Genomic DNA, 57,671 nt, shown 5'->3' with positions numbered 1-57,671 from the left:
CGTAATTCTTTGCTTTCAGCTTTTGTGATTTCTCCGGATCTTTCTCCCTGACGGATACGCGCTTTTTCTTCGCGTTGTTTTTGATTGATTTCAGGAGTTGCAGTGTTTTGGGCCTGGATAGCTGTGTATCCCAGGATTAATGCAAAAAATAGAACTAACTTTTTCATAAATAAGATTTTAAACTTTAGACGAGAAAAACGCACCAAGGTTAATGCATGGTATATAATCATCAGTTACAAATCCTATCTATTTTTATAATGAGCAGATATTCAATATTTTATAAGTAATTAAAAAAGTGTTAAAACAAAATAATTACATCTGATACATCCTTGACAACAAAATATCAACTGATGTTTTGATAACAAAAATAGTTGCATTAAATAAAACCAACCAAAAGTGTGGAATCAGTTCTGGGTTTTTACGTCTTCTTTTTGTCTGGTTTCCTTAGCTAAAATGAGTTTAGCAAGATCATCATGACCGTTTTCTACCGCATAATCAAACGGTGTCTTAGAAGTGGCAGATTTTGTAAGCAGGCTGGCTCCTGCCGCGAGAAGTAAATTCATGCACTCTATGCATCCGGACTCAGCTGCTGCCATCGCAGGTGTAAATCTCTCGGCTCGCTGATTCACTCTGGCCCCTTTTTCAATCAGTTTTTTAACAAAATCTACATTTCCTTTCTTACATGCATAGATGAGAGGGGTAGTAGTATGATTGTCTATGACGATTGGTTTGTTTACCGACTGCGAAGCTACTAGCTTACTGAAAGCGCTTGCATAGTTGCCGTCAATAGTTTCTTTCCACTCATTTTGGCTAAACCCGACCTGAGCTGATAGTAAGCAAATGAAAATTCCCAAAAATATTTGTTTCATATCCGTTAGGTTTTTTAACATGATGCCACAATTGTGCCATTCGCTGCCTAAAAGTAGTATAAAAACGTGAATTCAGCTGATACGACCCCAAAATTTTGCACTCCCAGTCAGCAACAAATGCCCTTTCAGTTGGCGATTGTGTGGGTTTTCAAGTGATGGATCTTTTTTGAGTATTTGCTCCGCCCAGGACCTGGCTGCTTGAAGAATACGATTGTCTTCATAAATATTTGCCACTTTCAATTCAAGGAGTCCTGATTGTCTGGTGCCATCAATATCTCCCGGACCCCTGATTTCCAAATCGGCTTGTGCTATTTTGAAACCGTCATTTGTATCGCACATGATTTTGATCCTTGCAGCGGAAACCTTGCCGATGCGGTCTGCTGTCATCAACATACAATAAGATTGGTCGCTGCCTCTACCCACACGACCTCGGAGTTGATGCAGTTGTGATAGGCCAAAACGTTCAGCATTTTCTATGACCATTACACTGGCATTGGGGACGTTTACTCCAACCTCTATGACAGTCGTTGCCACCATAATATGAGACAGCCCCCGTACAAAATAATCCATTTGGTCGGCTTTGTCTTGAGCCTTCATTCTTCCATGGACCACGCTTATCCTGAATGTGGGTTCAGGAAAGTATTCCAGCAGTTTTTGATAGCCAAGGTTGAGATTTTCTATGTCAAGTTTTTCACTTTCTTCTATCAATGGATAAACTATGTAGATTTGCCTTCCAAGAGCTATCTCTTTTCGCATAAATTCATACAATTGCATTCGGTGGAAATCCCGAACATGAATTGTTTTAATTTCCTTTCTTCCCGGAGGCAATTCGTCGATAATTGAAATGTCCAGATCTCCATACAAGCTCATAGCCAGTGTTCTTGGGATCGGTGTTGCAGTCATGACCAGAATATGAGGCGCAGTGCTTTCGTTTTTTTCCCATAGTTTTGCCCTTTGACCTACACCAAACCTATGTTGTTCGTCGATGACCACGATCCCAAGCTTTTTGAATCGAACTTTATCTTCTAATAGCGCATGTGTACCTACCAAAATTTTAAGCATTCCGGACTCGAGATCATGATAGATGAGCTTTCGGTCTCGGGTTTTGGTTTGTGAGGTGAGTAATTCACAATTCAATTTAGTGGGAGCGAGAAGCTCTGAGATTCCTTTGTAATGTTGCATAGCCAGCACTTCGGTAGGAGCCATTATGCAGGCCTGAAGATCATGGTCTATCGTCATGAGCATAGTCAATAGAGCAACTATCGTCTTACCGCTCCCGACATCTCCTTGAAGCAATCTGTTCATCTGATGCCCTGACTTCAGATCGGTTTTAATCTCCTGAAGTACCCTTTCCTGGGCTTTAGTGAGTTTGAATGGCAGAAAATTTGAAATAAATTCTGTATAAGAAAGTCCTGGTTTTGGTATGAGAATACCATTTTGTTGAGTTTGTCTGAGGTATTTATTTTTGAGTAATCTGAGTTGAACATAAAACAACTCTTCAAACTTCATCCGATCACGAGCTTGATTGATTTCCAGTTCGGTTCTTGGTTGATGTATTTGTAAAATTGCCTGGTATTTGGAGATCACCTTGATTTTTGAGATCATATACTGCGGCAAAGTTTCAGGAATATCTCTTTCACTCACTTGCGACAAACACTGGCTTATCAGCTTGTGTAAGCCTTTGGAGTGAAGATAATTTCCGGCAAGAACTTCTCCACTAGAGTAAATACCTTCCCATCTTGCTTTTGAGCTTTGCTGTTGGGGGTTATATGGTTCGACCTCAGGGTGTATGATAGATGGGTTATTACCCTGATGATTTACCTTGCCATAAATCACAAAGTACTGATGCGCTTGGAGTAATTCCTGCTGCCAGTCGCTAAATTTGAACCAAATTAGCTCCATCTGACCTGTGGCGTCTGTTGCTTTTGCAGTCAACCATCTGGTTTTACCGTTTGTCCGAATTTTGAGATTGGAGACGCTTACAAGTAATTGAGCATATTCATCTTCAACCAATGATTTGATATTATGGAAAACAGACTTATCTACATAGCGGAATGGAAAATGACTGAGTAAATCGCCAAAAGTGAAAATATTGAGGTGCTTGTTGAGCAATTTAGCTCTAGCCGGTCCTACGCCCTTGAGAAATTCTATGGATGTATCCAGTTTGCTTGTCACTTGATCAAAAACACATTTGCGCAGTGAAAGTAATACAATGTTTTAAATTGCTAAAATGAGCTAATTTTGTCTGTTAAACAAGAGTATCAACAAATGGATTCGATTCGCCAACAGAAAGTAGCAGAAATGCTGAAAAGAAATTTTAGTATGGTGCTTGCAGAAGAAGGCAAGTATATCTATGGATATTCTGTCATGGTTTCTGTGACACATGTACTGATTACACCTGATTTGCAACTCGCCAAGATTTATCTTAGTGTATTCAATACAGAAAATAAGCAAGAGCCTTTGCTGGAAATGGAGGAAAACATGCCGAGATTAAAACAATCTCTTTATGCGCGGATCAAAAAGCAAATGCGTGTCATGCCTGAAATCAAGTTTTTTTTGGACGATACGATTGATGAAATGTATAAGGTTGATGCATTACTAAAAAAAATGCATGACGAAAATCAGTTTGGAGAAGAATCATAATATTTTTCTCATTTACCAAATTTCTTAAAAAAATTGCTCATGAGAATAATTATTACCGGTGCTACAGGAATGGTAGGTGAAGGGGTTTTGTACACTTCTATTTATGACTCCAGAGTTTCTGAGATTGTTTTGATCAGTCGAAAGAAAAGTGGATATGATCATCCAAAAGTGCGAGAAATAATTGTTGATGATTTTTTTAATCTGGGAACTCAAATCACCGAACTTCATAATTATGACGCTTGTTATTTTTGTTTGGGTGTGTCGTCAGTAGGTATGGAAAAGTCTCAATACGAAAAGTTGACTTATGATCTTACACTCAACTTTGCAAAGTGCTTAGAACCGAATAATCCAAATTTAGTATTTATTTATGTTTCCGGTCAAGGTACTGATAGTACAGAAAAATCCGGAACACACTGGGCAAGAGTGAAAGGAAAGACGGAGAATGAATTGATGAAGTTGAATTTTCGAAATGTGTATGGTTTTAGACCTGGATTTATCAGACCAATTTATGGATTAAAATATACTCACAATTATTATAAATATATCGGCTGGTTGTATCCATTGGGTCGAATGATATATCCTGAGGGTTTTTCAAGTTTGAAGGAGATCGCCATAGCTATGCTTGAACTGAGCACACATCCGATCTCCCAAAAAATTATAGGAGGAAAAATGATTGCGCAATTGGCGAATAGTAAAAATAACTGAGAGCTACTTAGATTTTTGGGTTCAACTCAATTTACTTTAATAATGGATTCTAATAATTCGCTGAGCTGGTTCTCGTGAAGCTTTTTATATCCTACGGCTGTAGCAGCACCTGGAGGTCTGGCGATGACGCGAAGGTCTCCAAAATTCCATTGTGCTTTAATGAACGAAGCGGCACCCATATTGATAGGTTCTTCCTGGACCCAGGTCGATTTTGCTTTGGGATATTTCTTTACAACATCTGATACATTTTTTTCGGGAAATGGATAAAGTTGTTCAATTCGGATGAGTAGTATATCCTGACGATTTTTCTTTTTCAAAAAATCTAAAATGTCATAGTAGACTTGGCCTGAACAAAAGACGAGAGTACGAATCGAGGATGATTCCAGCACGGCATCAACGATGATATCCTGAAAGCTCGTGCTCCCACAAAACTCTTCTATTTTCGATCTGCAGGAAGGATGCCTCAATAGACTCTTGGGAGACATTAAGATCAAAGGTTTTCTGAAATTCCAACTCAATTGTCTTCTCAGCAAGTGAAAATAATTTGCTGGTGTAGTCACGTTTGCTACAGTAATGTTGAATTCAGCACAGGCTTGAAGGTAGCGTTCGAGTCGTCCTGACGAATGTTCAGGTCCTTGTCCATCATAACCATGAGGCAGGAGAATGACGATGCCTGACATTCGGTTCCATTTACTTTCTGCGGATGCAATAAATTGGTCGAATACAACTTGAGCTCCATTGGCAAAATCTCCAAACTGAGCTTCCCACAATACTAAATGTAGAGGGCTAGCCAATGAATAGCCATAATCAAATCCCAATACTGCATACTCTGACAAGAAGGAATTGTAGATAAAAAAAGTACCCTGACCTTCTTTGAGTTGGGAGAGTCTATTGTATTCAGTTTGGTTTTTTTCGTCAATGAGTACTGCATGACGATGTGAAAAAGTACCTCTTTTTACGTCCTGACCGCTCATGCGGATATTTTTGCCCTCCCACAATAAACTGCCGAAAGTGAGTGTTTCTGCAAGGGACCAATCAATAGTATTTTGGGCGATCATATCAGCCCAGGAATGAAGGAGTCTTTCGACTTTTGAGAGAGGTTTAAAGCCATCAGGGAGTTGTAAAGATTTATTCAATATTTCTGTAGCTAGCTGAAAATCTACAGCCGTATTATACCTAATGGTAGGATCGTACGTTTTGACTCCTTTTTGCAAAGTTTTCCATTCAAGCTCTGCCTGTTGAGGTAAATAGGGTAGAGCTTTTTGTCTGACCATATCCAATCGGTCTTGGAGCAAGGACCAGAAATTTTTTTCCATTTCTGAAGCTAGTTCTGCTTCTACGTCACCTCTTTGGGCGAGTGTATTAATGTACAGGGTTCTGACATCTGGATGTTTGGCGATAAGTTCATACATTGCCGGCTGGGTGAACTTTGGATCATCGCCCTCATTGTGTCCATGTTTCCTATAGCAAACCATATCTACATACACATCTGTATTGAAATGTTGTCTGTATTCAAAGGCGAGACGCGACACAAATATAACCGCCTCCGGATCATCTCCATTGACATGGAAGACCGGGGCCTGTATGACCTGAGCAGCAGCAGTACAGTAGGTAGATGATCTTGCGTCATCAAAGTCAGTAGTAAACCCGATTTGGTTGTTGATGACAAAGTGAATAGTACCGCCGGTATAGTAACCTCTCAACTGAGACATCTGGGACAATTCATAAGCAAGCCCTTGTCCTGCAACGGCTGCATCCCCGTGGATTAAAATCGGGAGAATCCTGTCATAATTGGATTGGTACATGAGATCGGCTTTTGCTCTGGCCATGCCTTCTACAACAGGATTGACAGCTTCCAGATGGGAAGGATTAGGGGCTAATTTCAGCTGCAATTTTCTGCCGTTCGAAGCAATCACTTGAGAGGAATATCCCATGTGGTACTTCACGTCACCAGAACCAAAACTCAATTCAGGGATAGCAGTACCTTCGAACTCAGAAAATATCTGTTCGTAAGTTTTCCCAATGATGTTAGCCAGAACATTTAAACGGCCGCGATGCGCCATGCCTATGATGACTTCTTCAACGTGATCCGCAGCGGCAGCTTCAATCATGGCGTCGAGGGCGGGAATGCTGGTCTCTCCACCTTCCAATGAAAATCTTTTTTGACCTACATATTTTGTGTGAAGAAATTTTTCAAATACGAGGGCATCATTGAGTTTTTCAAGGATGCGTTTTTTTTCGATTAAGCTGAATCCATAGTGGCTTAAATCGGTATGCCGCTCTATCTTGTCTCTGAGCCACATTCGTTTTTCATGATCTTCTATATGTGAATATTCAAATCCAACATGATTGCAATAAATGCTTTGAAGTTTGTCAACTATAGCAGCCAGCCTGGCAGGACCAATACCAATGGCTGTCCCAGCCTGGAAAGTTGTCTCCATGTCTGAAGGAGATAATCCAAAGTCCTCCAGAAAGAGGTGAGGACTTCTATCTTTTCTTTGGCGGATCGGGTTGGTATCAGCCAGTAAATGCGCTCTGTGTCTGTATCCATCGACCATAGACATGACAGCGATTTCTTTTTGGACATCGACACTATATCCTGATCCTGAAGAAGGGATTGAGATCCTTGTGGTTTGTTGATCAATTGCTTTAAAATAACCAACCCAGGAAGGATCCAAACTACCTGGATGCTCCAGATATTGTTGATATAATGATTCAATATATGTTGCATCCGCGAGCGGAATTTCCAATTCTTTATACATAGCAGAATAATGTCAGAATGCAACAACTTAATCACAGATATAGTTGCTTTAATAGAATGAACTGGAATATTTGGTAATTAAATAGAGTTTATTTTTTATCTATTAAACTTATTCCTCTGCATTCCTGATTTTGATTCCAGAGTGAGATACGATACATTCCTGAAGGAATTTGTTTATCCAATGAAACTTTGATTTGCCGATCTAGATTTTCAAAATTTAATTTTCCAATTTCTTGGCCATTGAAGTTGTGAGCTTTGACGTATGTTATTTCATTTGGATTGTTGATGCGAAGAAAAAATGCGTCTTCTACAGGGTTTGGATATGCTTGTACATATTCGATTTGGTTTGGTGATTCTACTGATACGTTAAGTTTGTAACCATAGGCAACCGTATATTCACCTGGTAGTATATTACTCAAGAGGAAGAATCCTTTTTTGTCTGAAAGATTTAAAGCTTTTTTCGTATAAAAAGAATATTCTTTCCATGGTTCAGAAAAGTCTTTTCTATAAGCCAGAATAACGCTGTCTTCAGTGTGTTCCAATACGGTCTCGTCAAAGCCTATACTGTCTTTTCCGTTGTATTCAATGTTTCCTGAAATATTTGCGAATGATGATCCTGTCATTGCAACCTGCCAAAAATGTCGATCTGAAATGCCGAGAATATTTTTTTCGCGAGAACCCTCATTTGGAGCTACTAAATGATGCGATATATTTATATAAAATGAATCTTTGATAGAACTTACATTTAAAGAAGTGATATCTCCATAGGACAAATCAGGTGCTCCGTTTTTGGTGATCGTTGTATTGCTTTGTATAGTAGCCCAATTGTAAGTTTGTTTTTCATTTATTATTGCTGTTGAAGGAACAAAGTCATTAAATTCTAATTGATAACTTTGATTTGGACCATTCAATAAAAGAACAGTGTCTTTATATCCAAATAGTGGATTATAAAATCTCACCGGCACTTCAACGTTTGAATATAGATGAGTCGCGTGATAAGATTTTTGATATAAAGAAAAATTTATTTTGCTGTGACCTGATCCGATGCTGTTGACCTGGAGTGAATCCATGAAGACGGTACAATATCCCTTATTGAAAATGTAATCATCAAAGTATGAACTCATATTTTTTCCGCTGTATTTATTCATAAAGTCTAAGTACTCGTATGCATCCATGGATTTGCCTGATAAGCTATCGAAAATAATATGATTTATTCTCCTGTATAAACTATCACCCAATACTGCACGCATATTGTGGATCATCGCTGCTCCTTTTTTGTAAGTATGCGTACCATAGGTATGCTCGTAGGGCATTGGCGATAATGCAAGATAATCACCATCTGAATTGTGCGCTTGCTTGAGGATTTCGGCCATGTTGCCTTTGACTGTTTTTAAGAAAGCTTGTTTGCCATAGAGGTATTCAATAAACAGGTGAGCACTGTATTCTGCATTTCCTTCTTTAATCCACATATCCTTGGCATCGCTCAGTGTAGTGAGATCGCCCCACCAATGGTGTCCAAATTCATGTCCATACAATTTTTCGTTGGAAATTTGTGTTCCAGACAGAATTACGGATATTGGATATGCCACATTTGTAGGATGTTCCATTGCACCGACTGTAGTGGCAACATAACCTACCCGTTCGAATCTGTATTTTCCAAACCAATATTCAAAAGCATCTATAGCTTTAGGCAGGTTGATAAAATTGCTTTTCATTTTTGAAATATCTGTAGGTTTAGCAATGAGTTCTATTGGAATGTCATTGTCTATACCAACGTGCATCGAATTATCTACTGTATAATTCGAAACCGCAATGCTTGACAAATACGTAGGTATTTGGTCATGCATAAAATAATGTCTCGTAATGACTCCTGCTTTTGTCGTATCCTCAGAAATAAAAGTACCCACACAGTAAGCTTTTTTGTCAGAAGTAGAAGTGATGATGTACTCGAAAGTGGATCTTTCAACAAAATTATCAAAACATGGGAACCACACTTTACCAAAATTTGGAGGAGTTGTAGACAATCCAATACCTAAATTATAAATGTAATTTTCTTCAAAATAGAATCCGCCCCATACCGGATCTCTATGTGGCTTGCCCTGGTAATAAACGCGCACTTCACCAATTGTACCTTGTGGAAGCTTTGACCCAAAATATACTTGAAGAAGGTTGTTTTGATGTGTGTATGTGAGCGTTTTTCCTTGAAAGATGACGGAATCTACTTGTAAGGTTTGCAAATCAAAGATGATCCACTCCAGATCTCCTAAAAGGCTTACAAATCTAATTTCGGTATTTCCCTGGATTGTCTTACCGGCATAGTCAGTGACGTCCAGACTGATTTTGTAATGCAAGATATTAAATGAATCCGACCTCCTATTGGAGTTTTCCATCAGGATAAGCTCCTCTATGGTAGGAGCTCTGTGAAATGCTGAAGCATGTGCATGATGACAACCGATAGGCTCGAGAGGTTGAGCTGGTAAAAGAACACCGTTCAAAAACATGAGAATCAGGAATTGTAAAGCTTTCATCATCATTTCAGTATGGATTCAAGTTAGAAAATTAATCAACTAAGTATCATCATTTGAAATATACACTGTCGATTGGATAAAGGTAATGCTTTTCGTTGGAAACAGCAGATGCTTTGCAGCCAAAAAAAGTGCATTCTCCTAAAACGGCATTGAGCCTAATAAAGGTCCTGTCTGATCTTCAAGAAATTCGTAATGATGGATTAGGATGAATTGCAGATTCAGCTTTCTCAGAGAAGAATAAATCTAATATCAGTCAACTAACGAATGTGAGATTCAATAAACCAATAGCTAGAATTAAGTGAAATGAAGTAATGAATAATTCAAATCAATTTTTTACAGGCTCACTTCCAGACTTACCGGAGTGAGTGTTGTTTGGTCATGTAGCCCGGCAAATGAGAAATTTTTCTGACTAAAAAACTCAAGGACGCGAGGTAAAACGTATTGAAGTTTTTCTTTAGACTTTAAACTGTCATGAAAAACGATGATACTTCCTTTCGTTGCATTTTGGATGACATTTTGATAGCAATCTTCTTTGCTGAGATAAGGGTCAAAATCACCACTCAGTACATCCCACATTACAACTTGATAATGGGATTTAATGAATTTCATTTGAGAAGGTTTAATTCTTCCATAAGGAGGTCGAAAAAGCTTGCTCCCTGTAATGAGCGCTCCTTTGCGCACATTTTTAAGATAGCTTGCATTGTCAGTAGCCCAGCCCGAAAGATGGTTGTACGTATGATTGCCAATCGTGTGGCCTGCAGCTTGTAGCTTATGAAATATATCCGGATATTTACTTACGTTTTCACCAACGCAAAAAAAACTGGCTTTTGCATCAAATTTGTCCAAAACATCAATCACCCAAGGCGTCACATCAGGTATTGGGCCATCATCAAAGGTAAGATACATGGTGTTGCTCTGAGGATCCAGATTCCACACAAAGTCAGAGAATAGTTGTCTGAGAATGCCGGGAGTTCGTGACAAGTACATGAGTACGGGAGATATTGTTTATTTTTACGCTGCTTTATGACAAAGATAGAAAGCTCTTACATTGCTGTACAGTGCTTTTGTGCAGATTAACAATTGGTTTTCACAAGATGTCAGAATCATTAACTCAATTACATGGCCAATAACAAAGTACGGCTGCGCTTTGCCCCGAGTCCTACAGGAGCCTTGCATATCGGCGGGATAAGGACAGCTCTGTACAATTATTTATTTGCGAGACAAAATCGCGGTAGCTTTATTCTGAGGATAGAGGATACAGATCAAACCCGTTATGTGGAAGGGGCTGAGCAGTACATTATCGAATCATTGAAATGGGTTGGCCTTATTCCTGATGAAGGTCCCGGTTTTGGCGGAGAGTTTGGTCCATATCGTCAATCCGAAAGGAAGGACATTTATCTTGAACATGCCAAAAGATTGGTCGATTCCGGCAAAGCCTACTATGCATTTGATTCTCAGGAAGAAATCGAAGCTATGAAAACCAAATATGCTCAAAGCGAAAATGATGTAGTCAAGTATGATTATTTGACCAGGGCGCATATGCGGAACAGTATAAATTTATCTTCTGAAGAAGTTGAGACCCTTTTGAAATCAGGACATGAGTACACCATTCGCCTTAAAGTGCCGGCAGATGAAATCGTAGAGATCAATGATACCATTAGAGGTCTGGTGCGGTTTTCGACTTCTGAGTTGGATGACAAAGTATTGATCAAATCTGATGGTTTGCCAACCTATCATCTGGCGAATGTAGTAGATGATCGCTTGATGGAGATCACCCACGTGATCAGAGGTGAAGAATGGCTATCCAGTACAGCTCACCATGTTTTACTCTACCATGCGTTTGGATGGGAAGCTGAAATGCCAATTTTTGCACATCTACCCTTGATTTTGAAACCCACAGGTAACGGAAAATTGTCCAAGAGGGATGGTGCCACATTTGGATTTCCAGTGTTCCCTATATCTTGGGCCAGAGAGGGGGAAGATTTTATCTATGGGTTTAGAGAGGCGGGATTTTTGCCTGACGCATTACTCAATTTTTTAGTCTTGCTGGGATGGAATCCTGGTACCGAACAGGAAATTTTTTCAAGAGATCAGATGATCAGTTCATTTTCGATTGATCATATAGTCAAGTCAGGAGCAAGATTCGATTTTGAAAAAGCAAGATGGTTCAACCATCAGTATATTCAAAGTTTGTCTCCGGACCAGCTCAAACTGCAAGTCCAGACTGATGCTAAAAATTCGGGCATCCTAGCTTCATCTGAAGAACTCGAATCCATCTGTAGTATGTATCAGTCACGTTCGTATACTTTGTCTGAACTATGGAATGGTGGGAAATGGATCTGTATGCCACCGCATCAATTTGATGAAGATTTTATGACTAAAAAATGGAAGACTGGCTGGTTAGAAGCGTATCAAAGTCTCGCTGAAAGACTGAGCAATGCAAATTTTGAAGAGAAGGATTCTCTGGCACAGACACTTCATGATTTTCAGCAAACTTATGGATTTAAAATGGGTGAGATGTTGCCAACTCTAAGAGTCATATTATCGGGCAAGCCAATGGGACCTGATATTTATGAGATGCTCGTGGCTACAGGCAAAGAAGAAAGCATCAAAAGACTGGATTATTTTGTAACTCATAACAATAATTAAAATCTCATTTCGCATGAAAATAAAATTTTGTGGAGCTGCTCAGACCGTTACGGGTTCTTGTCATCTGGTGACCCTTACAGATGGACTTACCATATTATTGGATTGTGGTATGTTTCAGGGTGGTGCCGGTGATCTTGAAGAGCTCAATGGCAGCTGGGGATTTAATCCCTCAGATGTCGACGTCATGGTGTTGAGTCATGCTCACATTGATCATTGCGGAAGGATTCCCAAATTAGTTAAAGATGGCTTCCAGGGCAAAATATTCTGTACGCATGCTACCAGAGATCTTGCAGGCATAATGATGATGGATACAGCACATATTTTGGAGAAAGACGCTGAGTACTTTAATGAAAAAGTGCGAAAGAAAATTGCAAATCGAAATAAACAGGATAATCACGATAGTCCGCAACTGAAAACAAGAAAAGCTTTGTACAATGCAAAGGATGTTGCAGTAAGTTTGGAGCAATTTGTTTCTTGTTCATACGACAAATGGATGACAATAGCAGAAGGTGTGCGCATCCAATTCAGAGATGCGGGACATATTCTGGGATCGGCAAACGTGTTTTTAGATGTGAAACGCAAAGGTGATGAATATAGACTTGGATTCTCAGGGGATATTGGACGACCCAATCGGCCAATTCTCAGGGATCCTAAGCAAATGTTGCCAACAGATATTTTAATATCCGAATCTACTTATGGAGACAGGTTGCATTTAGAGAAACCTGCTGAAGTGGATCGGTTTTTGGAAATCGTCAAAAGTACCTGCACAAACCAAAGAGGAAAGCTTATCATTCCGGCATTCAGTGTAGGTAGAACGCAAGAGTTAGTTTTCTTACTTGACCAGCTGGTAAATCAAAAAAAATTACCAAACATTCCTGTCTTTGTGGACAGTCCACTTTCTGTAAATGCGACTGAAATTTTCAAACTCCACCCTGAGTGTTTTGATTATGAATTGCATCAATATATGTTGAAAGATCCAGATCCATTTGGATTCAAACGTCTCAACTATATAACAGATGTCAATCAATCTAAAAAGTTGAATACCAGTAAAGAACCTTGTATTATTATTTCATCAGCTGGAATGATCAATGCCGGACGAATCAAGCACCATGTTTATAATGCGATAGAAAATCCCAGAAACACCATTCTTATAGTAGGGTATAATTCGCCTGAAACTCCTGGCGGTATTTTGCGTTCCGGTGCTACTACGTTAAAATTGTTTGGAGATGTTTTGATGGTAAATGCAAAGATCGAAATCATGGACTCTTTCTCCGCACATGGCGACCAAAAAGAAATGATGGATTTTTTGTCAAACCAAACTGAAAGTGTTTCAGAATTATTTTTAGTGCATGGGGAGTTGCCAACTCAGGAAGTTTTTAGAACAGAACTTTTGAAATCCGGATTTAAGAAAGTGAGCATCCCATCCATGAAGCAAAGTGTTGAAATTCATTAATGCATAACAGAAAATTGCATTTCTACAAAATAAAATAAATTCAAAATGAATACTGTAAAAAGAAATCCAATCCTTTCAGTATTTATCACGGTGTTTATAGATATGCTCGGAGTGGGTATCATTATTCCGATTTTTGCTCCATTGATCGTCCGTAATGAATATGGACTGATCTCACCGGAAATATCTGAAGCGACACGTAATTTGATTTATGGTATACTTGCTTCTACATTTGCAATTTTTCAGTTTTTTGGTGCGCCTATATTAGGATCATTAGCCGATAAATATGGACGCAAAAGAATATTGAGGATTTCATTGATAGGGACATTTATAGGGTATGTACTATTTGCACTTGCCATTCATTACAGATTGTTGTGGTTGGTTTTTATAGCACGTGCACTACCTGGTTTTATGGGTGGCAATATTTCAATTGTGTTGGCATCGTTGGCCGATATCAGTGATCCTAAAGACAGGGCCAAAAATTTTGGCTTGGTGGGTATGGCATTTGGTTTGGGATTTATTTTGGGTCCATTTATTGGCGGTTTGCTGGGTAAGTATGATCTGGCATTACCGCTATGGTGTACAGCAGCTTTGACACTTGTCAATATAGTTTTAGTGAATATTCAATTTCCTGAAACCTTTAAACCATCGGGATTGGGTAAAGTATCACTGCTTTCCGGAATTCGAAATGTTAAGAAGGCATTTGCCATGAAAGAATTGAAGATTGTTTTTTTAACGCTATTCTTGCAGGCGTTTGGATTTAGTTTTTTTATGCAATTTTTTCAAGTTTATTTGATCAAAAAATTTGATTTCACTCAATTGGAGATCGGTCATATATTTGGCTACATCGGATTATGGATAGCGATTACTCAGGGACTGATTACCAGAATTGTCACAAAGTATTTTGCACCTCAGACAATCTTGCGATATACCATACTTGGCTTAAGTTTTTCTCTGTGGTTGATATTGTTTCCATCACAGGCTTGGATATTGTTGATCACTCAGCCTTTAGTTGCTATTTTTCAAGGATTGACCCAACCCAACCTGACCAGTATAGTTTCTGTTTTAAGTCCCGGTGAAAATCAAGGCGAAATTTTGGGGATACAACAGTCAGTACAATCACTTGCATTTTCAATTCCTCCTATTGTTGCAGGAGTCGTAGTATCAATTGATATTCGCTTGCCGATTTTTTTAGCCGGATTGAGCATTTTTTTTGCATGGATCGTGTTTATCTTTGGATTTAAGTCCCATAAGTTGATACATCATTTTGCAAAAAATTAGTTTTCTCTTTTTTATTTTTCTATTAATCCAAAACATTGGTTTGAGATTTGTTGTGAAAGACAAATTTTGCAATCATTCTGAAATAAATAACCTTAGTACAATATTAGGGTGAGAAGTTAGTTTTGAAGACTTGGTTAAAGTAGATATTTTGGGATAATATTTCGAGATATAGCAAGGAATTATGAGCGCATTTATTGTTTAATCATGGACCAGATTGTATTCTACTGAGTTGTGAAAGCAAAGCTTCTAATTTGCAGATAGCTAGGTTTGAGATGGAAATACAGTTACAATAAATCTGATGTTAGTTCCCGTTCTCGCTATCAGGAGTTTGGCAGTTTGAACCGAACGAAGATAATATAGAATAGCAATTTGGTAATTGTTTCCCATAGCCGATGGTAGAGTTGGTGAGGTAGAAATGTTAGCTATTGTGCATCTTTTAACCCCGTTTTACCTCATTTATATAGTTATATACCCATTTCATACAATATCCAGTACATATTATAAAAGTATGTAATATGTATATTGCCTTTGAGGTGCATTTGCATCCATAGGGTGCTTGTAAGCGAGATATTTGAGTCAGTTATTCTCTTCAATGTGGAAGTTTATATTTGTTTGAGGATAATTTCAATATTTCTCGACTTCATTGATTCAGACTATTTATCATTCTGCATATAAGTATAAATAGTTAAATAAAATGCTTAAAAATCATGAAAATAGCTTTATGATTTTCATGATTTTTAATCTTCAGGATATTGATCAGATATTTTTCTGTATAGTATATTATCATAGCTTATCTCAATGAACAAAAAAATATTCATATTTATTTTATTGACAGGGAGTATCAAATTATTTTCTCAAAGTATAGTCCTCAATAAATCAGCTAATGTATCTTCTATCTCATCAGAATATACGCCAAATTATTTTCAGTACATACTAGATTATAGTATCTTAGGTGGTACTGTAAATAATATGATCATCAAGGATACCTTGGCATATGGCATGTATTATTCGCCATTGACTACTCTGCCGGCTAATGTGTCTTCAATAGTAAGGACATATACTCCGGATCCTTTCCGTAAACAAATCATTACTGTGACGATGAATCCCAGCTTAAGTGCGGGGACTACAGGTCAAGTTTTTATACAAGCATATTACAGACATGGATTTACACCTGTCAATTATATGACAAATAATATTGCTTATGCAACTTCTGCAAATGCACCAATGACTACAAGTAACACTTATAGCCATACCGGTCTGGGACCTGCTATAGGAGCAACTTTGAATGTAAACAACATTGGAACAGCCATTGATGGCAATATTCGCTACACCATTTACATGAATGGAAAATTGCATACACACAACGTTCATATCTATGATACGATTCCTGTTGGGGCAATATTTGTGTCAGCAAGATCGCTGGATATTAGCCATAATATAACAAATGAAAATTTGTCCTACAGTACATATCCCGGACCTGGGGGTACTACTATCGTGGATTATGATTTGACAAATATTGATTTTTCATTGAACCCTGATTTTGATAATATTTATCCGTTAAAATTAGGCCTAAGTCCTTCTGCAACGATATTTGGTGTGGAGGTGGTAGTAAAATATCCTTCATCGAGTTTTGTGAATGGACAAACAGTTACATCGAAAATTGGAATAACAGGTAATTATGTAACTTCTGAAGTTCCATTCGCTTTGAACACATCTTACTCGCATACTGTAGTAACCCCGGATTGCCTAGGTCCTTCGATCGAAACAGTTTGGAATAGAATCGGTGGTAGTATTGATGCTACTGATTCCTTGATGATAGGTGATGAATCCATGTATACGGTACGACTTAGGAATTTAAGAAATGTATCTAATGAACAAGTAAGTTATGAACTGAATTTGAATTACCCCGAAATTACATTAAAAGGTATTGCACTCGATATTCCGCAAAATAGTGATAACGATACATTGATATTTAGCTATCAGATTAATAATAATCCTGCTTGGATTATTTTTGATACATTAACAACAAATAATGGGAATTTGGATACGGTCATATTTGCCAGCTCACTTTTATCCCCTGCGGATAAGATTACCAGAGTAAGATACTATTACTCAAAAGTGAATTCTAATGAATCTTATCAGAATAATTTGCTTTTTGAAACAAGTTCAGGTGCAATCGAGGGCACCATACTAAATTTTATGCCGGTAATCAATTACAATTGTATAGAAGCCCCATATGTTTTAAATAGGCAACTGTATGCATATCTTACTTCAAATTCATTATTTTTTGGAGTTCCTACAACTGTAACAAAGACAGGACCAGGCGGTGGCCAGATCGGAGATGAGTTTAATTATATTATCCATTCATTATTAAACTCAGGTCGGGCTAATACTACATTCCATGACATGATAGTGGCAGATCTTTTGCCAAAAAATTTGACTTTTTTGCAAATGAATTCGACCAATTTTAAATTTATGGAACCACATCAACCGATTTTCAATACCCCATTGGGTAGCATAGATTTACCCGCTTTGGCTAGTCCAATCCAACCTGCGCAAATTATTGATAATTATATGGGAACCGGGAGACAATTGTTATTGTGGGATTTTTCCGGATATGACTTTAGTTCATTTGATACTACAGGTGTCAGGATGTCCATCAAAACAAAAGTAAATCCAGGCACACCTTTTCCGGCTATCAGCAATACAGCCTTTGCTTTATCTCAATCTGATCATAACCAAGTATACCTATTACTCCAGAATCTCAATCAACGAGATACTTTAGATTTTGATATGGACGGTAATATCACGGAGCAAATAGCTTATGATAGTTATAGTTCAACGATTGTAGCCATTGCTAATCTATCTTCAGAAAAAAAATCAAGAGGTAGTATGGATACGACATATAGTACTCTTGGAAACACTGTGACAGGAGGTGTGGCAAATTATAGGTTGGTCATTTCGAATAAAGGATCAGTAGGTATGAAAAATATTACTTTGGTGGATATTTTGCCATACGTGGCCGATAAAAATTTAGTTGCCCAGACCTCAAAGGGAAGTCAGTGGTCACCTTTCCTTGCAGGACCTGTAAATGCGCCTGCAGGAGTCAATGTATTTTATAGTGTTGTTGAAGATATCAATGGATCTGATCTGGGAGTTGCAGGAGGACCAAATGCACCAAATTGGAGCATGACATTGCCGGATCCAATTACAGATGTTAAAGCAATAAAATTCGAATATGCGCATGATTATCCAAGCAATGTCCTGGCTGCGGGGGATAGTCTGGTGTTGATGTGGCCTATGAGGGTACCACTGGGTGTTGGAGTTGGCGAGATTGCATATAATAGTTTTGGTTTTAAAGCTACCAGAGAGGACAATAACACCAGTTTACTTGCTTCAGAGCCGTTGAAAGTAGGTATCCAAATTCAACCGCCCCAGCCGAATATTTTGGGTAATTATATTTGGTTAGATACTAATGGAAATGGACTTCAAGATGAACCTGCAGTTGAAGGCTTGAATGGTATTAAAGTAGAGTTGTACAATTCTTTAGATAATATTGTTGGTAATGGTGATGATCAACCGGCAGTAGATGCTTTTGGAAACGATGTTAGTTTTACAGTGAGTGGTGATGATGCGACAGGAAATCCCGGATATTATAATTTTGCAAATCTTGCAAATGGCAATTATTATTTAAAGCTCGTTCTCCCTTCAAATCTAGGCACTACTCAACTATACTCCGGTGCCGATACCAATATTGATAATGATATTAACTCAAATAAGGTGAGTGATATGGTTGTTTTATCCAACAACAATACAATCAATAATAGTGTAGATATAGGTTTAGTTGAGAAGACCGACATTGAAATCAATAAAAATGTAAATGTTGCTTCAGCACCTGTTGGGGACAACGTAACATATAATATCATCGTTACTAATAATGGACCTGCACAAATTCAGAATTTAGAAGTTCAAGAAACATTAGATCTAAAAACTTCTTTTGTAAGTTCAAATACAACGGCAGGATCCTACAGTAACAATATTTGGACAATACCTAATATAGCTGCAAATTCTTCAGAGACGTTGACAATTGTAGTAAAAGTAGACGCAGCCGGATCAATTACAAACTTGGCAACGCTCAAGCCACATCCTGCTGATACTACGTCAACCAATAATACTGACAGTGCAACTTTTACAGGTTTTTTGGTTTGTACTGCTTCATACTCTGGTTTGACAACACAATGTGACAATAATGGAACAGCATCGATCACTTCAGATGACTGGTACCGGTTAAGTCTAACGGGGATAATTACAAATGGTAGTGGTAGTTATAAAGTTAGAGTCGGTACATATACCAGTCCTACTACTCCTTCGGGAAATTCTATCACAATTGTAGGGGATGGTGGAGTAGGAAATCCATTACTCAAAGCAGATGGAGGGACTACATATACGATAGTAATAGAAGATGCAGCAAATCCAAATTGTTTTCAAAGTTTTGTAATAAATCCGGTTCCGGCGTGTAGTAATTGTCCAACACCAAATTGTAGTGGCGTAAAGGTTACTAAGAATTGATTGTTAAATAAGAAGAAATTAACTTGTAAAATTCTACCGAATTATGAATCTTGAGAAATTATGAGATTATTCGAAATAAAAGCAAAATTGTATTTGGACAAGATCCTGTTTACAAATTTGCTCAATTAAGTCGCATCATTCGTATTTTTGTATTTTCAATTCAAAATGGCTCTTGGAGAACCTTCTGGTTTTCTTTGGAGCCATTTTATTTTAAGTTTATTTACGAATAATTATTTGATATGTAGATGATCCTTAATGACTATATTGAAGTGTATAGATTGAATTTAAACTTTGAGGCGGTTCAAGATATACATTAGTCAAGAAATTCAATCAACTTACCGCACTGGTTTGGACATGTTTGAAAGGATTTGCTAGACATAATGTGAGAGCTAAGGTCAGCACTTTTTTTGTATTGTTCACCAAGATTTATTGTAGGCAATATTAAAATTTGTACTGAAGCAACTTGGCTTTCTCGACTTGGTAATTATATTCCGTTTTCAAAAAATGCTGTATAACATTTTGATATATGCTATTCTCCAAGAAATACTCAAGCATCGTGATTTCACCTAACTGAAAAGCCTTGTTCAGTAAAGATGAATTGTTAGCTGAAGAAATAGCTAAACGGTAATCATTCAGCAATTTTCCCAACTTCTCATGGCGCTGGTATTTCTCTTTAATATTTAAAATATGTTCGTTTGTATGGCTTTGCAGGTTCAACTCTGCAAAGACAACTTGCCCTTGTTGTTGCTGAATACGATGTTTTTGCTCCCAAATCGGCAACGTCATACTGGCATGGATGCCGTTAAATCTCTGCCCCAAAATACCCAGATAATTATAGCCTAACTCGAATTTTGGTAGCCTCCACGACTTTGAAAGATCAAATTGTTTTTCCGCAATTTATTTTTCACTAAGAATCTACACTGGAAAAATTGGCTTGAAAGTGAGATTAGCTTAATTCAGTTTACTTTATGACTTTCTATTCGATATAAAATAAACCACCGGGACGATGAAAATATTCAGCATAGTAGAAGTTAACAAGCCTCCTAATATTACTTTGGCCATAGGACTTTGGATTTCGTTTCCGGGTAAATCTCCGGCAATCGCTAGTGGAATAAGTGCCAAGCCTGCAGTGAGCGCAGTCATTAAAATGGGAGAAAGCCGATCAACCGAGCCTTCCATGACCGTTTCGTACAGAGGCTTGCTCTCTTCCAGCAAAGTTTTGTAACGAGATACAAGCAATATTCCATTTCGGGTTGCAATCCCAAATAAAGTAATAAAACCTATAATGGCTGGGATACTAAGAATTCCTGAAGTAGCCCAAATACTAAGTACGCCACCGATCAATGCCAATGGTAAATTCAGCAAGATGATCGTGGAAGTTTTCAGGTCTCTGAATTCCTGAAAAAGTAAAAGGAAAATGACCAACAACGAAATCAAGGACGTAAAAAGTAAGGTCTTAGAAGCTTCAGCTTCAGCTTCAAACTGGCCGCCATATTCGATTCGATAGCCTTCCGGCAAATCGATTTTTGAAGCAATCTTTTTTTGGATTTCTTCCACAGCAGATTTTTGGTCTCGACCTGCAACGTTTACCGATACGACGGTTTTGCGTTGCACATTTTCCCTATTGATCGTATTAGGTCCTGTGGTACTCACCACATCGGCGACATAACTCAGTGGGATTTTTTGTCCATTGGCGGCATCTATCAGAGTATTTCTTATTTTCTCGATGTTACCACGGTTTGAATCGTCAAAACGCAGGACAAGGTCAAAGCTTTTATTCCCTTCATAAACTTCAGACACTTTTTCTCCTGCAAATGCGACGTCCACAAATTCATTGAACTGACCGACAGGGATACCGTAATGGTTCAGCATATCTCGCCGAGCCTTGATTTGAACCTGCGGAATTTCAATTTGCTGTTCTACACTTAGATCCACCAGACCCGAAATACCTGAAATTTCTCGTTTGATATCATTAGATATCGAAAACAATTTTGCCAAATCCGTCCCGAAAACCTTGATTGCAATATTGGCCCTAGTCCCAGACAACATATGGTCTATCCGGTGTCCGATGGGTTGCCCTATAGTGATGTTTACGCCGGATACATTGGCGAGATTTTCCCGTACGTTTTTTAGGAATTCGGCGCGACTGCGGTCTTTCAACACAAAAGGAGCGTCTATTTCTGCAGCGTTGACTCCTTGAGCATGTTCGTCGAGTTCTGCACGTCCGGTGCGGCGAGTCGTCGTTTGGATTTCCGGGATTTTCAAAAGTTCCCGTTCAACATGAGATCCGATTTTGTTGCTCTCTTCCAATGAAATGCCTGGTAGGGTGACGGCCGAGATAACTAAGGAACCTTCGTTGAATTCAGGAAGAAAACTACGGCCCAGTTTCGAGAGTGTAAATATTGCAATTGCCAGCATTAAGACCGACACCAATAAAATTGCTGTTCTTGTGCGCATTACTACTTTCAAAACAGCTGAATATCCATTTTGCAAACGCTGTACCAACCAGCTTTCACCATGTTGTTGTACTAACATTTTTTCATTGGTCAATAAATAAGAAGCCAAAACAGGAGTCAAAGTGATGCTTACAACCAACGAAGCAAAAAGCGAAACAATGAATGCTATGCCTAGTGGCGCCAACAGTTTGCCTTCCATTCCCGACAAGAAAAACAAAGGCACAAAGGCTACTATGATGATGAAAGTGGCATTGATGATACTGGTTCTAATCTCAACCGAAGCATCAAAAACAACTTGCAGTATACTTTTTTGTTCTGCTTTGGGAAGACCGGCATTTTGCTTCAACCTTTTGAACACATTTTCAACATCAATAATAGCATCATCTACAAGGGCACCTATAGCTATGGCCATGCCACCCAGAGACATCGTGTTGATCGTGAATCCAAGCCATTTTAAAGTTAATATGGCAACGATGAGCGAAACAGGGATAGCTAATATTGAAATCACCGTAGCCCGCCAGTTCATTAGGAATAGGAAGAGGATGATGACTACAAAAAGGCTTCCTTCCAATAATGTCTTTTGAATGTTGGATATCGATGCATTGATAAAATCCGCCTGGCGGAAGATCCTGGTGTTGATTTTTACATCGGCAGGAATTGTTTTTTGCAGGTCGATGATGGCTGCGTCAATTGTTTCAGTGAGCAGAAGGGTATTCGTCGCGGGTTGTTTCATTACCTTCATGATGACGGCAGGAGTACCCTGAAGGGAACCATCACCTATTTTGGGTGCGGCTCCTATTTTGAGAGTGGCGACATCCTCAATTTTCACTGTACCTTGCGGGGTGGTTTTGATGACAGACTTAGCCAGCTCTGTTAGATCACTTGTCCTACCCAAGCCACGTACGATGTATTCGTTGCCGTATTCATTCATGAATCCACCGGAGGAATTGCCGTTGGCTTCTTCACAAGCTTTCACCAGATCGGATAAGCTTACATTGAATGCATCCATTTTTTGTGGTGAAGCCAAAATCTGGTATTGCTTATACTCTCCACCAATGACGATTACTTGTGCTACACCTCCTGTGGCCAAGAGCCTTGGGCGGAGGGACCAATCGGCAAGAGTCCGCAATTCCATTTGTGAGGTGGAGTCTGCTGTCAAACTGATGAGCATGATTTCACCCATGATGCTAGCATGTGGCGCCATCGTCGGATTGCCTACTCCAACAGGCAGATGTTCAGCGACTGCGATGATTTTTTCATTGACAATTTGTCTAGCTTTAAAAATGTCAGTGTTCCATTCGAATTCAATCCAGACGATAGAGATACCGGCTGAGGATGAAGATCGGACTCGCCGGACATGAGTAGCACCATTTACTGCAGTTTCAATCGGGAATGTGACCAATTTTTCAACCTCTTCAGGAGCCATTCCGTGAGCTTCCGTGAGCACAACTACTGTTGGCGCAGTCAGATCGGGAAAGACATCTACCTCCATTCTGGATGCAACAAAAGTCCCAAAAACGATCAACAAAACCGTGGCTACAATGACGAACAAACGGTTTTGCAGCGAAAAATGAATTATCTTATTGAGCATAGTTTGCGGGATTAATGTTCATGACCATGCGCAGGCATGGTACCTGAAGCTGTGGACAATTTGATTTGATAAGCACCTTTGGTAACCACGCGTTCACCCTCAGTTATACCTGAAAACACTTGAACGTTCAATCCATCTGAGGCACCTAGTTTGAGTTCCCTTTTTTGAAAGCTTTCGCCTTCAACTTGGACATATACATAAAATATTCCCTGCTCTTCCATCAATGCCGAAACTGGGATGACCAATGCCGGTTTGCTTGTGGATTGAAGGAATACCTCGACCGCTGAGCCCGGGATGAAATTTCCTACATTGTCAATCTCAATAAATATGGGAATGAATGGTGAACCGGCATCTGCTGATTTTCCGGTGGATACGATCCGTCCATTTAAGTTTCGGGTACTAAAAACTTGCCCTGCATCCACTGTTTTAAAATTGGCCGAGCTGAAACTGCTTAATTTTGAGAAATAAAGTTGCGAAACATCTGCCCTCAGCAGGAGTCTTTTGCTTTTGGAAATGATTGCTAGAGTTTGGCCTGCGTTTACAAATTGACCATTTTCGACCAGCACATTTTTTAAAAAGCCGCTGATTGGAGCAACTGCACTTCTCTTGGTTTGGTTAAAGCTTTTTGTCACAGCGGCATTCTCCAGTTGAGTTTGGGCATTTTCATAACGCAGCTTGGTTTCTAAAAACTCTTTTTCAGATATGATCCTGTCCTTTACGAGTTCACTCGCCCTGACATACTGTGCTTTAGCAGTTGCCAATGCTTGTTCGGCTTGCTGTAATGCTGAACCCAAATTGCTCTGAACCACTTCATTGTTTTTGACAGAAAAAAGAGTCGTGCCTTGCTTGATATTGCTCCCGGGTACCAAATTTCTACTGACAAAAGAAACGATGCCACTGATTTGTGCTGTCAATAGTGCTTCATCAGCAGGTGACGCCATGATCTGACCACTGGTGCGAACAACTTCCGAGAAAGCTTGCACTTTAGCAGGAGCATTTGCGAATTCGACTTTCCAAGCTTGTTCTTTCAGGTATGATATTTCAGAGCCTCCTGAAGCTGCCGGCTCTTGCTTTTCGATAGCTTTTTTTTCATCCTGAAATACCTCGACCTTTTGAATCGTGATTTTATCTGTGTAAGAAGGCGTTTTTATGTCAAATACCAAACTGTATATACCTATCTTTTCCGGTGTCAGACGCAATCGAAAAATTCCCGGAACTTCAGGTTTGTTTGAAACAATGCTTTGCGAACCATTTGGTCCACTCAATGTGAGTGTGATCGTACCTTCATCCACAGCAGTGAATAATTCACCCAATGCAGTAAAGTGTGCGGCAAATCTACATTCCTGACCTGCTATTAATGGTTTATGTTCCAGGAAAAGTTCAGTTTTCTCAGTGTAGATAGTGTACACAAGTGCTTCCGGTTTATTTTCAGTTGGTTCAATATGATTTCCATGCTCATCGTGTGAATGACCACCTTGTGTATTATGAGAATGTGAATGACAACTAAAGAAGAAAGACGAAAATATTGCCAATGACAATAAAATATTTTTCATTGAATAGTATTTTTAAATGAAATGCAGCAAGCAAATTAGCTTTGCAAGCAATTGATTGCCCGCTAAACAATTAGTATAAATAAAGTGAAAAATCAGTGATAAGTAAGCTGAAAATAAAAGCCTACTAAACTTTTGGAGGCTGCCATATATCGTTCAAGCAGGAAGATGTATGGAACTGTTGAGATGCTACAATCAAAGCACAAAATATTATCTCAGGCTTGAAGAGAGATACTATGGTTTGATAAGAAGGCAGCAAGCATGGTGCTTGGTATGTTTGGTTTTGTTGTTCGTTGTGCTTACTCTTGAAGTGTCATCATAAGAAACTACTAATTCAAATCCTTCGGTTACATTGCAATGGTTAACATTTAAAGTGAATTTGTCGTATAAATAATACTCAGCTCTTTGTTCTTCTGTATTCAAAAACCATACTTCTATATCATCTGTAAAGTTTCTTTGCTTGATGTGAGCAACATCATTGCGGAAATAGGTATATATTAAATGCTTGAAATAATGCAGTGCCAGTTTTGGGTGTTTTTCAATATCAATAGTTAGCAGAAATGAATTTTCTTTTGGTGAGCCAAAATCGGTGTATATCCACTTGTTTTCAAGGTATTCCAGTTTGGTCATTTTATCACCAACCAACTATTTTACTTCATCATCTAAATACAAGCCATAAAAACCCTGCTGCTTACCAACAGAAAAGGGTAATGTAATTTCATTTACAGGTGTGCTGAATGGGATTATATTTAGCAGTAAGTTTTGCATCGCTTCTACTTTTTCTTTTTATCGGATTTGGTGGGTTTAGTTATTTTTTTTACTTCATTTTCAAAATCACTTACAAAGTTTTGGTCTTGTATTACCCTAAATTTCGCATACTCTTTCTCTACCAATTTCATTGCTACTTCGTGGCTTACTTTTCCTGCATCCTTTAGTATTTGATATTCGTTGAATTGCAAGAAGGCATCTAACCTTGTTACCCAGTCTGCCATCTTCATTGGTATTTGTCTTTCGGCTTGCAGTTCGGCAAAATCCAAATACATTGTAACAATACGTTCCAACTCTTTGATTTCTTTTTCCCGCATATAGTTTTTTGCTGTGCCTATATCGCCTTTCAATACTTTGCCAGTGGGTGCATTTTTCCAAGTGGTTAAACCCATATTGGGTTTACTGGCATCGGCTCTTTGTGCTATTAGTTCGGCTGCTGTTTTGCCTGTAATAGCCCAGTGCAATTTATTTTGAACCGTTTTAAAGAACTTCTGTGTAATTTCTGCCTCTTTATTATAGTCAATGCTGCATTGCTCGTATATGTCCGTAATTTTGAGGTAAAAGCGTCTTTCACTGGCTCTTATTTCCCTGATGCGTTCTAAGAGTTCATCAAAATAATCTTTGCCAAAGCGTTTGCCTTGTTTGAGGCGTTCATCGTCTAACACAAAGCCTTTAATAATGAACTCTCTAAGGGTTTTGGTAGCCCAAATACGGAACTGGGTGGCATTGATGGAATTTACCCTGTAGCCTACGGCTATAATGGCATCTAAGCTGTAATAGGATGTTTTGTAGTTTTTGCCATCGGTGGCAGTTGTTTCCAAAATGGAAATAACTGAATTTTCCTCTAACTCGTTGGTTTCAAAAATATTGGTTAAGTGCTTGCTAATGGCCGGCACTTTTACCCCAAATAGTTCTGACATTGCTTTTTGTGTAAGCCAGAAGGTTTCGTTGTTGAAAACTACTTCTATTTTCACATTACCCGTTGGGGTGGTGTAAAATATGATGTCGTTGTTTTGATTTTTTTCTGCCATAATTAAAATATGATTTTCGCTTTATCCGCTATGTCTTTTAAAGTTGCCCACCTACTCCCTTAAACTTCTCTATAAACGCAACTAGTTTTTGAAAAACACTCTGCTTTTTGGTCAAATACTGGGGATTTAACGGACTCATTTTCGGTAAAAGTGCATTGAGTTCTGTTCCGTTTTCACTGGCATATTCTCGTTTTAATGAAGTTGTTATGTAACGCTTTGCTTCTTCAATGTTTAGATTTTCTTCTGTGATTAGTTCCAATGCTTCTGCTTTCTGTTTGGCTTGAGCAAATTGAAAAAATGAATCTATAACATTCGCTTTGTCTTGAAGTGTGTCAAGGTCGGTCTCATTGATGAAATCAACAACCAAACTTTCTTTTGCTCTGTTCCCAACGCTTGCACGGATAACTCTGCGAATTTCAGAAATTAAAGTGTCTTTGTCTTTTGTTTTCTTGTTATGCTCAAAAATCAATTCAAGAATGTAGTCAAGGTTTATCTCTTGTGATTTTAGTAAGTCAACTTCAAAAACTACATCATCCCAATCAATCGTTGATTCTTCAGATTCTTTCCCATTTTTCTCTCGTCTTAACCAGTCTCGTATGTCATTGTAAGTAGAACGGTAATCCTGAACTGTCCTTTCTTTTAGCAATTCAATTTTTTGCATTGCAGCAATATCCTCATCCGTTACAAAATGAGCTTTTTTAAATTCTTCAACTGCATCGGGATTGTTTATGTCAATGCCTTGAAGTGCTTTGAGGTAGTTAAATTCATCGTAGTACTGGAGTATGTTTTCTACCCTCAAATATTCCCCGAAAACTTTGGCAAATTCCTTCTTGTCCTTTTCTTTTACGATTTCGTCAGGGTAAGGAAATTTCTCGTTTAACTCTTTTACTATCTCAACATATCCTCTGCGTGCATCTCCTGTTAGAATGTCTGTAAAGCCTTCCAAATATTCTTTGTAGCTCTTTTCAAGAACCACGTTCTTTGTATTTTTATCGCCAAAGAGTGTTATAGCATCTATTGTAGCTTGCTCTAAATTGCGGAAAGTTATAATATTCCCAAACCTTTTATTTACTGCTATTCGATTGGTGCGCGAAAAGGCTTGAATTAAACCATGATAACGCAAATTCTTGTCAACGAACAATGTGTTTAATGTCGGTGCATCAAAGCCAGTCAGAAACATTCCTACTATTATGATTAAATCAATCTCTTTGTTCTTTACCCGTTTGGCAAGGTCACGGTAGTAATTCTGAAACTCATTGCTGTCAACTCCATAACTGGTTTTGAACATTACATTGTAGTCATTGATAGCTTTAGTCAAAAACTCTTTAGAACTGCTATCCATTGCAGATGGCTCAAAATTTTCATCCACTATTTCACCCATTGCACTTTGTTCTTCATTGGCTGCAAAGGAGAATATAGTAGCAATCTTTAAAGGTCTATCATTTTCTTTTTGCAGCTTATTCAATTCTTCATAATAGAGCTTAGCGGCATCAACACTGCTTACCGCAAACATGGCATTAAAGCCTTTGTTGCTTCCTTGATTCCTGTGGGTTTTTATCCTGAAATTTTGTAAAATGTATTGTGATATTTCATTTATTCTTGCAGGATGAAGCAATGCCTTTTTGTTTTCAGCAGCACTTAGCTTTTTTTCATCTATTTCTGTTTCTATGCTCTTAAATTGGGGTCTTACATCATTATAGTCAACCTTAAATTTCAGAACTTTTTCATCTCTAATGGCATCCGTAATTACATAAGAGTGCAACTCACGGCCAAATACACTTGCTGTTGTTTCTGCACCTAAAGCATTTTGTGGAAAGATTGGTGTGCCAGTAAAACCGAATTGATAATACTTCTTGAATTTCTTTTGCAGATTCTTTTGTGCTTCTCCAAATTGTGAACGGTGGCATTCGTCAAAAATGAAAACTACTTGCTTTTGATATATCGCTAAATCAACCTCACTTTTCATGAGGTTATTTAGTTTCTGTATTGTTGTTACAATAATCTTATTATCCTCCTTTTCAATATTTCTCTTTAAACCTGTTGTGCTATCAGAACCGTTTACACTATCAGGAGAGAAACGTTGATATTCTTTCATCGTTTGAAAGTCCAGGTCCTTACGGTCAACGACAAAGAATACTTTATCAATAAAGTCCAATTGAGTTGCTAAACGCGCTGCTTTGAAACTGGTAAGGGTTTTGCCTGATCCTGTGGTGTGCCAAACATAACCACCACCGTCTATTGTTGTCCATTTCTTTGCTTCATAGGAACTTTTTATTTTCCATAACATGCGTTCTGTTGCAGCAATCTGATAAGGTCTCATGACAAGCAGTGTATCACTCGTATCAAAAACAGAATAGGTAAGTAAAACATTTAGTAAAGTATGTTTTTGGAAGAACGTTGCCGTAAAATCTTTTAAGTCTTTGATTAATGTATTGTCAGCCTTTGCCCAGTTCATGGTAAAGTCAAAGCTGTTTTTATTTCTTTCAACAGTGTTGGCAAAATAGCGACTATCAGTTCCATTTGAAATGACAAAAATCTGTATGTACTTGTAGAGTGAATTTTTGCTATTATAACTTTCTTTGGAATAACGATGTACCTGATTAAAAGCCTCTCGTATAGCAACTCCTCGTTTTTTAAGCTCTACTTGCACTAGAGGTAAGCCATTCACTAATATGCTAACATCATAACGATTTGCATGTGCTCCCTTTTGCTCAAATTGTGTAATTACCTGTACTTTATTTCGTGTGATATTTTTTTTATCAACCAAGTAAATATTTTGAATATGCCCATCATCAAACACGAAATCATAAATGTAGTTGTCGTGTATTTTTCTTGTTTTCTCTACAAGGTTATCACTTGGCTTGTCTAAATATTCTTCTACAAAACGAACCCACTCAGCATCCGAAAACACTACATCGTTAAGCGATTGAAGTTGCACTCTTACATTCGCTAACATAGCTTCTTGCGTATTTAAGTACTTAGGGTTTTCATAACCTTGATTGATTAAGTCTTGAATTAATTCCTTCTCCAATGCTGCCTCTGTTTGGTAAACAGTCGGAGCCTCATTCACTTCAAAATACTTGGTGAATTTATCCAGTACAATAAAGTTGTTTGATTCTGCTATGGTTTTGTACATAGTGCTATTTCTTCTTTTTTAATTTTTTTATGTCGGCTTCCAATTCTTTTAAGCTTTGTTCTTTTTCAATTTCTTTTTGTGCTATTCGGTATTTTTCTAATTCTTGTTCCGATTTCTCCACCGCCAATTCATGGCTTATTTTTCCTGCGTGTGTAAGCAATTCTCTACCGTTGAGCTGCAAAATGCTATCTAAACGCTGAATCCAATCTTTCATATACATGGTAGTTTGCTGTTGCGCCATTGTTTCGGCAAAAGCAAGGTATTGTTCTACCAATAACCCAAGCAAGCGCATCTCTTCTTCGTTCAAATAATTTTTGGCAATACTTACATCTGCTTTGTTAATTATTGTTTGATTCTTTTTGTCAAATGACAACATTCCCAATAAAGGCAAAGATGCATCTACTCTGCGATACACCAATTCGGCTGCGGTGTTGCTACTAATAGCCCAAAGCAATTTGTTTTGCACGGTTTTAAAGAAAGCTAGTGTTTTTTCGTCTTTGGGGTTGTAATCAATACTGGTTGTATAGATGTCTTTTATTTTTTGATAGAAAAAACGTTCGCTCAAGCGTATTTCACGAATACGTTCCTGCAATTCGGCAAAATAGTTCATCGAATTGCCTTTTTTGAAACGTTCGTCATTTAAAGCGAACCCTTTTACAATATATTCTTTTAGCCTTTGAGTTGCCCAAATGCGAAACTGCGTGCCTTGCACTGATTTTACCCGATAACCAACAGAAATAATCACATCTAAATTGTAGTAATTTGGGGCTTTTTGCTGAAATTCGGAATTTCCGAATTTGTGCAAGGTGTTTACTTTTTCAAGTTCATTTTCTTCATACACATTCTTTATATGTTCGTTAATAGTTGATTTGGCTTTGCCAAACAAGGTTGCCATTTGCTCTTGTGTAAGCCAAACGGTTTCTTCTTCCAAACGCACATCAATTTTGATATTGCCTTCTTGATTTTGGTATATCAATATGTCGCTATTCATAATTGTCAAGGGTTAAATGTTAGCAATAAATCCCGGTAATATTCATACTGCTTTTTTCTGAACTCAATTTCTTTTGGCAGACCTTCGCTGATTGAAGTAGTAAGTGTGTCGAATTTGTCGAGGATAGAGACGATACGGGATTGTTCTTCGGGTGAGGGATATGGAATGTAAAAATTATTTAGTTGCTCTAAGTTTAAATTTGGTTGAGCAGAACCTTTGATATTTTGTTCAATGTACTTCTTCAAATAATTGGATCTTATCAAGTGAAATACATACTTAACATTTACATCTTCTTTCAATCTGATTATTGCTAAAGCTTGATTTGTATTTGCAGGTAAAACTTCTTTTGGCACAATCGCACATTTACCGATTGTTGCACCTGCAATCGTAATCAAAATATCATTGCGATCTAAAATTGATCTCTTCAACTCTTTTGTGTGGGTTTCTTCATCAATAAATGATAATTTGAGTGGATTAATGTATTTACCATCGAAGGCTTCGGTTTTAATAAATGCAATTCCATTATCAGCATATTTCTTTGGTGTGGTGCCCTTTGTTATCAGAGAAGTTAAATCCCCCAACGTTTTCCATTCCACTTCACCGACTTCAAAACTCAACAATTGATCGCGGTAGTAGTTATACTGTTTTTTACGAGCTGTAAGCTCTGCTGTAAGCTCTGCTGTAAGCTCTGCTGTAAGCTCTGTGAACTTATCTAAGATCCGAACGATTTCTTTTTGTATTTCGATTGATTTTACTGGGTCTTCTTGGAATAGAATGGGTATGGGAAATGCTTCCATTTGCTTCTTTGAAACGGCTGGTATTCCGCCCTTTTGTTGACTACCAATCAACTTGTTTTCATTTGCTTTTAAGAAATAGTATATAAATATCCAATTTAGTCTATAAGGGTCATTTATTTCTATAGAATAGCAACTATTCCCTGCCCAATATGGTTTAGAAATACGATTGACAAACCCTGCGTTCGCTCCCCTCGCACTTACAATGATTTTATTTCCTGTATTATTGAATTTATTGTAATTTCCTGTTGGTGTAATGCCGCCATTGTATACAGGAAACTCAGCTTCATTGTCCTGATTGTTCTGATGAACAAATTCACCAATAGTAATCTTAGCCACCTCACCTAGCGGTCTCCATTCTATATCAATACCTTTTAGTAGTCCTTTTAAATAACTCATTGTCTGAATCAGGATTTATTTGCTTTTATGATTTTCAGGATTTTTGCTCCTGATAATTTTTATTAAAATTTTTTTTGAATTGCAAGCTCGTTGCACCAAAATTTATAAGTAAACTAATCGGAAAGTCGTACGAAACCACATAATTTTTTGCTTGTGCCAAATGCACATCCTCTAAGCTTATCAATGCTTTTAGTTCAACTATCACTTTGTTTTCCACTACAAAGTCTGCCCTTCTTGTACCCACTTCTATTCCTTCATAAAAAATTGCTTGCTCAACCTCTCTCCCATAATGTAAACCTGCACGTTCTAACTCAATAGCTAAACATCGCTGATAAATCACTTCTTGAAAGCCATTACCCAAGGTATTGTGGACTTTCATGGCACAATCATTAATTTTGTATGTTATTTCATCAATAGTCATTATTTGTTTTTTAATCTTGCTTATCCTCTAATCCTTTAAATCCTGATTCAGACATTTTTTATTCCGTTATCTCCTTTACTATTTTATCTATTTCTGCACGCAATGTATTTATCTTTTCTACCGTTACTGAAATCTCTGCATTCAACTTTGTAATATCCACCTGTTCCCGATTGTCTTTTGCTTCTATGTATGAACTCACCGAAAGGTTATAATCGTTTTCAGCAATTTTGTTGTTGTCTATAGATACTGCTACGTGAGCCACATCTTCTTTGGTATCGAAGATTTTCATTACCTTATCAATGTGTTTATCTTCAAGCACATTGTTGTTGGTCGCTTTCTTGAAAAAATCTTCACCTGTAGCATCTATAAACTGCGTTTTGTTATCCGTCTTATGTTTTGATAGAACAAGAATATTTACGGCTATGGTAGTGCCATAAAATAAGTTAGAAGCTAATGAGATAACGGTTTCAACAAAGTTATTATCCACCAAATACTTTCTGATTTTCTGCTCTGCACCACCACGATAAAAGATACCAGGGAAACAAACAATAGCAGCTCTGCCTTTGCTGGATAGATAGTATAGTGCATGTAATACAAATGCAAAATCTGCTTTTGATTTGGGAGCCAACACACCGGCAGGAGCAAAACGGTCATCATTGATCAGCGTGGGGTCATCATCACCAATCCATTTTATAGAGTAAGGAGGATTTGAAACGATGGCATCGAATGGCTTTTCATCGCCATAGTGTGGGTCTATGAGTGTATTGCCAAGGGCAATATTAAACTTGTCGTAATTGATATTGTGCAAAAACATGTTCATACGAGCAAGATTGTAAGTGGTATGATTTACTTCCTGTCCATAAAAACCTTCTTCAATAATATGGTTGTCGAAATGCTTTTTGGCTTGCAACAATAAAGAGCCCGAACCAGCGGCAGGGTCGTATATCTTGTTTACTTTGGCCTGCTTGTGCATTGCCAATTGTGCAATGAGCTTAGATACATGCTGTGGCGTAAAAAACTCACCACCCGATTTTCCTGCATTGGCGGCATAATTGGAAATCAAAAACTCATAAGCATCGCCAAAAAGGTCAATATGGTTATCCTCAAAATTTCCAAAACTCAATTCCTCAACACCTTTCAGAACAGATGCTAAACGGCTGTTTTTGGCTTCAACGGTATTACCAAGTCTTGTGCTTGTTGTGTCAAAATCGGCAAACAATCCTTTTATGTCTGGTTCGGATGGATAGCCGTTTGCAGAACTTTCAATAGCATCAAAAATGGCTTTTAGTTCTGTATTAAGATTTGGGTTAGTATTGGCTGTCCTGGCAATATTTACAAAAAGTTGACTGGGATAAATAAAATAACCTTTTGTTTTAATGGCATCATCTTTGATTTCAGGAGTAATTTTATTATCTGGGTAGTTTGCATAGTTAACGCTATCATCACCACCTTCAATGTAATTGGTGAAGTTTTCACTAATAAAACGATAGAACAGTGTTCCTAAGACGAATTGTTTAAAATCCCATCCATCTACTGAGCCACGAACATCGTTGGCTATTCTCCAAATTTTAGCTTGTAATTCTTGTCGTTGAGCAATGTTTGTCATTTTTTATCATTTAATAATTCGTTTGTTTTAATTCAACTATCATTTATCAATTAGAATCCACTACTTCGTTCTATTAATTTTTTTTGTTACTGATTTCAATGCTTCATCTGCATTGGGTTGGTCTTTTACCAAATCCAATACTTGGTCCACAAGCCAAAGGGTTTCCAACTCCACTTTATCAGCTTGCAGGATTTCAGCCAATAAAGGGATTTGCTCCTTCTTAAGCTGACGGTCGCCACGTTCAACTTTACTAATGATAGAAGTGTCCACATCTAACTTAGTAGCAAGCTGCCTCAGAAGTAAATGGTATGCGGGCAACAAAATAGTCAATTGAGCAACAACTGGGCAACAAAAATAAGTAGAAAAGTAGAGTTGGGCCATAAAAAAGAGAAGATAGAAAGCCGATAAACTCAATAAAAACAAGCACTTGACAAACAAAGGAAAGATAATTATTTTCCGATACAAAAACGGCCAAAGATGCTTCCCAGGATGTCTTTATCTATTTCAACTTTACCTGTGAGCAATCCTATCAGATGCAAGCTTCTTCGGATATCGCTCGTCAGCAATTCACCACTAATTTTATTCACTATTCCATTTTCGATTTCTTGGGTTGAAATGAGCATTTCTTGAAGAATCTCCAGGTGTCTCACATTGGTAATGACTGTTCCTGAATGTAGATTATGTTTACCAAGTACTTTTTGGAAGATAAGATTTTTCAATTGATCCAATCCAAATCCATCCTTTGCATCAATACAAATACTTGAATATTCAGCATTGAATTGGACGTTTTGTTCGACATTATTATTGCGCCACACATTATACTTGTTATAAACGTTAATTATTTTATTTTCATAAGGACTGAGCCATAAAAATTCATCATGAGAATTCTGGATATGCGATTCATTTAGATCATGGACATGTAAAATGATTTGAGCTTTTTCTGCGTTTTCAATCGCGCGTTGAATTCCTAAATTTTCAATTTTATCCGTACTATGTTGCCTTATTCCTGCAGTGTCAACTATTCTAAACAGAACACCCTGGATGTGGAGAACTTCTTCGATGGTATCTCTTGTGGTGCCGGGGATTTCACTTACGATTGCACGATCTTCTTGCAGTAGGGCATTGAGCAAAGTCGATTTACCAACATTAGGTTTACCTATGATGGCGACGTGAATTCCTTTCTTTATTGCATTTCCCCATTTGAATGAATCAATCAGTGATTTGGTTTTGATATTTATCTCGCTGATCAGTTCTGATAATTTGTCTCTATCTGCAAATTCTACATCTTCCTCGCTGAAGTCCAGTTCAAGTTCCAGCAGAGAAGTGAATTCAATCAATTTGGACCTTAGATTTTCCAACTCTCTCGAAAATCCTCCCTTCAACTGATGAATGGCCATCCGATGCGTTGCTTCGCTCTCAGAGGCAACGAGATCTGCCACAGCCTCAGCTTGAGCAAGATCCATCTTGCCATTGAGATAAGCTCTCATGGTGTACTCTCCTTCGGTAGCATGCCGGGCACCGTTTTTGATGATAAGTCTGACGATTTCTTCCAGAATAAAAGGTGAACCGTGAGCAGATATTTCTACACTGTCCTGTCCCGTATAGCTGTTTGGAGCTTTGAAAATGCTTACCATTACCTGGTCCAGCTCTCTGCTACCGTCTTTGAGAGTTCCAAGTTGCATGGTATGTGAATTCTGTTTTCGTAAATCGGCCTTTTCAAAGCATCGATTGACGATGTCAATAGCTGCAGGTCCGGAAAGTCTGACCACACCGATTGCTGACATCGCAAATGGCGTTCCCAGGGAGACTATTGTATCGTCTAAATTCTGCGGTTCATACATGAAACTTAGAAAAATTAAAGCAAAGCTAATTTTTAGGAGCTTTAATTTCAAAATAATCATTCTTCAATCCCAAAGTAGCAGAACTAAAGCGATAATATTTGATTTTTAAATAGCTTTCGGGAATTTATCACAAGAAATTAAGGTTATAAACTACCTTAGCAAAAACTTTGTCGAATGGCTATAATAGATTCAGTGCAATCTGCAGGACGCACAACATGGAAATGGATAAAGCGAGTTTTGTTGTTATGTATTTTGCTATCCATTGGCTGGCTTTGTTTTATCATTTTTGCCACTTATAGTGAGGGTACCCGTACCGGATATGTTACCAAAATAAGTAAGAAAGGCTATGTCTTCAAAACTTTTGAGGGCGAACTCAATACAGGATTTTTTACCAATGCCGGTCCAACAGGAAAGATACCTGATAATGTTTGGTATTTTTCGGTTTCCAATGCTGATGTGGCAGCTGAAGTGCAGAAAGCCTCAGAGACCAATAACAAAGTGACTTTGTACTATCACCAGAAATACCGGAAGCTTTTTTTTCGTGGAGAAACGGAATATATAGTTTATAAAGTAGAGCCCAATCACGAAGCGCCGGCTCCAAGTCCGGGGCAATAACTATTTAGATACCAATCTAATTACCGGACAGATCAATTCCTCCATGGAGATACCTCCATGTTGAAATGTGTTTTTGAAATAATTCAGATAGTAACCGTAATTGTTTGGATAGAGAAAGTACTTGTTTTCTCTGGCAAAAATGAAAGCACTGGAGACGTTGGGTCGCGGCAAACCGACTTTCTGCGGTTCCCGGATTTCAAGCACATCTTTCTTTTCATATTGTAGATTCTTTCCTACTTTATACCTCAAATTGCTTGTCGTTTCTTTATCCGCCACAACTCTGCTGGGATCATTTACACGAATGGTTCCGTGGTCAGTGGCTATGATCAGACGTACTTTTTTCTTAGAAATTTTTTGCAAGGCGCTCCACAAAGGACTGTGTAGAAACCAACTCTTCGTCAGTGATCGGTAGGCTTTTTCATCTGAGGCGAGTTCCTTGAGCACTTCCATCTCTGTGCGTACATGGCTCAGCATGTCGATGAAATTGTACACTATCACAGTAAATTGATTATTCAATAGTTGGTCCGCATTATCGACCAGAGTTTTTCCATGGCTGCTGTTGGTTACTTTTATATATTCGGTCTTGATCTCTTTTCGTATCCACCTTTTCATTTGTTTTGCCAGCAGATCCGGCTCTTTCAGATTTTTGCCTCCTTCATCGTTGTCATTCAGCCACCAGTCGGGATATTCTCGCTCAATATCCGCAGGCATCAAGCCTGCAAAAATTGCATTTCTGCTGTACTGCGTGGTGCTGGGAAGAATGCTGTAGAAATAAGACTCTTCTTCAATATGGAAATTTTGATTGATGATCGGTTCGATCACTTTCCATTGGTCAAATCTCAAATTATCCAAAAGCAAAAATATCGTTGGAACATCGTCATTGAGATGTTTGAACACTTTTTCTAAGAGCAACTGATGTGAGAGGATTGGTGCTTTGTTTTTATTGTCAAACCAACCGGAGTAGTTATTGATGATATATTTGGAAAACTCATTATTGGCTTCCATTTTTTGGCTCGCCAGAATGTCTTGAATTTCAGGATCAGACGATTCATCGAGTTTGAGTTCCCACTGGATGAGATTTTTATATATATCAACCCAATCTTCGAAGTGATTGGTGCCGGTAATCTTCATATAAAGTTCCCGGAATGCAGTCTGATAGGCCAAAGTACTTTTTTCAGAAATGAGCCTTTTGTTGTCCATCAGCTTCTTGAGCGTGAGCAAAAGCTGATTTGGGTTGACAGGTTTGATTAGATAATCTGCTATTTGACCTCCTATCGCTTCTTCCATGATATTTTCTGCTTCATTTTTGGTCACCATGACCACCGGAATAGAGTAGCCCAAATTCTTTATTCTGCTCAGTGTCTCCAGGCCGGTAATTCCGGGCATGGACTCGTCGAGGAAAATGATATCAAAGGGCCCTGACTCAGCCAGCTGGGTCAGCGCATCATGTCCATTGCTTACTGTCTGAATGGTGTATCCTTTTTTCTCAAGAAAAAACAATTGAGGTTTCAAAAGATCAATTTCGTCATCTGCCCACAAAATCCTTATTTTATTCATAACTTCGCCTGTCGAAAAAAATAGTATTGCTAGAGAACGGTTCAAGGTAAAGATTAGTATCCAGACAAGACTTTGAAAAAACTAAAAATATTTAATGATCCGGTTTATGGCTTTATCAGTGTACCTGATGGGCTGATCATGGAGTTGATCGAACACACGGTTTTTCAGAGGTTGAGGAGAATAAAACAACTTGGCTTGTCGGATTTCATCTATCCCGGAGCTACTCATTCCAGATTTCATCATGCTCTGGGTGCCTTTCATTTGATGACCGAGGCACTTGATTCTTTAAGGTTGAAGGGAGTTTCTATATCTGAGGAAGAGTATGAGGCAAGCCAGATAGCAATATTATTACATGATATCGGCCACGGACCATTTTCACATGTATTGGAGCACAGTTTGTTGCCTGTGGCTCATGAGGAGATCACTATTTTGCTGATGGAATGGCTCAATGTAGAATTCAAGGGTAGGTTGAGTCTGGCATTGAGAATTTTTAAAAATCAATACAGCAGGTCATTTTTTCATGATCTGATCAGCAGTCAATTGGATGTTGACAGACTGGACTATTTGACGAGGGACAGCTTTTTTACAGGAGTAGCGGAAGGCGTGATAGGATACGATCGATTGATCAAAATGATGGATGTCCACGAGGATCATATCGTTTTGGAAGAAAAGGGACTATATTCGATTGAAAAATTTCTTGTAGCTCGCAGGATTATGTATTGGCAGGTTTATATGCACAAGACAGCGATCGCGGCAGAAAAGATGTTGCATTCTATTTTTGAATTGGTAAAATCAGATTTGAATAAATATATTAAAAATTCTCCACTTATTTATTTTATTGATAATGAATATCATAATCAAGTTGATATCCATTCTCCGGATTTTATTGATAAGTTTTTATCAATTGATGATTCAGACATTTGGCAAGTGCTGAAGCAGCTTTCAAAGTCAGATCACAAGCTCTTGAGATACATGTCTAAAGGAATTTTAGAGCGGCGATTTCTGAAAATCTACTTGAGAAGTGAACCATTTAGCAGTGACTTTGTAGATGATATGCGTCTCACATGTGCAAATATTTTTGATGTGTCTGCAATAGAAGCAAGGGTATTGATTCAAGAAGGAAGCCTGGACTTAACAGTTTATTCTCATTTTGAAAAGGAAATTAACATAAAATCCAGACATAATCATTCAATCCCATTGTCAGAAGTATTAGATTTGCATAGTTTTTTGAAATCAAATACGAAGTATTATTGTACAGTTCCAAAAGATCTTTATTCTTAAACAAATTTATTATTTAAATCCTATTTTATGAGTCTACGTTTTATAACCTTCTTACTGGTCATATTCGGATGGTCCTTTGCACAGGCACAAAATCCGGAAATACCAAATGCACAGCCTGGAAAGTGCTATGCAAAATGTCTGATAGGTGACCAATACGAAACTACAACGGAGCAAATCATGGTAAAACCAGCTTCCAAAAAAGTCGTAGCCGTCCCTGCAAAATATGAAACAGTTACTGAACAAGTCCTGAAAAAAGAAGCTTCCACTTCACTTACAGCTGTACCGGCAAAGTTTTCAACTAAAACAGAGCAGGTTCTTGTAAAAGAAGCCGGAAAGAATATCGTTGTTAAACCGGCTCAGTGGGAATCTGTAAAAGAGCAAGTAGTTTCTAAGGAAGCAGGTTCTACTCTATCGGTCTCACCTGCTAAGTTTGAAAGCATGACTGAGCAAGTGGTAAAGAAAGAAGCAGGAAAAACTCTTGTGGTAGTTCCGGCCAAGTTTGAATCCTCTACAGAGCAGTTGAAAACAAAAGATGCGTCTACAACTCTAGCAGTTGTACCTGCAAAATTTGAAACTGTGACTGAGCAAGTAAAGGTAAAAGATGCCTATACTAAACTGACAGTTGTACCTGCAAAGTACGAAACTGTGACTGAGCAATACAAAGTGAAAGACGCTTACCAGGAGTTGGTAGTGATCCCTGCGAAGTACGAGTCTGTAACTGAGCAAGTGAAAGTAAAAGATGCTTTCGAGGAGTTAGTAGTAATTCCAGCGAAGTATGAGACAGTTACTGAACAAGTAAAAGTAAAAGATGCTTACCAGGAATTGGTAGCTATCCCTGCAAAGTACGAGACAGTAACTGAGCAAGTTCTGAAGAAAGAAGCTTCTTCAAGTGTTGTTGTTGTACCTGCTGTTTATGAAACAGTTACTGAGCAGGTAAAAGTAAAAGATGCGGGTTCTATCGTTGAATCTGTTCCTGCTATCTTCGAAACAATGACTGAATCAGTTGAAACTACTCCAGCAACAACCCGTTGGGTGAGAAAATCTGCTGACAGAAACTGTCTATCAGCTGATCCTAACGATTGTTTGGTTTGGTGTTTGGAGAATGTTGCTGCACAATATACTACTATCACTAAGCAAGTGAGAAAAGGTTGTGCTGCAGGATATAATGATGATGGCAGTGCTTGCACAAGAACAGTGGACGTACCAGCACAATATGCTACTCGTTCATACAAGAAATTAAAATCACCGGCTACTTCAAAAACAGTTGATGTACCTGCACAATACGAAACTAGAACCTACCAAAAATTAGTTTCTGCAGCAACAACAACTACAAAAGATGTACCTGCACAATATGAAACAAGAACATATCAGAAATTGGTTTCTCCGGCTTCCACTACCAGAAAGGAAGTACCTGCACAGTATGCTACTCGTACTTATCAGAAATTGGTTTCCCCAGCTTCTACATCAACAAAAGATGTACCTGCACAATATGCTACTCGTTCATATCAGAAGTTAGTTTCTCCGGCTACAACGGCTTCAGTTGATGTACCTGCAGAATATGCAACTCGTACTTATCAGAAATTGGTTGCTCCTGCGACTACATCATCAGTAGATGTTGCTGCTCAGTATGAGACAAAATCTACTTCAAAATTGGTTGCTCCTGCGACTACAAATTCAGTTGATGTTGCCGCTCAGTACGAAACAAGAACTTATCAAAAATTGGCTGCTCCAGCTGTTGCAAATACAGTTGATGTTCCTGCGCAGTATGCAACAAAAACAGTGACTAAGTTAAAATCTCCTGCAACTACAGAAACCGTTGACTTAGCGGCACAGTATTCAACAAGAACAATACAAACTGTTTCAGCTCCAGCTACCGCTGCATCAGCAGATGTTGCTGCAGAATACGAGACTCGTACTTATCAAAAGCTAGTTACTCCGGCTTCAACAAGTACAGTAGATTTACCGGCAGAATACAAAACCATTACAAAAAGAAAGCTTGTAAAACCTGGTGGATTCACAGAGTACAGAGAAATCGTTTGTGCTAGCAAAGTAACTTCAGAATTGGTTCGTTCAGTTCAAGATGCTCTTCGCAAGGCTGGTTACGATCCTGGACCAACAGACAATATCATGGGAACATTGACTAAGTCAGCTTTGGTAAAATACCAAAAAGACAAAGGTCTTCCTGTAGGTCAACTTGACTACCAAACATTGAAGTCTTTGGGTATCGAAAGATAATATTCTTTTACTTCAATTAAGATAAAGCGAAAAGGCTGCTCCAAGGAGTGGCCTTTTTGTTTTTAATATCATAAGGCGGACATAATGGTCTCCTGTCTATCTCAGCTTTATATATATTTGCATGCTTATCTTCCAAAAATCTTATCTTCAATGATAGACAATGTAGTGAAAAACCTTCTTTGGGCTGAACTCGACAGACAAAGAAGAGGAGTCGAGTTGATTGCCTCAGAAAATTTTGCATCCTGGGACGTGATCCAAACCATGGGTACATGGGTGACAAATAAGTACGCTGAAGGATACCCTTCAAAAAGGTATTATGGAGGTTGTGAAGTGATCGATGAAATAGAGTCATTGGCGATTCACAGACTTTGTCAACTTTTTGGTGCTGAATATGCAAATGTCCAACCACATTCAGGAGCACAAGCCAATCTGGCTATACAGCTTTGCCTGTTACAACCCGGCGATACCATATTGGGCCTGGATCTGGCTCACGGTGGGCACCTTACGCATGGTTCTGCGGTAAATATCAGTGGGAAGTATTTCAAAGCAGTTTCCTATGGACTCAATCCGGAAACCGGGTTGATAGATTATGAGTCTCTTCGCATCAAAGCCATTGAACACAAACCTAAGATTATTATTTGCGGTGCCTCAGCTTATTCCAGAGATTGGAATTATCTCCTACTCAGAGATATTGCTGACGAAGTAGGGGCTACTTTGTGGGCTGATATTGCACATCCGGCAGGCCTGATTGCGCGGAAAAAACTGAATGACCCTTTGCCTCATTGTCATGTGGTAAGTTCAACAACACATAAGACTTTGCGAGGGCCGAGAGGCGGAATCATTATGTTGGGTAAAGATTATCCCAACACATTGGGCAAAAAAGATAAGAAAGGCAATCCTATCATGATGTCAGCCTTGCTCAATAGTGCAGTGTTTCCGGGAATTCAGGGAGGACCCCTGGAACATGTTATAGCTGCCAAAGCAGTGGCATTTGGAGAGGCATTGGATGATAGCTTTGACAGATATACGACTCAGGTGATCCAAAATGCAAAGGCTTGGGTAAATGCATTCCAAGCATTGGGTTATCATATTGTCTCGGGTGGAACGGATAACCATCTATTCCTTCTTGACCTGAGAAATAAAAACATCACTGGAAAGGAAGCTGAGGAACTTCTGATTCAAGCTGATATCACGACCAATAAAAACATGATACCCCGTGATCCGCAACCACCTATGACGACTTCTGGTATTAGGTTGGGTACCGCGGCAATGACGACGAGAGGATTCATCGAAAAGGATTTCCATCAGGTTGCTGTATGGATTGATGAACTGATCAAAAACAGAAACAAACCCAATATCATCCAAGAAATTAAAAGGGAGGTCAATCAATATACCGAGGATTTTCCACTATATCCCCAGGTCCACTAATCTGCTGATCATATCATCAGGATATTTTACTTCTTCCAAGGTGAGGCCATTGGCAGGCACTGACCACGAATGTTTGATCTGCTTGGTGGATAGTATCTGCTCCATTAATTCATTCGGATTGGTTTTGCCTTGAGCCAATTGAAGGAATGCACCAACGATCAGTCTTACCATACCTCTAACAAATCTGTTTGCTGCAATATGAAATTCAAAGTGATCTCGGTCTACCGCGTTCCACCGACATTCGTACAAAGTGCAGTTGTAGTTTTCCAGACCTGAATTCGACTTAACAAAACTGCCAAAATCATTGATCTTAATCAGCTGTTGACTGAAATCTTCAAAATGATCCAGATGTTCATGCAGTAAATGGTGGTATTCGAAACTATATTTTCTGGCAAAAGGATCCTTGATTCGATGGATACGATAAATGTACTTGCGCATGTGAGCATCAAATCTGGAGTGAAAACGATGCATTGGATCTTGCCAGATGTGACTTACTGCAATCTCAGGAGGCAATAATGCATTCAGTGATGAAATTTTTAAAGATTGGAGACCAAGATCGTCCAGATCCGTATGTGCAAAATATCTTCTCGCATGTACTCCTGTGTCCGTTCTACCGCAGCCTGTGATCTCAACTTGGGATTGTCTGGTGAGGATTTGCAGTTTTTCTTCCAATACAGATTGTACTGAGCTTTGGCCGGGTTGCTTCTGCCAACCGCAGAAAACACTACCGTCATAATCGATTTTAAAGACGAGTCTTGTGGAATTTGATTCCGATTCAGACTGAGGAATCATCTCCAGTGGGAGTTTAACCTACCAGAGAATTGTCCTTTGCAAAAGCATGTGCGTACATCATAGCTCCACCGGCTATTGACAAATCTTTCAAAGCGGACACCATCGCCATACCATTGTTCATAGTTGCACCTTTGAGGTGAATCAGCGTAATAATGAGAATCATGAGTACAGAAAGTAATATCGCTGCTAATTTGTCAAATTTGCCAAGCAAGGCACTGATGCCGAAAGCCACTAAACAGATTCCGGTTACATAAATCATTGCAACTCCACCGAAGGGAGCTTGATCTGCCATTTTTTGAGCTCCTACCAAATGGAAGATCCCAAAAACTAAAATTGGTGTGATGAAAAAGTACTTTCCCAGGCTAGTCAATGAATTCATATTTTGAATTTTGTTTCAATCAAAAATAGATAAAAAAATAATATACCCTAAATTTTTATTCAGGAGACTTTTTTCTGAGGAAACAAATAATGAGCATTGAAATAGTCCATGTCCACTTGTAGCGTTCCACGAAATCCGGAGTCTTTAAGAGAATACATACTTTCACGAAACAATGTTTCACAGATGGATCTCAATCCCCGGGCACCCAACTTATTTTCAATCGCAACTTCTGCCATTTTCTCCAAAACATCCGTATGGATATGCAATTTGATACCATCCAGTTCAAACAATCTTTGATATTGCTTGACGATTGCATTTTTGGGCTCGACTAGTATTCTCACCATAGCGCTCTTGTCCAGGGTATGAAGTGAAGCAATGACCGGTAGCCTTCCCAAAAGTTCGGGAATCAAGCCAAATTTTTTGACATCCTGGTGGCTTACCTGGTCTATGATTCTATCCTTTGATTCATCTTGAGCAGAAACGTTATGATATCCGATAACCTGAGTATTCAGACGTTTTGCAATGATTTGCTCTAAACCGTCAAAAGCTCCTCCACAAATGAATAAAACATTCTGAGTATTCACTTTAATGAACTGCTGCTCTGGATGCTTTCGGCCTCCTGCAGGAGGCACATTCACCTCCGCTCCTTCCAAAATCTTGAGCATGGCTTGTTGTACTCCTTCGCCTGAGACATCTCTTGTGATCGAGGGATTTTCACCTCTTCTACCTATTTTGTCGATTTCGTCGATGTATATGATTCCCCTCTCTGCAGAAGGGACATCGTAATCGCAGGCCTGTAATAAACGACTTAACATACCCTCCACGTCTTCTCCAACATATCCAGCTTGTGTGAACGAAGTAGCATCTACTATTGCAAAAGGTACGTCCAGCAATTTAGCTATAGACTTGGCCATTAAAGTCTTACCGGTTCCGGTAGGGCCAATAAACAGGACGTTGGACTTTTCAAGCTCTACATCATCGAAATTGCCTTTTGATACCAATCTTTTATAATGGTTTACCACCGCTACTGCCAAGGTCTTTTTTGCTTCATCCTGGTCTATGACGTACTGGTCCAGATATTGTTTGATGTGGACCGGACTCAGGTCCGATAATTTTTGATTGAATGACTTTCTGCTTTTGGGTGGTTTGAGGCCTTGTTGCTCATCTTCTATCAATAAGGAATTGGCATGACTCACACAATCTGAACAGATGTACGTATCTTCTGCCCCTTCAAACATTTGCGGGAGTACACTTTCATCTCTTCCACAAAAGGAGCAAAATCGATATTGACGTTGCTTTCTTTTTGCCATTACACCGCTTTCTTTTTGCCTTTGACGAGAACCTCGTCCACTAAACCGTAGTCTTTAGCTTCCTGAGCTGTCATCCAATTGTCTCTGTCACAATCTTGCTCGATCTTCTCGACTGTTTTGCCGGTATGCTCTGCCATGATGGTGTACAACTCTTTTTTGAGGGTCTTGATTAAATTATAGGAGATTTCCATGTCAGTAAACTGACCTTTCATACCACCACTGGGCTGGTGTATCATGACGCGGCTATGTTTTAAGCAGGTACGTTTGCCTTTGACACCTGCGCACAGGAGCACAGCTCCCATAGATGCAGCAAGACCTGTACAGATCGTTCCTACATCAGGATTGACAAATTGCATGGTGTCGTAGATCCCAAGTCCGTCAATGACAGAACCACCGGGACTATTGATATACATTTGGATATCGCGTCTTGGATCTGCTGAATCCAAAAAGAGAAGCTGTGCCTGGATCACATTAGCCACATAATCATTGACAGGCACACCCATAAATATGATTCTGTCCATCATTAATCTTGAAAACACATCCATACCGACAACGTTAAGCTGTCTTTCTTCGATGACCTGTGGAGTAAAATCGGTGATGTCAGGAGCTCCAGTTACTGATTGTTCCATATATTTTTGAAGGTGCATGCCTGACATCCCTAGATGGCGGGTTGCGTACTTGTAAAATTCGTCTTGTGGAAACATATTAATTAGCTTTTTAAATGAATGGGCTGAGCCAAAATTAGAGGAATAAACAAGCTTGGAGTGTGAATGTTTACCTTATCTATGTTCCATTATTTGCAAATACTTAGAACTCATTTGAAAGAGCTGAGATACCTCGCTTATATCTTTGGACTTGGTACCACCATCATGTTGATGACCCCTTCATGTAAGCCAAAAGTAACACTGAGCACACCAACAGAAGGTCATATCCTCGTAGGTGTCGATCAGGAATTGATGTCCTTGATGGTTCAGATGGAAGATATATTCGAGAGAAATTACAATCATGCTCAGGTGGATCTTCAGGCATTTGAAGAAACTGACCTGATCAACACCTTCTTGAAAGACAGCTTACAGTACATTGTGACTTCAAGGGATCTAAATCAAAAAGAACTGGATTATTTTAAGAAATTAGAAATTGTCCCCAGGAGATACTCGCTGGGTACCTCGGCGCTCGCTTTTGTCGTCAACAAAGCCAACTCGCGGGATACTGCGCTAACTTATGAAAAATTGCTCGAGTTCATCTGTATCAAGCCACTTTCTGATTTTAAACAGTTGGTTATAGAAAATACACGTTCCGGCATAGCGCATGTATTGTTGGACAAATGTCAGTCTGAGAATCTCCCTTCTCATATATACGCCAAAAAGTCAAAGTCAGAGGTTTTTGACTATGTTGAAGCACATCCTGAAGCCATTGGACTTGTCGATTGGAGTGCATTGAGCGATAGTGATGATCCTGTGGCAAAGAAGGAGTTATCCCGAGTTCGACTCCTGGCTGTATCCAGACCAATGGATTCTGTTCAGCAAGGCTTTGTGTTCCCTTACCAGTACAATCTTCAAGATAAAATCTATCCCTTCACCCGAGATCTTTACATCATTTCCAGAAGTGGTCGCAATGATCTTGGCCTAGGATTTGCTTCATTTATGGCAGGGGAAATAGGGCAGAAGATTTTACTCAAAGCAGGCCTTTTGCCAAAATATCAGTCTGAAAGATGGATCGAGATCAAATCGAAAAATCTGGACGTAGTAGAATAATTGTTTTAATGAATTCTTAACAGGCGAGGACAAACGTTTCATAAGAAACTAATGTCTATGAGCAAAGAGCATGACTCTCAAAGTTAAAAATTCAGATTTTATCAGATGAAATCATCTATTTTTGCAAACTTTAAAAGAAAACGAACAGGTATGAACTCTTTTTCGAGATTATTCTCGCTTTTGGCAATGTTTGGATTGCCACTTTTGCTTGGGTCACAGACTTTACAGGAAGGTATAAAGCAGTTTGAAAATGAAAACTACAATGCGGCATTATTGACTTTTTCGAAGTTGAATGTCTCAGATCCAAAGAATACGATTTACCAATATTATATTGGAGAAGTACACTACGCACTGGAGAATTATTCAGCTGCTTCTTTAGCTTACAATAAGGGTCTGGAAGCGAACAACAAATGTGATATCTGTCAAATCGGTTTAGGCAAGATAGATTTGGACAATGGTAAGGCGATGGAAGCCAGGAAGAAATTTGATTATGCGCTCAAAGGAAATTCCAAAAATCATGCTTTGTACAGTATGGTCGGAGATGCTTATACCTACAGCAAAAAGCCCAATGCAGAGCTCGCTATAGAATTCCAATCCAAAGCTCGGGATCTCAATCCGGCAATTGCAAAATACTGGGCTCATCTCGGAGACGCTTACAATATCAAAGGAGATCTCGGAAATGCGATGACCAGCTATGAAACCGCTGTTTCGAAAGATAAAAACGATCCGGAATCTTACCTCAAAATGGCGAGGATTTGGTCGTCGAGCAATCAGACAGACAAGGCGATCGAAAACCTTGAGTCCGTTATTGCCTTATCACCGGATTTTGCCCCTGCCTATAAAGATTTGTACGAACTCTATATCCGTACGAACAAGTATACGAAGGTGCTTCCGATACTTCAAAAATACGTGAGTCTGTCCGGTACTGATGTCGATGCCAGAGTGCGCCTGGTCAAGTTTCTCTGTTTTCAGGCGAAAGATTACGAGCGCGCCGTTGAAGAAGGATTGTCAATCCTCACAACTAATCCTGAGCAATATACCTTACATCGCTGGTTAGCGTGGTCTTATTCCGAACTGAATAAATTTCAGGAAAGCTATGATCAAAGTGTGAAATTGTTCGAAGCAATAGCTAAAGATTCCACTCGCAAAGCTTATCCTTCGGATTACGAGTATTTTGCCAAAGCTGCATCAAAAATTGGCAATATGGAAGTTGCCGAGCAAAATTATGAAAAGCTCATTGAGATGGAACCGAGCAAAAGTGATGATATTTATGGCATGCTTGCCAAGTCCAACTATGATGCAAAAAAATATGACAAAGCGCGGGACTGGTATCTGAAAAAAGCCAACAGCTCCAAACTGAATAATTCGGAGCTCTATTATCTTGGATTGGCTTATTACAATCTGGACGCCAACCAACAAGCCGACTCCACTTTTGCCAAAGTGCTTGAAATCACTCCAACTTATGCACAGGGCTGGTTAATGCGTGCCAGAGCCAATCGTGGGATGGATCCAGATAATACTTTATTTCTTGCCAAACCATTTTATGAGAAATACATAGAATTGGCAGGAAGCGACAAAGAGAAAAATAAAGCCAACTTAGTCATTGCTTACAACTATCTGGCATATTACTACGTGCAGCAGAGTGACAATGCCATGGCTAAGACTTACTTTGAACTTACAACCTCTCTGGATCCTACCAATCAGCAAGCAGTTGAAGCTTTGAATATCCTCAACAAGGGTGGTAAGTAATGAGATAATCAGGAGTTATGATCAAATGATCGATGTGATCAACAAATCCAGCTGGGTGTACTTGATTTGAAATCGGTTGGCTAAATACTCGTTGGTCAGGCAACCTTTGAATGTGTAAATTCCATTGCGTAGACCTTTGTGATTGTAAATCAGGGGCTCTATTCCTCCTGTATCTCCTGCTTCCTGTAAGATAGATGTAAGGATATTGCTGATCCCGATTGACGCCGTTCTGGATACTTTAGAGGGAATATTGGGCACACAATAATGTACGATTCCGTGGATGATTCTGGTTGGCTTTTCATGAGAAGTCATCTGGCTCGTTTCAAAGCAACCTCCCTGGTCAATGCTCACGTCAATAATGACAGATCCGGGCCTCATTTTCATCACCATTTCCTCTGAAACTACCATAGTGGTGCGCCCTGTTTTAGAGTGGATGGCCCCGATGGCAAGATCCGCGTTGCAGAGTTCATGAGTCAATATTACCGGATTCATGGAAGATGTAAATATTTGTTTGCCCAGTCTGTTTTGGATACGGATCAGGCGATGGATTTTATCATCAAAAATGCGTACTTCTGCGCCTAGTGCCAGTGCAGCTCTGGTAGCGTATTCAGCCACGACACCTGCACCCAGGATTACTACACGGGCTGGCGGTACACCGGATATGCCTCCCAGCAGCACACCTTTACCTCGGGTGGGATCGCTGAGTAGCTCTGCTCCGGTATGTATGACTGCCAATCCTGCGATCTCGCTCATGATGCGCACGATAGGGAAAGTGCCGTCTTCTGCCTGTAAATATTCCATGGCAATGGCTGTCACTCGCTTCTGCCTCAGAGTTTGGATGAATTCCGGAGTCATGCCCGGAAGGTGCAAGGGAGAAATCAGAATCTGATTGGGTCTGAAGTAGCTGAGCTCTTCCTCTGAGGGTGGGGCAACTTTGAGAATGACGTGACTGGAATAAACTGTTTCTTTGTCGGAGGCTATTCTGGCCCCGGCCTCTGCGAACTCATGGTCTGAAAAATTGGAGGATAAGCCTGCTCCTTTTTCAATGACTATCTCATGCCCTCTTGCCACCAGATTGAGCACAGATTGAGGGACGAGGGCGATTCTTTTTTCATTAAATCCTGTCTCCTTGGGTATTCCAATTCGAATGGACGCATTTGCTTTACTCAGTGCCAGCCTTTCGGTTTGTGTTTGTAAGCTGAATTGGGTGCGAGAAAATATAGACTGCTCCGGCATTTTTATTTTTTTAGATGGAATACCCTGAGCTCCGGATTTTGGACCTCAATGCAAAGTTCAACAAATTCCTGTTCTTTTAGCAAAGGTTTTATCAGATCAGGCCACTCCACGATGCAAAAATAATCTCCAAACAAATATTCCTCCATCCCTAATTCCCGAAGTTCTGCGGATGACCTGAGCCGGAAAAGTTCCATATGAACTACTTGCTTAATGCCATAAAGCTTGTGGCTCGTATTGTAAATTGAGATAATAGAGAAACTGGGACTGGAAGCTTCATCTTCACATCCCAGAGCACGACAGATAGCCTTGGTAAATGTGGTTTTGCCTGCGCCCATTTCACCATAGAGCAGGAGGATGGCAGGAGGCATCATCTTGTCTAAGATGTTTTTTGCCACCGAATCCAGGTCGGATTCACGAGCATAAAATATGAGATCAGATTCCATAACCACGATACAAAAATCGACAAAATCCGGTCAAACGGATGAGCTTTTTTTTGTTATAAAAATGTTTCAGAATTAAGCGATTAAGTGCAGGAGGAATTCAAATTTTAGGCATATTTAATGTATTTTTGCACACCCATAAAGAAAAAACAATTCATGAGTAAAAATCAGGAGTATAGCGCCAGTAGTATTCAGGCCCTTGAAGGTCTGGAAGCGGTGCGAAGGAGGCCGGGTATGTACATTGGCTCGACCGATGAGAAAGGTCTCCATCACCTCGTCTGGGAAGTTGTGGACAACGCCATAGACGAACATCTTGCCGGTTATTGTACACATATCACTGTATCTATCCTCTCGGATAATTCCATACAAGTTGAAGACAACGGGCGAGGTATCCCTGTGGATATGCACGAGAAATTGAAGAAATCCGCCCTGGAAGTCGTCATGACTGTACTTCACGCCGGAGGTAAGTTTGACAAAGATTCCTACAAGGTCTCTGGAGGACTTCATGGAGTCGGTGTCTCTTGTGTGAATGCATTGTCTTCCTATGTTAGGGTAGAAGTGAGGCGCGATCACAAGAAATATATGCAAGAGTACGAGAGAGGTAAGCCCAGAGCTGATGTGTCTGAGATCGGAACCTCTGTCGATACGGGAACTACGGTGTTGTTTAAGCCCGATGATGAGATTTTTGAAACGCTGATCTTTAAGTATGACACTCTGGCACACAGGCTGAAAGAGCTTTCCTTCCTCAACAGCGGACTGCATATATACCTGCGTGATCTGAGAGAAGGTCAGGCCAGGGAAGAGGAGTTTTATTCTGAAGGTGGACTCGGAGAGTTCGTCAACTATTTGGATTCCGGCCGCAATCCGCTGGTGGAAAATCCTATAGTCATCCGCGGCAAAGAGGACAATATCGACGTAGAAATCGCGATGAGGTACAATACGGGCTTTCAGGAGAACGTATTCTCTTTTGTCAATAATATCAATACCAGAGAAGGTGGAACTCACGTCAATGGGTTTAAAAGGGCTCTGGCGAGAGTTTTCAAGCAATATGGAGACGACAACAATTTGTTTTCAAAACTGAAAGTAGAGCTTTCCGGTGAGGATTTTCGGGAAGGATTGACTGCGGTGGTTTCAGTGAAGGTCCCGGAGCCACAGTTCAAGGGGCAAACCAAGGGTGAGTTGGGTAACTCTGAAGTGGTGGGAGTGGTATCCCGAATCGTCGGCGACGCACTTTCCAGCTATCTTGAAGAAAACCCAAAGGAAGCCAGACGTATCATAGACAAGGTGATCCTTGCTGCGACAGCAAGGGAGGCTGCCCGCAAGGCGAGAGATATGGTACAGCGCAAGAATGTGTTGACGGGAAGCGGTCTCCCCGGCAAACTGTCCGATTGTAGTTCTCGTGATCCATCGGAATCCGAGATATTTCTGGTGGAAGGAGATTCAGCGGGTGGTACTGCAAAACAAGGCAGAAACAGGCATTTTCAAGCTATACTGCCACTGCGGGGTAAGATTCTCAATGTCGAAAAAGCCCTGGAGCACAAAATCTACGAGAATGAAGAGATCAAAAATATGTTTACTGCACTGGGTGTCCATATTTTTGAAGATGAGGATGGCGAGCGAAAATTGAATACAGCCAAATTGCGATATCATAAGGTGGTTATCATGTGCGACGCCGACGTTGACGGAAGTCATATCACGACCTTATTGTTGACATTTTTTTACAGGTACATGTATGAGTTGATCGAACGCGGCCATGTGTATATCGCCCGACCTCCCCTGTACCAGGTCAAGAAAGGTAAGGACTTCAAATATGCCTGGAATGAGAAAGAAAGAAAGGAATTTACGATAGAGCTCGGCAAGGGTAAAGAAGACAGTGTGCATATCCAACGCTACAAAGGTCTCGGTGAGATGAATGCAGAACAGCTCTGGGAGACAACTATGGATCCCGATCGCAGATTACTGTCCAAAGTCACCATCACAGATGCGATGGCTGCGGATCATTATTTCAGCATACTGATGGGGGACGATGTGCCTCCGCGTCGTGAATATATTGAAGCGAATGCTACCTATGCGAAAATTGACATTTAGCAAGATTACTTGTATTAGTAGTTTGAATTGAGAAAGTGGCTGGACGAGATTTTTAGCGTTCAGTAGATAAGGGTAAATTTTTTTTAATCTGAGTTAGTCTGCATTGCCGATGCGGCAAGCAATAAATATTTTCCACCCTCAGCTACCGCAATACCGGGCGCTTACCGGAGCCGTAAGGAGGTCTGAGAAGTTTAAAGGGAACTTTGAGCTATTAAAGTGCAATGCAGTCAGCCTGCACACCACTCGAATCAGGATAGGAATGGATTCCTCTTTCGCTGTCAGGCAGCAGATATAGACCTATAGAAAAAAATCTACCCTCCCACTAAATGACAAATCAAATTGTATAACTTTGTCACAAAGTCCTAAACTGCCTTAAAAAATGAAAAGAAAGCCCATCACACATAGAAGATATCTACGCCATAAAATATATACGCCATAATGGCGTAGATAAAGATGTTAGCGGCAAGCATTACGAAACAACCGAAACTAATTAATATCACAATTAATATAAACAAAAAATAATATGACAGACAGCGACAGTAGAGCAGAAAATGCAATTTCAAATCAAGTAACAATTGCCTATTTTATTTTGGTTCATAGGTTTCCAGAACAATTCAAGCGACTTTTCAAAGCACTTTATCACCCTGAAAATCATTACTTAATTCATTTAGACAAAAAAGCAAGTATTGAAATTTATGACGACATAAAAGATTTTTTAACCGATTTTCCAAGTACATACATTTTGGAAAGTGAAAATGTTGTTTGGGGTGGATATAGTATGGTTCAAGCAGAACTTAATGGAATGAATTATCTATTAAAATTAAATCTTGAATGGGATTTCTTTATCAATTTAAGTGGACAAGATTATCCATTAAAATCTCAAAAAATAATTAGAGAATATCTTACAAAAAACAAAGGAAACAACTTCCTAAAAATTGCTGACCAGTTGGTTGTAAGACCTGAAACAATGAACAGAATTGAAAACCATTTTACAGAAACAGCAGATGGTTTTAGTGAAATAACTTATAAGAGGGCTTATTTAAAAGATGTAGTACCTTATATTGGCGGACAATGGATGATTTTGACAAGACAATGTTGTGAGTTTATTTGTAATAGTGGAGAAGCTAAAAAGTTTGAAGATTACTACAAAAATACACTAATTGCTGACGAATCATTTTTTCAAACAGTGCTTATGAATACTTCATTTGACGGAGTTCTTATTAATGACGACAAAAGAGCCATTATTTGGATACCTGATGGAGATATAAAATTAAGACCAAAAACATTTACAGAAGATGATGTAAAATTTCTTTTAGAAGGCAATAATTTATTTGCACGAAAATTTGACGATAACATTGACAGTAATATAATAGACAATTTGGAACTATTTTTTAACCAACCTCTTAACAAAGTAGAAATGCAAAACTAAAATATGCCAGCCGCTAACATTTAGCCGTATAGAAGAAAGTCCAAAGGAAAAATACAATAAAAAGCTAATCGTCACTTACAGATAATGATAAAATAAAACTACAACGGGCTTTCTGCTATAAAGCTGAGAGAAGGGTCTCTCAGTTCTCTCATCAGATGCATCTCTATGCATCTGGTCTTGAATAAAATTCAAGACTTCATTCGTTCATATTCAACGAGACCTCTTCTTAGGTGTCATAGTATATCAATTGAGTTTTTTTGGTCAAGCTTTTACCTTTTTAGTAGTACAATTATTAGTTTTTTGCATAGCTTCGCCACAGAAAAATCTACATTAATTTTTCTGTAAGTAAATGTATAACAATATTTATTTAGGGTAATTTTCATGGAATGTCGATGTTTATTAATGGAGAGCCTTTGTTTTGTATGGTCTTGACATCGATCAAAATGCCGTTGATGCAAATACTTGTTTTGATCAGGATTAATTTTCCAGTTTTGCAGATGGGACATAGACTTATGTCAATTCCTGTTTTGATCAACATGCGCAAATGAACTGGTACTTCAACTTTTGGCATTGGTGATGGCAAATCAGTTGATCATACAAATTTGCTAAACGCAGCTTTTTTCCTCGGTGTGACAAATATCCGGCATGATGTGTATAATCCGGAGCAAGGGTTACCACCAAAAAAAGTTCACTATTGGATAATCGGGCGGTAAGTTGCTTACCGGAATAGTCACAAGAAAGACCCTAATTTTTCTCAAAACTGGCTTGTTTTAAGCCTGTGGGAGCTCTTATTTTTTTAAGTAAATTATTGGTGGTCTATAAAAATGTTGCCTTTATCACTTCTAAAATTCGGTGATATGAAATTTTACCGGGTGATTTATGAAGTTGAAAACAAAAAATATGGTATTTTCACAGTCTGACGTTGTAAGGCATTTAAAAAGCGACAGCAATAATATGACGCAGATGAAAATCTTTATTTGTTACAGAATCATAGGCAGAGTTGAAGGAGACCAAACAATAACAGCTTTGTTGAACGACTCAGAAAACGTTGCACCATACTTTCTTACCTGTTTCAACGCCATGCCGAAAATCAAATGCAAAACTATTTACGCAAAGCGGTTGTACCTTTCAACCCGAGAACTAAATATGCAGAACCAGAAAAAGTTCTGCATCTGTGAAATCAGTAAAACAAATTATCAAAACCGAAAAAGAATGGAAAGCAAAATTGGAAAGAGAAATTTTCAGTGATGCTGACATTCAAAAAGCGAGAGGCTATTTGCTAACTCTATTTCAGTATGAGAACAGTTGAAAACACACTAAAATGTGATTTCCGAAGGTTTGCCTTTTTAATCCTTAGAAATTACACCATAAATCACATTATACTGTGATTTTATTTGCTTAATTGGAAAATGAAAGCTAATTTTGCCTCATAAATCACAGTATAATGTTAGTCAAAGACCTTGGAGTAACCATAAGAAACAGAAGAAAGGAGTTAAGTATTACTCAACCACACTTGGCTGAATTGGCAAAAGTGAGCACCAACACTTTGTATAAACTGGAGCGAGGACAAGGCAATCCTTCATTGGAGGTTTTGAATAAACTGGCGGAAGTATTGGGTATGGAACTAACACTTGAGGTAAAAAGAAGCATGAATAAATGAGAGCAATGGAAATATATCGCAACGGAACATTAGCAGGAATACTGACAGAAGAAAACCGTCAGCATTTTGTATTCAGGTATGACGACATTTATTTCAACGATGCAGCCAATCCTGCTATCAGTTTAACCCTTCCTAAAACTCAAAAGGAATACAGCAGCGAATTTTTGTTTCCATTTTTCTTTAACATGCTTAGCGAAGGAGTAAACAGAAAATTGCAAAGCACACAATTGAGAATTGACGAAGAAGACAATTTCGGGCTACTCATGGCAACCGCACAATACGATACCATAGGAGCAATAACTGTAAAACCAATTGCAGCAAAATGAATTTAGGTGAGTTGAAATATTGTCCCGGAACTTTGGCTGAAGGTTTTAACACATATAGCCCAAGTTGCTTACGGAATTTGTTCAATGGCAAAAAAGTGAATCATCTTTTACCCTATGAGCAACCACAGCAAAGCGAAGAAGTTGCAGAGCAGTTCATGGAAAACCGTAAACGCATATCCATATCGGGTGTGCAAGAAAAATTGAGTTTTCTTTTAGAAAAAAATTTATTGCGTTTGACAAATGAAGGGGAACATGGCACTTACATACTCAAACCCATACCAAGAGATTTGAAAAAAGTAGACCAAGTTCCTGCCAACGAACATTTAACTATGCAGATAGCTAAACAGGTGTATGGACTGAACACGGCAGAAAATGCCATGATTTTTTTCAAAAATGGTTCGCCTGCCTACATCACAAAACGATTTGATGTAAAAGAAGATGGAAGCAAATGGGGCAAAGAAGATTTTGCAACGCTAGCAGGAAAAACAAAGGACAATGCAGGAGCAAATTTCAAATACGAATACAGCTATGAAGAAGTTGGAATGTTGATACAAAAATATGTTCCAGCTTGGCGGGTAGAAATAGAAAAATATTTTTCGTTAGTGGTATTCAATTTCTTGTTTTCAAATGGTGACGCACACTTAAAAAATTTTTCGCTGCTTGAATCAACAAAAGGAGATTACTTGTTAAGCCCTGCTTATGATTTGGTAAATACAAAACTGCATGTAGATGATTCTGATTTTGCTTTGGATAAAGGATTATTTGCAGATGGATTTAAAAGTGAACAATACAAAAAAAGCGAACATCCTTCTAAAAGTGATTTCACAGAATTTGCAAAAAGAATAGGTGTAGCAGAAAGCAGAGTTAATAAATTAATATATCCATTTTTAGAAAATCAACCCTATATGGAAACCTTGGTAAGTCGGTCCTTTTTAAGCGATGCTAACAAAAGAGGGTATTTGCTGATGTATAACACAAAACGAAATTATTTGATAGCATAAATGAGCTACGAATATTCAGAAGATGGACTGGTTGAAACAGCAACCCAGCAAGTTCTTGAAGAACTTGGTTGGGAGGTTGCCTATGTGTGGATTAAAGAAACATTTGAAGCAAGCGGATTACTTGGCAGAGAAACAAAAGCGGAATAATTTTAGGAGGTATTTGTTACATGCATTAAAGCAACTGAACGAAGGTTTGCCTGATGATGCTTACCTTCCTCCCGCATTGCTTGTATTACGCCTGTGGGAACGATTATTTTTTTTGCAAACTATTCGCGGTCTATATAAATGTTGCCTTTATCACGTCTAAAATTCGGTTATATGAAATTTTACCAGGTGTTTTTTACAGTTGAAA

At 38.9% G+C, this 57,671-nt stretch carries 44 protein-coding genes (1 of these 44 running past the window's edge); 18 read left to right on the top strand and 26 right to left on the bottom strand.

Going from position 1 to position 57,671, the window contains the following annotated elements; translation table 11 throughout:
* The 3 genes from IPI99_01735 to recG form a co-directional block, all read right to left on the bottom strand.
* Window positions 1–167: the beginning of a hypothetical protein gene (locus IPI99_01735; GenBank protein MBK7339231.1), read on the bottom strand. Its footprint begins 181 nt before the window's first position; only the first 167 of its 348 coding nucleotides appear in the window; its start codon is at window positions 165–167; its stop codon lies beyond the left edge, outside the window.
* A gap of 237 nt (window positions 168–404) precedes the next feature.
* Window positions 405–869: an ankyrin repeat domain-containing protein gene (locus IPI99_01730; protein MBK7339230.1), complete on the bottom strand. Its 465-nt coding sequence runs from the start codon at window positions 867–869 to the stop codon at window positions 405–407.
* A 72-nt stretch (window positions 870–941) separates the two neighbouring features.
* A complete protein-coding gene (gene recG, locus IPI99_01725) occupies window positions 942–3,044 on the bottom strand; it encodes an ATP-dependent DNA helicase RecG (protein ID MBK7339229.1) in 2,103 nt (700 codons plus the stop codon).
* A gap of 93 nt (window positions 3,045–3,137) precedes the next feature.
* On the opposite strand from recG, the gene rbfA reads away from it, so the two are divergent.
* Together rbfA and IPI99_01715 are read left to right on the top strand one after the other, a co-directional pair.
* Window positions 3,138–3,512, top strand: coding sequence for a 30S ribosome-binding factor RbfA (gene rbfA, locus IPI99_01720; protein MBK7339228.1), 375 nt, complete (start codon window positions 3,138–3,140; stop codon window positions 3,510–3,512).
* A gap of 33 nt (window positions 3,513–3,545) precedes the next feature.
* Window positions 3,546–4,217, top strand: a complete 672-nt coding sequence (locus IPI99_01715) for an epimerase (GenBank protein MBK7339227.1) — start codon at window positions 3,546–3,548, stop codon at window positions 4,215–4,217.
* Window positions 4,218–4,243: 26 nt separating this feature from the next.
* On the opposite strand, the gene IPI99_01710 is transcribed toward IPI99_01715, so the two are convergent.
* From IPI99_01710 to IPI99_01700, 3 genes are all read right to left on the bottom strand, one after another.
* Window positions 4,244–6,979, bottom strand: a complete 2,736-nt coding sequence (locus IPI99_01710; protein MBK7339226.1) for a 2-oxoglutarate dehydrogenase E1 component — start codon at window positions 6,977–6,979, stop codon at window positions 4,244–4,246.
* Between the two features lie 88 nt (window positions 6,980–7,067).
* Window positions 7,068–9,479 carry a M1 family metallopeptidase gene (locus IPI99_01705; protein MBK7339225.1) on the bottom strand — a complete coding sequence of 804 codons (2,412 nt, stop codon included), beginning with the start codon at window positions 9,477–9,479 and terminating at the stop codon, window positions 7,068–7,070.
* A 360-nt stretch (window positions 9,480–9,839) separates the two neighbouring features.
* Window positions 9,840–10,493: a polysaccharide deacetylase family protein gene (locus tag IPI99_01700; GenBank protein MBK7339224.1), complete on the bottom strand. Its 654-nt coding sequence runs from the start codon at window positions 10,491–10,493 to the stop codon at window positions 9,840–9,842.
* A 132-nt stretch (window positions 10,494–10,625) separates the two neighbouring features.
* On the opposite strand from IPI99_01700, the gene IPI99_01695 reads away from it, so the two are divergent.
* From IPI99_01695 to IPI99_01680, 4 genes are all read left to right on the top strand, one after another.
* Window positions 10,626–12,155, top strand: a complete 1,530-nt coding sequence (locus tag IPI99_01695; GenBank protein MBK7339223.1) for a glutamate--tRNA ligase — start codon at window positions 10,626–10,628, stop codon at window positions 12,153–12,155.
* A 13-nt stretch (window positions 12,156–12,168) separates the two neighbouring features.
* Window positions 12,169–13,608: an MBL fold metallo-hydrolase gene (locus IPI99_01690; protein MBK7339222.1), complete on the top strand. Its 1,440-nt coding sequence runs from the start codon at window positions 12,169–12,171 to the stop codon at window positions 13,606–13,608.
* A 45-nt stretch (window positions 13,609–13,653) separates the two neighbouring features.
* Entirely contained in the window at window positions 13,654–14,886 is a 1,233-nt protein-coding gene (locus IPI99_01685; protein MBK7339221.1) for an MFS transporter, read from the top strand.
* A gap of 798 nt (window positions 14,887–15,684) precedes the next feature.
* Window positions 15,685–19,455, top strand: coding sequence for a DUF11 domain-containing protein (locus tag IPI99_01680; protein ID MBK7339220.1), 3,771 nt, complete (start codon window positions 15,685–15,687; stop codon window positions 19,453–19,455).
* A gap of 441 nt (window positions 19,456–19,896) precedes the next feature.
* Here the strand turns inward: IPI99_01680 and IPI99_01675 are convergent, their stop codons facing one another.
* From IPI99_01675 to mnmE, 12 genes are all read right to left on the bottom strand, one after another.
* Entirely contained in the window at window positions 19,897–20,352 is a 456-nt protein-coding gene (locus tag IPI99_01675; GenBank protein ID MBK7339219.1) for a TolC family protein, read from the bottom strand.
* Window positions 20,353–20,421: 69 nt separating this feature from the next.
* Window positions 20,422–23,502, bottom strand: coding sequence for an efflux RND transporter permease subunit (locus tag IPI99_01670; GenBank protein ID MBK7339218.1), 3,081 nt, complete (start codon window positions 23,500–23,502; stop codon window positions 20,422–20,424).
* A gap of 11 nt (window positions 23,503–23,513) precedes the next feature.
* Complete coding sequence (locus IPI99_01665) at window positions 23,514–25,055, bottom strand: efflux RND transporter periplasmic adaptor subunit (GenBank protein MBK7339217.1); 1,542 nt, start codon at window positions 25,053–25,055, stop codon at window positions 23,514–23,516.
* Window positions 25,056–25,286: 231 nt separating this feature from the next.
* Complete coding sequence (locus IPI99_01660) at window positions 25,287–25,682, bottom strand: hypothetical protein (protein ID MBK7339216.1); 396 nt, start codon at window positions 25,680–25,682, stop codon at window positions 25,287–25,289.
* A 143-nt stretch (window positions 25,683–25,825) separates the two neighbouring features.
* The gene (locus IPI99_01655; GenBank protein ID MBK7339215.1) at window positions 25,826–26,851 is read right to left on the bottom strand and encodes a virulence RhuM family protein; all 1,026 of its coding nucleotides are present in this window, start codon (window positions 26,849–26,851) and stop codon (window positions 25,826–25,828) included.
* Between the two features lie 37 nt (window positions 26,852–26,888).
* Entirely contained in the window at window positions 26,889–29,987 is a 3,099-nt protein-coding gene (locus IPI99_01650; GenBank protein MBK7339214.1) for a type I restriction endonuclease subunit R, read from the bottom strand.
* Between the two features lie 4 nt (window positions 29,988–29,991).
* Window positions 29,992–30,978, bottom strand: a complete 987-nt coding sequence (locus IPI99_01645) for a virulence RhuM family protein (protein ID MBK7339213.1) — start codon at window positions 30,976–30,978, stop codon at window positions 29,992–29,994.
* Window positions 30,979–30,983: 5 nt separating this feature from the next.
* Entirely contained in the window at window positions 30,984–32,171 is a 1,188-nt protein-coding gene (locus IPI99_01640) for a restriction endonuclease subunit S (GenBank protein ID MBK7339212.1), read from the bottom strand.
* A 34-nt stretch (window positions 32,172–32,205) separates the two neighbouring features.
* A complete protein-coding gene (locus IPI99_01635; protein MBK7339211.1) occupies window positions 32,206–32,592 on the bottom strand; it encodes a GxxExxY protein in 387 nt (128 codons plus the stop codon).
* A gap of 58 nt (window positions 32,593–32,650) precedes the next feature.
* Window positions 32,651–34,198 (bottom strand): type I restriction-modification system subunit M, encoded by a 1,548-nt coding sequence (locus IPI99_01630; protein ID MBK7339210.1) that lies wholly within the window; start codon window positions 34,196–34,198, stop codon window positions 32,651–32,653.
* Window positions 34,199–34,258: 60 nt separating this feature from the next.
* The gene (locus tag IPI99_01625) at window positions 34,259–34,579 is read right to left on the bottom strand and encodes a helix-turn-helix transcriptional regulator (GenBank protein MBK7339209.1); all 321 of its coding nucleotides are present in this window, start codon (window positions 34,577–34,579) and stop codon (window positions 34,259–34,261) included.
* Between the two features lie 68 nt (window positions 34,580–34,647).
* Window positions 34,648–36,039, bottom strand: coding sequence for a tRNA uridine-5-carboxymethylaminomethyl(34) synthesis GTPase MnmE (gene mnmE, locus IPI99_01620; GenBank protein MBK7339208.1), 1,392 nt, complete (start codon window positions 36,037–36,039; stop codon window positions 34,648–34,650).
* 174 nt (window positions 36,040–36,213) lie between these two features.
* Here mnmE and IPI99_01615 point away from each other — a divergent pair, with 174 nt between their 5' ends.
* Complete coding sequence (locus tag IPI99_01615; GenBank protein MBK7339207.1) at window positions 36,214–36,654, top strand: hypothetical protein; 441 nt, start codon at window positions 36,214–36,216, stop codon at window positions 36,652–36,654.
* On the opposite strand, the gene IPI99_01610 is transcribed toward IPI99_01615, so the two are convergent.
* On the bottom strand, window positions 36,655–38,211 hold the full coding sequence (locus tag IPI99_01610) for a PglZ domain-containing protein (protein ID MBK7339206.1): 1,557 nt from the start codon (window positions 38,209–38,211) through the stop codon (window positions 36,655–36,657). It abuts the gene before it with no gap.
* Between the two features lie 72 nt (window positions 38,212–38,283).
* On the opposite strand from IPI99_01610, the gene IPI99_01605 reads away from it, so the two are divergent.
* The 3 genes from IPI99_01605 (at window position 38,284) to IPI99_01595 (ending at window position 43,155) form a co-directional block, all read left to right on the top strand.
* Window positions 38,284–39,492 (top strand): HD domain-containing protein, encoded by a 1,209-nt coding sequence (locus IPI99_01605; protein ID MBK7339205.1) that lies wholly within the window; start codon window positions 38,284–38,286, stop codon window positions 39,490–39,492.
* Between the two features lie 27 nt (window positions 39,493–39,519).
* A complete protein-coding gene (locus tag IPI99_01600) occupies window positions 39,520–41,727 on the top strand; it encodes a peptidoglycan-binding protein (GenBank protein MBK7339204.1) in 2,208 nt (735 codons plus the stop codon).
* 150 nt (window positions 41,728–41,877) lie between these two features.
* Entirely contained in the window at window positions 41,878–43,155 is a 1,278-nt protein-coding gene (locus IPI99_01595) for a serine hydroxymethyltransferase (protein ID MBK7339203.1), read from the top strand.
* Here IPI99_01595 and IPI99_01590 read toward each other — a convergent pair.
* Genes IPI99_01590 through IPI99_01575 form a run of 4 tightly spaced genes read right to left on the bottom strand, consistent with a single transcriptional unit; the run spans window position 43,135 to window position 46,340 of the window.
* Complete coding sequence (locus tag IPI99_01590) at window positions 43,135–43,947, bottom strand: tRNA pseudouridine(38-40) synthase TruA (GenBank protein ID MBK7339202.1); 813 nt, start codon at window positions 43,945–43,947, stop codon at window positions 43,135–43,137. The two genes, IPI99_01595 and IPI99_01590, sit on opposite strands and share 21 nt — an antisense overlap.
* Window positions 43,948–43,960: 13 nt before the next feature.
* The gene (locus IPI99_01585; GenBank protein ID MBK7339201.1) at window positions 43,961–44,326 is read right to left on the bottom strand and encodes a DoxX family protein; all 366 of its coding nucleotides are present in this window, start codon (window positions 44,324–44,326) and stop codon (window positions 43,961–43,963) included.
* Between the two features lie 59 nt (window positions 44,327–44,385).
* Window positions 44,386–45,636 (bottom strand): ATP-dependent Clp protease ATP-binding subunit ClpX, encoded by a 1,251-nt coding sequence (gene clpX, locus IPI99_01580; GenBank protein ID MBK7339200.1) that lies wholly within the window; start codon window positions 45,634–45,636, stop codon window positions 44,386–44,388.
* Window positions 45,636–46,340: an ATP-dependent Clp protease proteolytic subunit gene (locus IPI99_01575; GenBank protein ID MBK7339199.1), complete on the bottom strand. Its 705-nt coding sequence runs from the start codon at window positions 46,338–46,340 to the stop codon at window positions 45,636–45,638. Before IPI99_01575 ends, clpX begins: the two co-directional genes overlap by 1 nt.
* Before the next feature lie 81 nt (window positions 46,341–46,421).
* On the opposite strand from IPI99_01575, the gene IPI99_01570 reads away from it, so the two are divergent.
* Window positions 46,422–47,390 (top strand): substrate-binding domain-containing protein, encoded by a 969-nt coding sequence (locus IPI99_01570; protein MBK7339198.1) that lies wholly within the window; start codon window positions 46,422–46,424, stop codon window positions 47,388–47,390.
* Between the two features lie 150 nt (window positions 47,391–47,540).
* On the top strand, window positions 47,541–49,139 hold the full coding sequence (locus IPI99_01565) for a tetratricopeptide repeat protein (protein MBK7339197.1): 1,599 nt from the start codon (window positions 47,541–47,543) through the stop codon (window positions 49,137–49,139).
* Between the two features lie 21 nt (window positions 49,140–49,160).
* On the opposite strand, the gene IPI99_01560 is transcribed toward IPI99_01565, so the two are convergent.
* Both IPI99_01560 and tsaE read right to left on the bottom strand, forming a co-directional pair.
* Window positions 49,161–50,375 carry an alanine dehydrogenase gene (locus IPI99_01560; protein ID MBK7339196.1) on the bottom strand — a complete coding sequence of 405 codons (1,215 nt, stop codon included), beginning with the start codon at window positions 50,373–50,375 and terminating at the stop codon, window positions 49,161–49,163.
* A 2-nt stretch (window positions 50,376–50,377) separates the two neighbouring features.
* Window positions 50,378–50,818 (bottom strand): tRNA (adenosine(37)-N6)-threonylcarbamoyltransferase complex ATPase subunit type 1 TsaE, encoded by a 441-nt coding sequence (tsaE, locus tag IPI99_01555; protein MBK7339195.1) that lies wholly within the window; start codon window positions 50,816–50,818, stop codon window positions 50,378–50,380.
* A gap of 153 nt (window positions 50,819–50,971) precedes the next feature.
* Here tsaE and gyrB point away from each other — a divergent pair, with 153 nt between their 5' ends.
* Window positions 50,972–52,903, top strand: a complete 1,932-nt coding sequence (gyrB, locus tag IPI99_01550) for a DNA topoisomerase (ATP-hydrolyzing) subunit B (protein ID MBK7339194.1) — start codon at window positions 50,972–50,974, stop codon at window positions 52,901–52,903.
* A gap of 523 nt (window positions 52,904–53,426) precedes the next feature.
* Window positions 53,427–54,332 carry a glycosyl transferase gene (locus IPI99_01545; protein ID MBK7339193.1) on the top strand — a complete coding sequence of 302 codons (906 nt, stop codon included), beginning with the start codon at window positions 53,427–53,429 and terminating at the stop codon, window positions 54,330–54,332.
* 379 nt (window positions 54,333–54,711) lie between these two features.
* Here the strand turns inward: IPI99_01545 and IPI99_01540 are convergent, their stop codons facing one another.
* Window positions 54,712–54,903 (bottom strand): hypothetical protein, encoded by a 192-nt coding sequence (locus IPI99_01540; protein ID MBK7339192.1) that lies wholly within the window; start codon window positions 54,901–54,903, stop codon window positions 54,712–54,714.
* 873 nt (window positions 54,904–55,776) lie between these two features.
* Between IPI99_01540 and IPI99_01535 the strand changes: the two genes are divergently transcribed.
* Genes IPI99_01535 through IPI99_01520 form a run of 4 tightly spaced genes read left to right on the top strand, consistent with a single transcriptional unit; the run spans window position 55,777 to window position 57,466 of the window.
* Window positions 55,777–55,992, top strand: a complete 216-nt coding sequence (locus IPI99_01535; GenBank protein MBK7339191.1) for a helix-turn-helix transcriptional regulator — start codon at window positions 55,777–55,779, stop codon at window positions 55,990–55,992.
* Window positions 55,989–56,318 carry a HipA N-terminal domain-containing protein gene (locus tag IPI99_01530; protein MBK7339190.1) on the top strand — a complete coding sequence of 110 codons (330 nt, stop codon included), beginning with the start codon at window positions 55,989–55,991 and terminating at the stop codon, window positions 56,316–56,318. The genes IPI99_01535 and IPI99_01530 overlap by 4 nt, the downstream gene beginning before the upstream one ends.
* Complete coding sequence (locus IPI99_01525; GenBank protein MBK7339189.1) at window positions 56,315–57,319, top strand: HipA domain-containing protein; 1,005 nt, start codon at window positions 56,315–56,317, stop codon at window positions 57,317–57,319. The genes IPI99_01530 and IPI99_01525 overlap by 4 nt, the downstream gene beginning before the upstream one ends.
* Window positions 57,320–57,466, top strand: a complete 147-nt coding sequence (locus tag IPI99_01520; protein ID MBK7339188.1) for a hypothetical protein — start codon at window positions 57,320–57,322, stop codon at window positions 57,464–57,466.
* Window positions 57,467–57,671 lie beyond the last annotated feature (205 nt).

It is taken from the genome of Saprospiraceae bacterium (assembly GCA_016710235.1).
Classification (GTDB): domain Bacteria; phylum Bacteroidota; class Bacteroidia; order Chitinophagales; family Saprospiraceae; genus Vicinibacter.
Note: the sequence above shows the minus strand (reverse complement) of the source record. Positions and strands in the feature narration are given on the sequence as shown.

Bases quoted from the DNA above. Each gene is read 5' to 3' on its own strand.
- IPI99_01645 (MBK7339213.1), bottom strand. From the start codon at position 30,978: ATGAATAGCGACATATTGATATACCAAAATCAAGAAGGCAATATCAAA.
- IPI99_01630 (MBK7339210.1), bottom strand. From the start codon at position 34,198: ATGACAAACATTGCTCAACGACAAGAATTACAAGCTAAAATTTGGAGA.
- IPI99_01705 (MBK7339225.1), bottom strand. From the start codon at position 9,479: ATGTTTTTGAACGGTGTTCTTTTACCAGCTCAACCTCTCGAGCCTATC.
- IPI99_01575 (MBK7339199.1), bottom strand. From the start codon at position 46,340: ATGTTTCCACAAGACGAATTTTACAAGTACGCAACCCGCCATCTAGGG.
- clpX (MBK7339200.1), bottom strand. From the start codon at position 45,636: ATGGCAAAAAGAAAGCAACGTCAATATCGATTTTGCTCCTTTTGTGGA.
- IPI99_01685 (MBK7339221.1), top strand. From the start codon at position 13,654: ATGAATACTGTAAAAAGAAATCCAATCCTTTCAGTATTTATCACGGTG.
- IPI99_01650 (MBK7339214.1), bottom strand. From the start codon at position 29,987: ATGTACAAAACCATAGCAGAATCAAACAACTTTATTGTACTGGATAAA.
- IPI99_01595 (MBK7339203.1), top strand. From the start codon at position 41,878: ATGATAGACAATGTAGTGAAAAACCTTCTTTGGGCTGAACTCGACAGA.
- IPI99_01570 (MBK7339198.1), top strand. From the start codon at position 46,422: ATGTTCCATTATTTGCAAATACTTAGAACTCATTTGAAAGAGCTGAGA.
- IPI99_01710 (MBK7339226.1), bottom strand. From the start codon at position 6,979: ATGTATAAAGAATTGGAAATTCCGCTCGCGGATGCAACATATATTGAA.
- IPI99_01670 (MBK7339218.1), bottom strand. From the start codon at position 23,502: ATGCTCAATAAGATAATTCATTTTTCGCTGCAAAACCGTTTGTTCGTC.
- mnmE (MBK7339208.1), bottom strand. From the start codon at position 36,039: ATGTATGAACCGCAGAATTTAGACGATACAATAGTCTCCCTGGGAACG.
- gyrB (MBK7339194.1), top strand. From the start codon at position 50,972: ATGAGTAAAAATCAGGAGTATAGCGCCAGTAGTATTCAGGCCCTTGAA.
- IPI99_01655 (MBK7339215.1), bottom strand. From the start codon at position 26,851: ATGGCAGAAAAAAATCAAAACAACGACATCATATTTTACACCACCCCA.
- IPI99_01590 (MBK7339202.1), bottom strand. From the start codon at position 43,947: ATGATTCCTCAGTCTGAATCGGAATCAAATTCCACAAGACTCGTCTTT.
- IPI99_01540 (MBK7339192.1), bottom strand. From the start codon at position 54,903: ATGCCAAAAGTTGAAGTACCAGTTCATTTGCGCATGTTGATCAAAACA.
- IPI99_01585 (MBK7339201.1), bottom strand. From the start codon at position 44,326: ATGAATTCATTGACTAGCCTGGGAAAGTACTTTTTCATCACACCAATT.
- IPI99_01525 (MBK7339189.1), top strand. From the start codon at position 56,315: ATGAATTTAGGTGAGTTGAAATATTGTCCCGGAACTTTGGCTGAAGGT.
- IPI99_01545 (MBK7339193.1), top strand. From the start codon at position 53,427: ATGACAGACAGCGACAGTAGAGCAGAAAATGCAATTTCAAATCAAGTA.
- IPI99_01615 (MBK7339207.1), top strand. From the start codon at position 36,214: ATGGCTATAATAGATTCAGTGCAATCTGCAGGACGCACAACATGGAAA.
- rbfA (MBK7339228.1), top strand. From the start codon at position 3,138: ATGGATTCGATTCGCCAACAGAAAGTAGCAGAAATGCTGAAAAGAAAT.
- IPI99_01665 (MBK7339217.1), bottom strand. From the start codon at position 25,055: ATGAAAAATATTTTATTGTCATTGGCAATATTTTCGTCTTTCTTCTTT.
- IPI99_01690 (MBK7339222.1), top strand. From the start codon at position 12,169: ATGAAAATAAAATTTTGTGGAGCTGCTCAGACCGTTACGGGTTCTTGT.
- IPI99_01560 (MBK7339196.1), bottom strand. From the start codon at position 50,375: ATGCCGGAGCAGTCTATATTTTCTCGCACCCAATTCAGCTTACAAACA.
- IPI99_01530 (MBK7339190.1), top strand. From the start codon at position 55,989: ATGAGAGCAATGGAAATATATCGCAACGGAACATTAGCAGGAATACTG.
- IPI99_01520 (MBK7339188.1), top strand. From the start codon at position 57,320: ATGAGCTACGAATATTCAGAAGATGGACTGGTTGAAACAGCAACCCAG.
- IPI99_01660 (MBK7339216.1), bottom strand. From the start codon at position 25,682: ATGACCAAACTGGAATACCTTGAAAACAAGTGGATATACACCGATTTT.
- IPI99_01565 (MBK7339197.1), top strand. From the start codon at position 47,541: ATGAACTCTTTTTCGAGATTATTCTCGCTTTTGGCAATGTTTGGATTG.
- IPI99_01640 (MBK7339212.1), bottom strand. From the start codon at position 32,171: ATGAGTTATTTAAAAGGACTACTAAAAGGTATTGATATAGAATGGAGA.
- IPI99_01600 (MBK7339204.1), top strand. From the start codon at position 39,520: ATGAGTCTACGTTTTATAACCTTCTTACTGGTCATATTCGGATGGTCC.
- IPI99_01700 (MBK7339224.1), bottom strand. From the start codon at position 10,493: ATGTACTTGTCACGAACTCCCGGCATTCTCAGACAACTATTCTCTGAC.
- IPI99_01625 (MBK7339209.1), bottom strand. From the start codon at position 34,579: ATGGCCCAACTCTACTTTTCTACTTATTTTTGTTGCCCAGTTGTTGCT.
- IPI99_01635 (MBK7339211.1), bottom strand. From the start codon at position 32,592: ATGACTATTGATGAAATAACATACAAAATTAATGATTGTGCCATGAAA.
- IPI99_01680 (MBK7339220.1), top strand. From the start codon at position 15,685: ATGAACAAAAAAATATTCATATTTATTTTATTGACAGGGAGTATCAAA.
- tsaE (MBK7339195.1), bottom strand. From the start codon at position 50,818: ATGGAATCTGATCTCATATTTTATGCTCGTGAATCCGACCTGGATTCG.
- IPI99_01730 (MBK7339230.1), bottom strand. From the start codon at position 869: ATGAAACAAATATTTTTGGGAATTTTCATTTGCTTACTATCAGCTCAG.
- IPI99_01535 (MBK7339191.1), top strand. From the start codon at position 55,777: ATGTTAGTCAAAGACCTTGGAGTAACCATAAGAAACAGAAGAAAGGAG.
- IPI99_01610 (MBK7339206.1), bottom strand. From the start codon at position 38,211: ATGAATAAAATAAGGATTTTGTGGGCAGATGACGAAATTGATCTTTTG.
- IPI99_01695 (MBK7339223.1), top strand. From the start codon at position 10,626: ATGGCCAATAACAAAGTACGGCTGCGCTTTGCCCCGAGTCCTACAGGA.